Origin of the sequence: Vibrio sp. 2CM40D (assembly GCF_023161825.1) — a bacterium.
Taxonomy (GTDB): domain Bacteria; phylum Pseudomonadota; class Gammaproteobacteria; order Enterobacterales; family Vibrionaceae; genus Vibrio; species Vibrio alginolyticus.
In genome coordinates this window covers 1-57,671 of the sequence record NZ_JALNTL010000005.1, presented here as the reverse complement: position 1 = coordinate 57,671, position 57,671 = coordinate 1, and the positions used below count along the sequence as shown (strand labels likewise).

48 protein-coding genes, 5 tRNA genes, 1 rRNA gene and 1 pseudogene (1 of these 55 running past the window's edge) are annotated in these 57,671 nt (G+C 46.1%); 22 read left to right on the top strand and 33 right to left on the bottom strand.

The features are described from left to right. From MTF70_RS12615 to MTF70_RS12595, 5 genes are all read right to left on the bottom strand, one after another. Positions 1 to 1,130, bottom strand: partial view of a diacylglycerol kinase family protein gene (locus MTF70_RS12615; RefSeq protein ID WP_042522591.1) — the 5' portion only. 535 nt of this gene lie to the left of the window's left edge; the window shows 1,130 of its 1,665 coding nt (coding positions 1–1,130); the start codon lies at positions 1,128 to 1,130; the stop codon falls past the left edge of the window. Positions 1,131 to 1,274: 144 nt separating this feature from the next. Then, positions 1,275 to 1,706, bottom strand: coding sequence for a hemerythrin domain-containing protein (locus MTF70_RS12610; RefSeq protein ID WP_042522590.1), 432 nt, complete (start codon positions 1,704 to 1,706; stop codon positions 1,275 to 1,277). Between the two features lie 104 nt (positions 1,707 to 1,810). Further along, positions 1,811 to 2,008: a hypothetical protein gene (locus MTF70_RS12605; protein WP_005379178.1), complete on the bottom strand. Its 198-nt coding sequence runs from the start codon at positions 2,006 to 2,008 to the stop codon at positions 1,811 to 1,813. 8 nt (positions 2,009 to 2,016) lie between these two features. Next, on the bottom strand, positions 2,017 to 2,193 hold the full coding sequence (locus tag MTF70_RS12600) for a DUF1328 family protein (protein WP_005379177.1): 177 nt from the start codon (positions 2,191 to 2,193) through the stop codon (positions 2,017 to 2,019). 45 nt (positions 2,194 to 2,238) lie between these two features. Further along, positions 2,239 to 2,790: a BON domain-containing protein gene (locus MTF70_RS12595; RefSeq protein ID WP_042522589.1), complete on the bottom strand. Its 552-nt coding sequence runs from the start codon at positions 2,788 to 2,790 to the stop codon at positions 2,239 to 2,241. Positions 2,791 to 3,226: 436 nt separating this feature from the next. Here MTF70_RS12595 and MTF70_RS12590 point away from each other — a divergent pair, with 436 nt between their 5' ends. Further along, positions 3,227 to 4,570 (top strand): sigma-54 dependent transcriptional regulator, encoded by a 1,344-nt coding sequence (locus MTF70_RS12590; RefSeq protein WP_005382945.1) that lies wholly within the window; start codon positions 3,227 to 3,229, stop codon positions 4,568 to 4,570. 93 nt (positions 4,571 to 4,663) lie between these two features. On the opposite strand, the gene MTF70_RS12585 is transcribed toward MTF70_RS12590, so the two are convergent. The 3 genes from MTF70_RS12585 to ftnA form a co-directional block, all read right to left on the bottom strand. Beyond that, a complete protein-coding gene (locus MTF70_RS12585; RefSeq protein WP_005382944.1) occupies positions 4,664 to 5,857 on the bottom strand; it encodes an NAD(P)/FAD-dependent oxidoreductase in 1,194 nt (397 codons plus the stop codon). Positions 5,858 to 6,036: 179 nt separating this feature from the next. Further along, positions 6,037 to 6,360: a universal stress protein UspB gene (gene uspB, locus MTF70_RS12580; protein ID WP_005379169.1), complete on the bottom strand. Its 324-nt coding sequence runs from the start codon at positions 6,358 to 6,360 to the stop codon at positions 6,037 to 6,039. A 91-nt stretch (positions 6,361 to 6,451) separates the two neighbouring features. Continuing rightward, positions 6,452 to 6,979, bottom strand: coding sequence for a non-heme ferritin (gene ftnA, locus MTF70_RS12575; protein ID WP_005379167.1), 528 nt, complete (start codon positions 6,977 to 6,979; stop codon positions 6,452 to 6,454). Between the two features lie 282 nt (positions 6,980 to 7,261). Here ftnA and uspA point away from each other — a divergent pair, with 282 nt between their 5' ends. Both uspA and MTF70_RS12565 read left to right on the top strand, forming a co-directional pair. Then, positions 7,262 to 7,687: a universal stress protein UspA gene (gene uspA / locus MTF70_RS12570; RefSeq protein ID WP_005379165.1), complete on the top strand. Its 426-nt coding sequence runs from the start codon at positions 7,262 to 7,264 to the stop codon at positions 7,685 to 7,687. A gap of 64 nt (positions 7,688 to 7,751) precedes the next feature. Then, complete coding sequence (locus MTF70_RS12565) at positions 7,752 to 8,630, top strand: carboxylate/amino acid/amine transporter (protein WP_017635030.1); 879 nt, start codon at positions 7,752 to 7,754, stop codon at positions 8,628 to 8,630. A 69-nt stretch (positions 8,631 to 8,699) separates the two neighbouring features. Here MTF70_RS12565 and MTF70_RS12560 read toward each other — a convergent pair whose 3' ends face one another. The 3 genes from MTF70_RS12560 to MTF70_RS12550 form a co-directional block, all read right to left on the bottom strand. Beyond that, positions 8,700 to 9,272, bottom strand: a complete 573-nt coding sequence (locus MTF70_RS12560; protein ID WP_017635031.1) for a hypothetical protein — start codon at positions 9,270 to 9,272, stop codon at positions 8,700 to 8,702. A gap of 186 nt (positions 9,273 to 9,458) precedes the next feature. Then, positions 9,459 to 10,238, bottom strand: a complete 780-nt coding sequence (locus tag MTF70_RS12555; RefSeq protein WP_017635032.1) for a class I SAM-dependent methyltransferase — start codon at positions 10,236 to 10,238, stop codon at positions 9,459 to 9,461. Between the two features lie 89 nt (positions 10,239 to 10,327). Next, positions 10,328 to 13,453, bottom strand: a complete 3,126-nt coding sequence (locus tag MTF70_RS12550; RefSeq protein WP_205461486.1) for an EAL domain-containing protein — start codon at positions 13,451 to 13,453, stop codon at positions 10,328 to 10,330. Between the two features lie 113 nt (positions 13,454 to 13,566). On the opposite strand from MTF70_RS12550, the gene asnC reads away from it, so the two are divergent. Then, positions 13,567 to 14,031 (top strand): transcriptional regulator AsnC, encoded by a 465-nt coding sequence (asnC, locus tag MTF70_RS12545; RefSeq protein WP_005389595.1) that lies wholly within the window; start codon positions 13,567 to 13,569, stop codon positions 14,029 to 14,031. 66 nt (positions 14,032 to 14,097) lie between these two features. Here the strand turns inward: asnC and prlC are convergent, their stop codons facing one another. Beyond that, positions 14,098 to 16,140, bottom strand: coding sequence for an oligopeptidase A (gene prlC, locus MTF70_RS12540; protein ID WP_025768283.1), 2,043 nt, complete (start codon positions 16,138 to 16,140; stop codon positions 14,098 to 14,100). A gap of 399 nt (positions 16,141 to 16,539) precedes the next feature. On the opposite strand from prlC, the gene MTF70_RS12535 reads away from it, so the two are divergent. After that, a complete protein-coding gene (locus tag MTF70_RS12535; RefSeq protein ID WP_005379158.1) occupies positions 16,540 to 17,379 on the top strand; it encodes a 23S rRNA (adenine(2030)-N(6))-methyltransferase RlmJ in 840 nt (279 codons plus the stop codon). 259 nt (positions 17,380 to 17,638) lie between these two features. After that, positions 17,639 to 18,994, top strand: a complete 1,356-nt coding sequence (gene gorA / locus MTF70_RS12530; RefSeq protein ID WP_005379157.1) for a glutathione-disulfide reductase — start codon at positions 17,639 to 17,641, stop codon at positions 18,992 to 18,994. An 81-nt stretch (positions 18,995 to 19,075) separates the two neighbouring features. Here gorA and MTF70_RS12525 read toward each other — a convergent pair whose 3' ends face one another. Next, a complete protein-coding gene (locus MTF70_RS12525; protein WP_042522568.1) occupies positions 19,076 to 19,981 on the bottom strand; it encodes a LysR family transcriptional regulator in 906 nt (301 codons plus the stop codon). A 121-nt stretch (positions 19,982 to 20,102) separates the two neighbouring features. Between MTF70_RS12525 and xapA the strand changes: the two genes are divergently transcribed. Further along, a complete protein-coding gene (xapA, locus tag MTF70_RS12520; RefSeq protein ID WP_005379149.1) occupies positions 20,103 to 20,927 on the top strand; it encodes a xanthosine phosphorylase in 825 nt (274 codons plus the stop codon). Positions 20,928 to 21,032: 105 nt separating this feature from the next. Here xapA and MTF70_RS12515 read toward each other — a convergent pair whose 3' ends face one another. Then, positions 21,033 to 21,644 (bottom strand): bifunctional 4-hydroxy-2-oxoglutarate aldolase/2-dehydro-3-deoxy-phosphogluconate aldolase, encoded by a 612-nt coding sequence (locus MTF70_RS12515; RefSeq protein WP_025624148.1) that lies wholly within the window; start codon positions 21,642 to 21,644, stop codon positions 21,033 to 21,035. 9 nt (positions 21,645 to 21,653) lie between these two features. Further along, positions 21,654 to 23,030 (bottom strand): GntP family permease, encoded by a 1,377-nt coding sequence (locus tag MTF70_RS12510; RefSeq protein ID WP_012841240.1) that lies wholly within the window; start codon positions 23,028 to 23,030, stop codon positions 21,654 to 21,656. Positions 23,031 to 23,183: 153 nt separating this feature from the next. On the opposite strand from MTF70_RS12510, the gene MTF70_RS12505 reads away from it, so the two are divergent. Beyond that, positions 23,184 to 23,708 carry a gluconokinase gene (locus MTF70_RS12505; protein ID WP_005379140.1) on the top strand — a complete coding sequence of 175 codons (525 nt, stop codon included), beginning with the start codon at positions 23,184 to 23,186 and terminating at the stop codon, positions 23,706 to 23,708. Next, positions 23,708 to 25,504 carry a phosphogluconate dehydratase gene (edd, locus tag MTF70_RS12500; RefSeq protein ID WP_025768272.1) on the top strand — a complete coding sequence of 599 codons (1,797 nt, stop codon included), beginning with the start codon at positions 23,708 to 23,710 and terminating at the stop codon, positions 25,502 to 25,504. The genes MTF70_RS12505 and edd overlap by 1 nt, the downstream gene beginning before the upstream one ends. 142 nt (positions 25,505 to 25,646) lie before the next feature. Here the strand turns inward: edd and MTF70_RS12495 are convergent, their stop codons facing one another. The 5 genes from MTF70_RS12495 to MTF70_RS12475 form a co-directional block, all read right to left on the bottom strand. Next, the gene (locus MTF70_RS12495) at positions 25,647 to 25,808 is read right to left on the bottom strand and encodes a hypothetical protein (RefSeq protein ID WP_155396189.1); all 162 of its coding nucleotides are present in this window, start codon (positions 25,806 to 25,808) and stop codon (positions 25,647 to 25,649) included. A 763-nt stretch (positions 25,809 to 26,571) separates the two neighbouring features. Further along, on the bottom strand, positions 26,572 to 26,901 hold the full coding sequence (locus MTF70_RS12490) for an SMR family transporter (protein ID WP_005478614.1): 330 nt from the start codon (positions 26,899 to 26,901) through the stop codon (positions 26,572 to 26,574). Then, complete coding sequence (locus MTF70_RS12485) at positions 26,898 to 27,302, bottom strand: SMR family transporter (protein WP_005384225.1); 405 nt, start codon at positions 27,300 to 27,302, stop codon at positions 26,898 to 26,900. Before MTF70_RS12485 ends, MTF70_RS12490 begins: the two co-directional genes overlap by 4 nt. Positions 27,303 to 27,571: 269 nt before the next feature. Further along, entirely contained in the window at positions 27,572 to 28,507 is a 936-nt protein-coding gene (locus MTF70_RS12480) for a LysR family transcriptional regulator (protein WP_005379132.1), read from the bottom strand. A gap of 55 nt (positions 28,508 to 28,562) precedes the next feature. Continuing rightward, a complete protein-coding gene (locus MTF70_RS12475) occupies positions 28,563 to 29,570 on the bottom strand; it encodes a substrate-binding domain-containing protein (RefSeq protein WP_005379123.1) in 1,008 nt (335 codons plus the stop codon). A 219-nt stretch (positions 29,571 to 29,789) separates the two neighbouring features. Here MTF70_RS12475 and MTF70_RS12470 point away from each other — a divergent pair. The 6 genes and pseudogenes from MTF70_RS12470 (at position 29,790) to MTF70_RS12445 (ending at position 37,411) form a co-directional block, all read left to right on the top strand. After that, a pseudogene (locus tag MTF70_RS12470) lies at positions 29,790 to 31,071 on the top strand (serine/threonine-protein kinase). A 13-nt stretch (positions 31,072 to 31,084) separates the two neighbouring features. Continuing rightward, on the top strand, positions 31,085 to 32,557 hold the full coding sequence (locus tag MTF70_RS12465; RefSeq protein ID WP_025768271.1) for a hypothetical protein: 1,473 nt from the start codon (positions 31,085 to 31,087) through the stop codon (positions 32,555 to 32,557). A gap of 2 nt (positions 32,558 to 32,559) precedes the next feature. Further along, positions 32,560 to 33,132, top strand: coding sequence for a sigma-70 family RNA polymerase sigma factor (locus tag MTF70_RS12460; protein ID WP_025768270.1), 573 nt, complete (start codon positions 32,560 to 32,562; stop codon positions 33,130 to 33,132). 2 nt (positions 33,133 to 33,134) lie between these two features. Beyond that, positions 33,135 to 34,694, top strand: a complete 1,560-nt coding sequence (locus tag MTF70_RS12455) for a hypothetical protein (RefSeq protein ID WP_025768269.1) — start codon at positions 33,135 to 33,137, stop codon at positions 34,692 to 34,694. Positions 34,695 to 34,956: 262 nt separating this feature from the next. Beyond that, a complete protein-coding gene (locus MTF70_RS12450) occupies positions 34,957 to 37,278 on the top strand; it encodes a hypothetical protein (RefSeq protein WP_025768268.1) in 2,322 nt (773 codons plus the stop codon). Further along, the gene (locus MTF70_RS12445; protein WP_012841245.1) at positions 37,268 to 37,411 is read left to right on the top strand and encodes a hypothetical protein; all 144 of its coding nucleotides are present in this window, start codon (positions 37,268 to 37,270) and stop codon (positions 37,409 to 37,411) included. The genes MTF70_RS12450 and MTF70_RS12445 overlap by 11 nt, the downstream gene beginning before the upstream one ends. Positions 37,412 to 37,485: 74 nt before the next feature. On the opposite strand, the gene MTF70_RS12440 is transcribed toward MTF70_RS12445, so the two are convergent. The 5 genes from MTF70_RS12440 to MTF70_RS12420 all read right to left on the bottom strand — a co-directional run bounded on the left by MTF70_RS12440 (position 37,486) and on the right by MTF70_RS12420 (position 44,102). Then, positions 37,486 to 38,505, bottom strand: a complete 1,020-nt coding sequence (locus MTF70_RS12440) for an SPOR domain-containing protein (RefSeq protein WP_205461489.1) — start codon at positions 38,503 to 38,505, stop codon at positions 37,486 to 37,488. A gap of 157 nt (positions 38,506 to 38,662) precedes the next feature. Then, positions 38,663 to 39,613 carry an ABC transporter permease gene (locus MTF70_RS12435; protein WP_054730225.1) on the bottom strand — a complete coding sequence of 317 codons (951 nt, stop codon included), beginning with the start codon at positions 39,611 to 39,613 and terminating at the stop codon, positions 38,663 to 38,665. A 2-nt stretch (positions 39,614 to 39,615) separates the two neighbouring features. Next, entirely contained in the window at positions 39,616 to 40,593 is a 978-nt protein-coding gene (locus MTF70_RS12430; RefSeq protein ID WP_005379110.1) for an ABC transporter permease, read from the bottom strand. 147 nt (positions 40,594 to 40,740) lie between these two features. Continuing rightward, positions 40,741 to 42,294: an ABC transporter substrate-binding protein gene (locus MTF70_RS12425; protein WP_005379109.1), complete on the bottom strand. Its 1,554-nt coding sequence runs from the start codon at positions 42,292 to 42,294 to the stop codon at positions 40,741 to 40,743. A 92-nt stretch (positions 42,295 to 42,386) separates the two neighbouring features. Beyond that, entirely contained in the window at positions 42,387 to 44,102 is a 1,716-nt protein-coding gene (locus MTF70_RS12420; RefSeq protein WP_005379108.1) for an ABC transporter ATP-binding protein, read from the bottom strand. Positions 44,103 to 44,763: 661 nt separating this feature from the next. On the opposite strand from MTF70_RS12420, the gene MTF70_RS12415 reads away from it, so the two are divergent. Further along, a complete protein-coding gene (locus MTF70_RS12415; protein WP_005379107.1) occupies positions 44,764 to 45,489 on the top strand; it encodes an HAD family hydrolase in 726 nt (241 codons plus the stop codon). Between the two features lie 338 nt (positions 45,490 to 45,827). Here MTF70_RS12415 and MTF70_RS12410 read toward each other — a convergent pair. The 5 genes from MTF70_RS12410 to MTF70_RS12390 form a co-directional block, all read right to left on the bottom strand. Next, a tRNA-Pro gene (locus MTF70_RS12410) sits at positions 45,828 to 45,904 on the bottom strand. A 64-nt stretch (positions 45,905 to 45,968) separates the two neighbouring features. Further along, positions 45,969 to 46,044, bottom strand: a tRNA-His gene (locus tag MTF70_RS12405). A 48-nt stretch (positions 46,045 to 46,092) separates the two neighbouring features. Next, positions 46,093 to 46,169, bottom strand: a tRNA-Pro gene (locus MTF70_RS12400). Between the two features lie 69 nt (positions 46,170 to 46,238). Further along, positions 46,239 to 46,314, bottom strand: a tRNA-His gene (locus MTF70_RS12395). Between the two features lie 33 nt (positions 46,315 to 46,347). Then, a tRNA-Arg gene (locus tag MTF70_RS12390) sits at positions 46,348 to 46,424 on the bottom strand. A 335-nt stretch (positions 46,425 to 46,759) separates the two neighbouring features. Here MTF70_RS12390 and MTF70_RS12385 point away from each other — a divergent pair. After that, a complete protein-coding gene (locus MTF70_RS12385; protein ID WP_005384252.1) occupies positions 46,760 to 47,173 on the top strand; it encodes a cytochrome c5 family protein in 414 nt (137 codons plus the stop codon). A gap of 73 nt (positions 47,174 to 47,246) precedes the next feature. Here MTF70_RS12385 and rep read toward each other — a convergent pair whose 3' ends face one another. Further along, positions 47,247 to 49,262 carry a DNA helicase Rep gene (gene rep, locus MTF70_RS12380; protein WP_005379104.1) on the bottom strand — a complete coding sequence of 672 codons (2,016 nt, stop codon included), beginning with the start codon at positions 49,260 to 49,262 and terminating at the stop codon, positions 47,247 to 47,249. Positions 49,263 to 49,432: 170 nt separating this feature from the next. Between rep and MTF70_RS12375 the strand changes: the two genes are divergently transcribed. From MTF70_RS12375 to MTF70_RS12360, 4 genes are all read left to right on the top strand, one after another. Continuing rightward, positions 49,433 to 50,014, top strand: coding sequence for a TetR/AcrR family transcriptional regulator (locus MTF70_RS12375; RefSeq protein WP_005384254.1), 582 nt, complete (start codon positions 49,433 to 49,435; stop codon positions 50,012 to 50,014). Positions 50,015 to 50,032: 18 nt separating this feature from the next. Beyond that, positions 50,033 to 51,139: a multidrug efflux RND transporter periplasmic adaptor subunit VmeC gene (gene vmeC / locus MTF70_RS12370; protein WP_005379101.1), complete on the top strand. Its 1,107-nt coding sequence runs from the start codon at positions 50,033 to 50,035 to the stop codon at positions 51,137 to 51,139. Between the two features lie 12 nt (positions 51,140 to 51,151). Further along, positions 51,152 to 54,274: a multidrug efflux RND transporter permease subunit VmeD gene (gene vmeD, locus MTF70_RS12365; RefSeq protein WP_005379100.1), complete on the top strand. Its 3,123-nt coding sequence runs from the start codon at positions 51,152 to 51,154 to the stop codon at positions 54,272 to 54,274. Positions 54,275 to 54,405: 131 nt separating this feature from the next. Beyond that, positions 54,406 to 54,657 (top strand): accessory factor UbiK family protein, encoded by a 252-nt coding sequence (locus tag MTF70_RS12360; RefSeq protein ID WP_005379099.1) that lies wholly within the window; start codon positions 54,406 to 54,408, stop codon positions 54,655 to 54,657. A gap of 278 nt (positions 54,658 to 54,935) precedes the next feature. Here MTF70_RS12360 and ilvC read toward each other — a convergent pair whose 3' ends face one another. Next, entirely contained in the window at positions 54,936 to 56,420 is a 1,485-nt protein-coding gene (ilvC, locus tag MTF70_RS12355; RefSeq protein ID WP_005379098.1) for a ketol-acid reductoisomerase, read from the bottom strand. Between the two features lie 143 nt (positions 56,421 to 56,563). On the opposite strand from ilvC, the gene ilvY reads away from it, so the two are divergent. After that, positions 56,564 to 57,454 carry an HTH-type transcriptional activator IlvY gene (gene ilvY, locus MTF70_RS12350; RefSeq protein WP_025768266.1) on the top strand — a complete coding sequence of 297 codons (891 nt, stop codon included), beginning with the start codon at positions 56,564 to 56,566 and terminating at the stop codon, positions 57,452 to 57,454. A 91-nt stretch (positions 57,455 to 57,545) separates the two neighbouring features. On the opposite strand, the gene rrf is transcribed toward ilvY, so the two are convergent. Beyond that, a 5S ribosomal RNA gene (gene rrf / locus MTF70_RS12345) occupies positions 57,546 to 57,662 on the bottom strand. Between the last annotated feature and the right edge of the window lie 9 nt (positions 57,663 to 57,671).

Genomic DNA, 57,671 nt, shown 5'->3' with positions numbered 1-57,671 from the left:
CCAATGCCTAAGACCAATAAAATAAGCCGCTGATTACATTCCGCAGTATCAATACGTTGGCAGTGTCCGCCAAGCAACGCTTCACACGCTTTTTCGACCGGTGAGAATTTTGCGCCAACGCCATAGAGCACATGACATAACGCATTGGCAGTTCCGAGCGGAACAATACCGAGTTTTAGGTCGGTATCCACCAATTGGCTCGCCACCTCTGTTACTGTGCCATCGCCACCAGCTACGATGATTTGCTTAGCTCCATTTTCTTTTGCCTGTTGTGTTAGCTGCTCGGCGCTGAGGTTTGTGGTGGTTTGATGAATACTCAAGCGATATTTTTTGGTTAGTTCACGAATCAAGTGCTGTTCGTTTTCCTCCCATTTTCCGCCACCTGCAACAGGGTTAACCACCATCCAAGTGGATTGATCCAGCCCTAGCACGCCTTTTTCACTGATCGCTCGTAACGTTCTAATCTGTAATTTATTCAATCTCGCGGTACTGCGTACGTCATTGATTTTTTTCATCACGGATTCAACCGTCAGTGACGGGTCTTTGCTTAATAAATACGCCGCCACAACAAACACTGAACGACCACGCCCTAACGCACAATGCACAACCACTGCCCGCGAGCACGAGATTTGAGTATCAATCCAGTTAATCGCATGGCGCAGGCGCTCTAGCGTTGGGGCTTTGTGGTCGAGTACCGGAATCGAAAGGTAATGAAACTGCTTGTCGGTCATCGCGCTTTCAAGGCCTGCAAATTCTGCGGTGACATCGACAATACAAGAGATCTCATTGGATTCGAGAAAATCTAAGTCACTCTGAAACAAACGGCGAGATAGGTATAAATTGTCGCTGACTTTTTGGATTGGAGGTACAGTATCACGCCGTCTTTCCCAGGCGTTATACGCTCTAGCCCCCAATAAAAATGGGATGAATGCCCAGCGAATCCACCTGACAATCTTGCCATCTTGGTTTTTTCTAAAAATAGAGGGAATGTCGAATACGTAGGCTACGCTGACCAACGCTAAAGAAAGAGATATCCACAAGAACAGCAGACTAACGATAATTTGAGGCGTATAGATAGCGGCCAATAAACTGATCAGAGCGCCAAGAATATAATATTTGATGATAAACATTCGCTCTCCTTGCCTTCAGCGAGTGCACTTTTTAGTGGAAGTTAGAATACGCGGGGGATTGAGCTTGGATACATGAACTTGAGTAAACGCCTTGATTGAGTGCCTTCCCGTGCCGAAATGGCACGAAAAGGTCCAACACTCTACCTAGCTTGCCACCTCTTCAACATAACCATCCGCTAGTTTCATTTTCTGCTTATCGGTCATTACCTTGCCGGCTAACTGGAAGAAACGCTGCTCTTCTTCCTCAAGATGGTGCAACACTTTGTGACGTAAGGTTTTCATTAGGTTGAGCCACGCTGGCGAGCTCATATCGGTTGCATCAAGCTGTGCAATCACTTTATCAATTTCATGATGCTCTGCGATGCCATGGCGAGTGAGATCAATGGTCTTATCGCTATCTATTAAAGGCGCGTAGAAAAACCGCTCTTCTGCCGCTGCGTGCTGTTCGAGTTCCTCTTTAAGGTTGTGATAAAACTCTTCACGAGCGGGGGAATCTCCAGACGTTTCCATCAGAGCATCGAGTAAAAGGCGTTGCTTTTCATGACTCTCTTTCAGTACATCAAATATGTTTTTCATCTTTGACTCCTTATCTGATTGTAAACAATTGGGACAAAAGGAAGGGCGGTTATTGACCGCCCCTCTCTTACATAGCTATGCGTAAAAAACCTAACCTGATTCGGCTAACAGTCTTGGTCTTCAGCGTTTAGGTTTTCTTTAATGTTTTCACATTCATCTTCAATCGCATTTTGGGTTTCTTCGGCGGCTTCATCTATCTTTTTGCCGGCCTGTTCCATTGGCCCTTCTTCACTACAAGCTGCCAACGCAAACACCAAACCGAATACTGCGGCGATACGGTAAATAAATGACGTAAGTCGCATGGAATCTCCTATCTATTTACGTTTTTTCTTCCCAGCAGAACAATCACTATTGATACAATTAATGACAATAGGAATAGGTAAAATATCACTTGCGCGATAGAGGCAGCAGCTCCTGCAATACCAGTAAAGCCTAATAGTGCAGAAATTAGTGCCAGTGCCAGAAAAATAAACATCCAACGAACCATAGTGTTACCTCCTAATAAAAGTGGGTTAAATCACTCGGCTCGCTATTATTGAACCACTTCTAGCTTATCAATCACCTTATTTACGTCATTGGTGTTATTTGCAATTGAAATTGCAAGATCATGCTCCGCATCTGAATTAACTTGACCTGCCAACGTTACCGTTTTGCGTTCTGTCGTTACATCAATATCCGTACCACTCACATTGGTATCCATTAGTAGGCGCGTTTTAACTATAGTCGTGATTTTAGAATCGGTCAGTGTAGCTAAAGCTTCTGAATCAGTTTCTTTCTTGCCTTCATTCACTACTGACAATTCGTTGTTTACTTTTTTCACACCATCAAGACCAGTAACAAGCTCTTCGGCAAGTGATTTTTCAAGATCATTGTTTACCGAACCAGAAAGGGTAACGACCTGATTCTCAACATCGGTATTGATATCAAAAGAGTTGAGATTGCTGTTTAGCAGTAGTGTGGTTTCAGCTTTACCATCTAGCCAAGCGTCCATGGATTCTTTTTCCCATTTATCACTCGCTAAGACTGCTGTAGATGAAGTAGCAAGAACTGACGTAAGTACAATTTTAGCTGCGATGTTATTCATGGTAATTCTCCTTTATTGACGTTGCACTTCCCTAGGAGCAAACCACGTGCCAACTTTATAACTCATTGTTTTTAAGTGACTAATAAAGGAAAGAGGTAAAAATGAGATGAGCAATAAAGTATAAGCATGAATTATTTACACGTAAAAAATGTAATTTTTAATCGGTGATAAAGCCTCCGTCACTTGTGCCTAAATAACCTGATAAAACAGAAAGGCTATTTCTCCAGAATCAATTAATAGCAAAATTATTATTTTAAAAATAAAAATCTGAACAAAAGGAAATATCTACTGATGGCTCTCACCGATATATATCAAAAAGGGGCTAATAACATAAAAATACCGAACAAATCCTTAAATCTATGCTGACAATATTTTGTCTTGTGAAGTGAGAATAATCCACGTACATTGTTTCTGTCATAGTAAAGAGGACATTTCTATGTCGATGCCAAGCCTGTTTCTAAGAATACAAGATCCATCACTTAAAAATGCCATCGCTTCTTGCCAGGAACTGAACAAATTTCGTCTGCATGACATCGATGCCGCAGACCAATGGATTGAAGATTTCCTACAACTCAAACCGGAAGTTGCGATTGTTGAAGTCGCCCACTTTACTAGTGCAGATTATCAACGTCTTTCTAATATCGAAGACATCTACGATATGGACTTGATCATCATTAGCTCAGGCGCTCCAAACGAGAACTTGGATAAGCTGATGAACTTGGGTGCTATTTTTCACTACAGAAAGCCCGTTGATATTGCCATTCTGACGGACACCCTGAGCGAAGTCAGCCAGTACTATCAACACAAACAAGATCAAGGGCGTAAAGTGTCCACCAGCGATCTTGACCAATTTGGTCTTTTGGTCGGCTCTTCCTCTCCGATGCATCAGCTCTATCGTATGATCAGGCGCGTTGCTAAAACAGAAGCCAACGTCCTTATTGTCGGTGAAAGTGGATCAGGCAAAGAACTGGTGGCGCAGACCATCCACTTAGCGAGTGAGCGTAAACAACAGCCCTTTATAGCGATTAACTGTGGTGCCATTAGCCCTGAATTGGTTGATAGTGAACTGTTTGGCCATGAGAAAGGCGCTTTTACCGGAGCAAATAAAACTCACCAAGGTGTATTTAAGCAGGCAGAGGGCGGCACCCTATTTTTAGATGAAATCACCGAGATGCCTATCGAGCATCAAGTGAAGCTATTGCGGGTGCTAGAAACCGGAGAGTATCGCCCAGTTGGCAGTAATACGGTTCATATCGCTAATACTCGCATCATTGCTGCTACAAACCGTGATCCTAAAATCGCCATTGAGGAGCAGTTCCTGCGTGAAGATCTGTTTTTCCGCTTATCGCATTTCCCATTAACGATACCGCCACTGCGAGAACGAGGCGGTGATATCGTAGGTCTGGCCAAGCACTTTATTGCGCACCGCAACGCCAATGAGGCAAAAACCAAAACGATTCTTGACTCTGCGATCCAAAAAATCGCTGCACACGACTGGCCAGGTAATGTCCGTGAGCTCAAACACACGATCGAGCGTGCATTCATTTTGGCTGATGACACCATCCGAGATGAACATCTTATCTTCGACACACCACCATTGGAAACAGGCACCAGCATCGAAGACCTTGTTCCGGCGGGCGTTTCGCTAGAAGAGCTAGAAAAAGCCGCCATTCTCAATACCCTTGAAGAGAATCAAGGCAATAAAACGGAATCAGCGCAGGAGTTAGGCATTAGCGTGAAAACGCTCTATAACAAACTCGAAAAGTATCAAGACGAGTAACTCGCTATGGGAGTACAAAAAGAGCACTGAATTTTATTCAGTGCTCTTTTTGTATCTTATCTTTTATGCAGTTAGGCTGCGTTTGGTGTTTGATTAAACCCACTGCCCCGCAACAAAGCCGCTCGACCAGCACCACTGAAAATTGTAGCCCCCTAGCCAACCAGTCACATCCATCACTTCACCAATAAAATAAAGCCCTTTAATGTCTTTGCATTCCATGGTTTTCGAGGATAAGTGATCAGTATCGACACCGCCGAGTGTCACTTCCGCAGTTCGGTAGCCTTCAGTGCCATTCGGGGCGATATCCCAATGCTCTAGACGCTCCACAATCGCCGCAAGCTCCTTTTGATTGAACTGTTTTAGCGGTTTATCGACTAGCTCTTTACGTTCAATTAAGACTTCAACCAGACGCTTAGGCAGCACTTTGGCAAGCGTATTCTTGAGTGACTGATTTGGATGCTTCTCACGACTGCGTTCTAATAACTCAGCAACATCATCGTTTGGCACAAGATTGATCAACACCTTTTGTCCGGCCCGCCAGAATGAAGAAATCTGTAACACTGCTGGACCAGATAACCCACGATGTGTGAACAACAGGGCTTCTTTGAACATGGTGCCATCTTCAGCCGTAATTTCCGCAGGTACCGCGATACCAGATAACTCAGCAAAGTCTTCTTTGTCTTCTTTATGCAGAGTAAATGGTACAAGCCCTGCCGTGGTTGGGATAACTCGAAGACCAAATTGTTCCGCGACTTTATAACCAAATGGTGTCGCTCCCAGTTTTGGCATCGACAAGCCACCTGTTGCGATAACTAAAGACTCACATTCGACAATCTCAGTACCAGCATGCAAACGAAAGCCTTCATCAATTTTTTCAATCGAATGAACATCGCATTGGTAACGCTGCTCGATGTTCGGCATGTCACACTCAGCTAACAACATCTTCACGATATCTTTGGCCGTAAATGCATCGACACAAAACAACTGGCCGTGATCACGCTCTTCGAACTCAATGCCATGTTTACACACCATCGAGATGAAATCCCAGTTAGTGTATTGGGAGAGCGCCGACTTAACAAAGTGCGGGTTTTGACACAAATAGTGATTAGCTGAAACGTCGTAGTTAGTGAAGTTACAACGACCACCGCCCGAGATAAGGATTTTACGTCCTGGCTTTTTAGCATGATCGAGCACCAAAACACGGCGGCCTCGCTTGCCTGCTTCTGCAGCACACATTAAACCTGCTGCGCCTGCGCCAATTACAACAACATCAAATTTCTTACTCATCGGTAGCTCTTAGACTGATTGGTATCGAATCAAAATAAAAAAGGATGTGCACATTGCACATCCTTGCTTTCTAGGCGCGACATTCTACCGACAAATACCGAAAGGGAAAAGCGCTTAAACTCTAAGCGCTCTGTATGTCCGCAAAATCTCAGACAGAACAACTTCTGGATTATTGACTCTTAGAGAATGAAGGCCGCAAGTAGCGTCACGCCGAGCAACGCGGTCGATAGAACAAACAATTCACGCACTCTTTCACACTTACCAGTAAAAATTTCATCGTGGTGATGATGATATTCTTTACTTTTAATGTAGTGATACAACCTCACCTGCTTGGTGACATTTCCATGAGTGGTAAAAAAACCATTACCATCAACTTGCTGATATAACAGCGGATGCGCTTCACGCATGATATAAATTAGAGAACGAAGAGCGGTGAGATACCGGACCATATTAACTCCAGTTACCACCATTAGCGCAAATAAGATTGTGTCTCCACTGATCATCTTTTCCTCCCTACATCTTCAACAATGCTCAAGAGAAAAAGACGATCAACACTTCGTCTTTACCCGCTACTTACAACGTCCCAAAACGCGTTTACGCAGCTGGAGCATCCATGATTGAAGATGAACCTTCTTTCGCCATTTGTGCTAGATCTTTGTCAATGAAGAACAACGCTTTACCGTCTTCACCTACCAGTTCGATCTTATCTAAAATCCCTTTAAACAACTTCTCTTCTTCGTGCTGTTCTGACACGTACCACTGTAGGAAGTTAAACGTTGAGTAGTCTTGGCTAGTAAATGCAACGTGCGCCAGTTTGTTGATTTTTTCCGTGATCATTTGCTCATGTTCAAATGTCTCGCGGAAAACGTCACCTAGGCTCGCAAAGTCATGCTTTGGCGCATCAATAGCGCCTAAGATTGGCATTGAGCCAGTTTCACTCACGTAAGTGAATAGGCGTTGCATGTGCTCCATTTCTTCTACGGCGTGAGCGCGTAAAAATTCAGCCGCACCTTCAAAACCTTTGTCTTCACACCAAGCACTCATTTGTAAGTATAGATTGGATGAGAAAAATTCTAGGTTAATTTGCTCATTCAATTGTTCGACCATAGTTTGAGACAGCATGTTAACTCCTATTATTGTGCATGCAATATACCCAAGTAACCTCGAAATAAATGACGCTGCGAGAATAGCTTGGTCTGGCAGACACGGCGAAGTTTCACTTCAACTCTAGTCAGTAACACTACGCTTATTTCAGCATATCAAAGTCACTTGGGTATAACGCCACTATAACATGATTACTGAGACAAGACTTTGTACCTACGGCACCGATATGAGATCACTTCAGCAAATTTTTTTTGGGGTTGGTGCTAATCTAAAACTATGACCTTACAAGGAGATAGCAATATGAGTTACAAACACATACTTGTGGCAGTCGACCTTTCAGACGACAGTAAAGTGTTGATTAAGAAAGCCGTATCACTGGCTAAACCTCTGGATGCGAAAGTCTCTTTTATTCACATCGACGTGAACTACGCAGAACTCTACACCGGGCTTATCGATATCAATATGGCAGAAGCGCAACATCAAGCAATGGAAGCATCGCGCACACAATTGGCAAACTTCGCTGAATATGCGCAATACCCAATTGCCCATACTTTAGTCGGTAGTGGCGATTTGAGTAATGAGCTGTGCGATACCATTCAAGATTACAGTATTGATTTGGTGGTTTGTGGTCATCACCAAGATTTCTGGAGCAAGATTCTATCTTCGACTCGACAGCTGATTAACTGCTCACCAGTCGATATGCTGGTCGTACCGCTAAAAGACTGATTGGCGCAGCGATAAAACTTGGTTAGACTGCGGGCACATTTGTTGTTGATAAAGATTCTCATCCATGGCTTATCTATCCGCAGTTACCCTACTTTGGGCATTCTCATTTAGCCTGATCGGCGTTTACCTCGCCGGTCAGGTTGATTCTTGGTTCTCGGTGTTCATGCGCGTGGCACTGGCGAGCCTGGTTTTCATTCCCTTTTTGAAATTCCGTGGCGTTAGCAAACCCCTGATCGCGAAACTGATGACCGTCGGTGGCTTCCAGCTCGGCTTGATGTATTGCTTCTACTACCAATCTTTTTTGCTCCTTTCCGTGCCAGAAGTATTGCTGTTCACCGTATTCACACCCATTTACGTCACGCTAATCTATGACTTCTTGAAAGGTCGCTTTTCACCTTGGTACTTAGTTACCGCTGCAATAGCCGTATTTGGTGCCGCCTGGATTAAATTTGCAGGCATTAATGAAGATTTCCTACTGGGCTTTTTGGTCGTACAAGGAGCAAACCTCTGCTTTGCCATCGGTCAGGTGGGCTACAAATATATCATGGAGAGTGAACCCGTCGATTTGCCACAACACACCGTGTTTGGCTACTTCTACTTAGGTGCACTTTGTGTAGCAACCGTGGCTTTCGCGCTCATGGGTAACCTCGACAAACTACCTACCACTGCAACACAATGGGGCATTCTGACATACCTTGGGTTGATTGCTTCTGGTTTTGGTTACTTTGCTTGGAACAAAGGCGCGACTATGGTGAACGCAGGTGCACTGGCAGTAATGAACAATGCATTGGTTCCGGCGGGCTTGATTGTAAACATTGTGATTTGGAACCGCGATGTTGATGTCATGCGACTCGCCATTGGCGGTGCGATCATCATGCTATCCCTATGGATTAACGAAACCTGGGTGAAAAAGCGCGTAGAGATGAGCTACGCCAATAAGTAACGCAGCTAATCCTATAAACATTTCGACAATAAAAAACGCTCTCCGACTGGAGAGCGTTTTTTTATTTGATTAATGCACTTTGGCTTGTGAGATTGCGTTCATCAAAGCATTAGGTGGCGTTGGCAGCAACACTTCTAGTTTCGCATTACGCGCTTCCAGTTTACGCTGACGCTTAAGTAACTTTTGTTGTTTTTTCGCCACTTTTAGCAACTTCTTTTGCTGCTTATAGTGCTTTTTCAGTGCTTTTTTCGCTTTCTTGAGCGATTTTTTATCGGCCAAATCAAACAGTGCAGGAGCCGCCATCGACACTGGTGTCACCACTTTCGCGGCTTGTTTCTTCTCTTTCACTCGCTCGACCACACGTTTCACGATCGCCGCCTTTTCTGCGCTGTGTTTTGACGTGACGGAAATGGATTGCGCAGGCAGCGCTTCAGCTAACAAACCGCATGCTTGTTGCTCGTTTAACGGCTTGTCTTGGCATTTTTGTGGAGGAATTGCGGCAGGCTTACACAATGAGTCTTTAGAAGCGGAAGAGCGTGCACAAGAGCGACAAACGAACTTAGGTGCGACGACCAAACGGTGAATGTCACCCAAGTTGGCCGCAATTTGTTTGCGGTTCATCTTACATAAGCGTTTAGACATTCGACTACTCCAGCTTCCCAATTATCGACAGCATCACAACAAGTGAAATAATAATAATTCTTAGTTAGATATACAGTCAGAGTGTCGAATTAGCAAGTGAAAACTATCAATAGTGTTCAGGAAAGAATGGCAGCGTCACAGCACTTGGTTCAATGCTGTGACGAGAAGTTTTTGCGAGTCAGGAGGTTATGCCATCGAGGCTTTGACGTAGACGTCGAAACGATTCTTTTTGGTTTCAATCGCCATGCTTGGCTTTTGCTCGTTCAGCCAATTCGCGTAGTCCGGGCGCTTAACTACTACACGCTTTGTGGCTAACGCCATGGCTGGTCCTAGTAGGCCATCGGCGTCCAAATCAGCGCCAACCAACGATTGGAAAACGCGCATTTCTTTTTTCACGAGCGCCGACTTCTTTTTATTTTCTGGGTGCGGATACATCGGGTCAAGATACACCACATCTGGCTGGACAAAGTCTTTATCTTGCGCCAATTGTTCCAGCGCATCATGGCTAGAAGCATGGATTAGCGACATGCGCTCAGATACCCAGGTGCCGATTTCTGGGTCTTGTTTCGCTCGATCCAAGCCATCATCTAACAAAGCCGCTACGACTGGATGACGCTCGACCATCTGCACTTTACAACCTAGCGAGGCGAGCACAAACGCATCACGACCAAGACCTGCCGTGCCGTCTAACACGGTTGGCGTTGCCCCTTTGTTCAACCCCGCAGCTTTCGCAATTGCCTGGCCTTTACCACCACCGAACTTGCGACGATGACCGACCGCACCACCAATCAAATCCACAAAGATTGCACCCAGCTTTGGCTCATCCACTTTACGTAGCTCCAAACGCTCGGTGGTTAGCACCAAAGCAAAATCGCTATCGTCAGTGTGTGAAAGCTGCCAACGCGCAGCGAGTTCATCAAGATGAGATTGTTGAGACGGGTTTTCACAGATCAATTGCAGTTGCAAAAGGAGGCTCCAATAAAAATCGAGGTAACTGGCGCTGAGTGTATACCTAAGTTACCTATTAATGCTAGGTTGAGCTTGCTACGCAGAGGTTATACAGCCGTCAGTTGCTCCACTAGCTCAGAAAGCGGCTTAGGATGGCCAATACCGTAGCCTTGGCCGTAGTCCACACCGAGGTCTATCAAATGCTGCATGACCTGGTCATTTTCGACAAACTCCGCCACCGTCACTTTGCCTAGTTGCTTCGCCAAGTCATTGATTGAACGAACCATCACGCGGTCCATTTCATTTACGTTGATATCTTGCACGAAAAGACCATCAATTTTCACGATATCGACAGGAAGTTTCTTTAAGTAACCAAATGAAGACAATCCAGATCCGAAATCATCCAATGCAATCATGCAACCCAAAGACTTTAGCTTGGTAAACAACTCAATGGCTTGATCCAGATTGCTCATCGCCGCTGTCTCGGTGATTTCTAAGCAGATTTTTTCACACGGCAGAGTCGAACTTTCCAATCGCTCCAATAAGAAGTCAATAAACTCTTGATTCCCCATAGATTGACCTGAAAGGTTTATCGAACAGCGACCAAGCTGTTCAACCACCTCAGGACGCTGTTCAAACCACTCTAGTGTTTGAGTAATAACCTGCTTATCAATCCAATGGGCAATGTTGTAGCGCTCGGAAGCAGGGATAAACAGCGCAGGAGAAACATAATCACCGTACCCATTGCGAATACGCACCAAAATCTCAAAATACATTTGAGTCTCGTGCTTTTGTAAGCTTTTTATCGGTTGAGCAAACAGTTCTAAACGTTGATTCGACAATGCCTCATGCACCAAATTGACGCTCTGCATTTCCATCTGACGACGCTGCAACTCTTCGTTATCTAAGCTGAATAGATTATAGCGGTTACGGCCTTGCTCTTTAGCGGCGTGACAAGCAGAGTCTGCTTGAGCGTGCACCATTTGTGGCGTATCAGCGGTATGATCGATGATACGGATACCAATTGAGCAACTGATGAACAGGCGTGTGTCTTCCCAAATAAAGAGGTGTTCGCTTAGTGTCGAGATGATCAGTTTGGCAATATTGATGGCGCCATATTCGTCACAGTCTTTGAGTAACACCGCAAACTCATCGCCTCCCATTCGAGCCAAGATGGAATTGTACGGCAGAACGCCTTCCAGCATACTGGCGCAGAATTGAATCGCCGCATCACCTGCATCATGCCCAACCGTATCATTGAGGACTTTTAGTTGATCTAAGTCGAGGTACAACATGGCGTGGACTCGACGATGGCTGTCCACTTCGCACAGTGCGGTCTTAAGCTCTAGTTCAAAATGGTTTCTGTTGTAAGTCCCCGTCAGTAAGTCATAGCGAGCTTGGTATTCCAATTTCTCGGAGAGCAGTTTGGTTTCGGTAATATCTTCGCCCACAATCAGCAGTTGCTCAGATTCACTCAGCGGACGAATATTCTCGCGCACCCAAACACGATGACCATTTGCATGACGATACTCGACTTCACGTCGCCAAACACCATGCACTTGCTGGTTGGGTTGCAATAACACTTGGCGAGGGAACAGCACTTTGTCATCAAAATAGAACTCCCTCAGGCGATGTCCGAGCATGTCCATCGGTTTGTAGCCAAGAAGTAGTTGAGCAAATCGATTCACTTCTTGAATTCGGTTATTACTATCAAGCGTCACCATCATCACGGGCTGCTGCTCATAATAGTTGCGTAGGGTTGACTCACGTTGGTAGAGCTTGTCCTCCATCAATTTACGACTGGTAATATCGCGCGCTTCAAACAAGTATTGCTTACGATTCCCTACTTGCTGAGAAAAAGGCTTGAGCGAAACTTCTAATACCAAGGCGCCGTGTTCTTTACTCCAAATTTCAGCTTCAAACGTCGACACTTGATGGTGAGGCGCATGGAAATACTCCTCTAGCAGCGCTTGGGCTTTCTCACTCCAGTTGGGATGAAACCAAAGTGGTCGGTCTAAACGCAGTCCTTGGTGATAAAGTAAGGATTGAAGGTGATCGTTGCCCGATTTAAGCACACCGTTGGCATCCAAAATGCCCATATACTGCATGCTCTGATCGAAAATCGATTCTAGAATAGCCTGGCTTTCTCGCACAGCGCTCTCACTTCGACGCATCCGCTGTAAATAATAACCCATCAGCAAAATGACCACCGACATCACCACCAACAGGCTACCAAACAGGCGAATTTCCTTGGCAAAACGTTCAGAAAGCTTCATTGGCTTATTAAAAAATACCGCAGAAACCTCTTGTTCAGCCCCCAATCCCCAACGCGCTACCGCTTGGTAATCGAGCTTTATTTCAGAATCACTTTTTTTCACCTCAGGCAGAGGCTGATCAGGGTTATCCAAAACGAATTCAAGCATCTCTGCACTCTCAATACCATGCCGATAACCACTTTGAATAACCCCTCCAACTGCGCCATGACCCAAACCAATGTCATGCACCATAAACAGCGGCGCGTTTGAGACTTTGTTGACACCAACCCAGTCACGCTCGCTGCCAACCATACCTTGTTTATCTCGGTAATAGGTCCAGAACAAGACGACTTTATCGGAACTCAGTTTTGCGACTTGTTGTTTTAGATCGATGATACTGTCTGGGACAACTTGTACGATTTTGTCTCGATATTGCGGGAACTTGAGGACAAAATTGTCGATTTGATAACGCAACACCTCACCGGTCACCGAGTGGTCACTGACGATGAGAACTTGTGTGTAGTTCGGATGTAAGCGCTCAATAAGAGCGAGATTCGCTTCCAAATCGACATCTTCCATGACTCCGGTTGCATTCAGAGAACGATGTAAAGAAGGATGGTAGTTATTAATGCCGTTAAATATAACTGGGGTGTCTTTGATGATTGGGGCTAAACGCTGCATGAGTTCAAGTGCATTGTTATCGCTCACTAAAATGGCATCGAATCGCTCTTTGCGTAATTTCGTAAGATACAAGGATTTTAGTTGCGCAAAAAACTGCTCACTCTGGTTACGTTTCGAGTCTAGATAGAGCACACGCATGTCCAGCGCTCGATCGCCCAGCTGTTGCTCGATGCCTCGCTGTATGGAGTCCGTCCAGAAAAAACCCTGATGATAGGAGTGCACGACCAACACCTTCGGATCTGAGGCCGTAGCAAACGCGCTCCAACATAGCGCGGCAATAACCAGAAAACGCTGCACATTATCTCCATAGCTCGGAGTTAACCCGCAGTTACTCCTGCCAAACCTTGTGAATCCTATCCGCTATGAGTATAAAAGGGAGGTAAAACTCTATCCCTAACGGAAATCATAGTATGAATGCGAGCCTGCCGAAACTCGACGACCTTGACCGCGCAATATTAAAAACACTGATGGCTGACGCCAGAACGCCCTACGCAGAAATGGCAAAGCAGTTCGATGTCAGCCCTGCCACTATCCATGTGCGTATCGAGAAGATGAAGTCGGCGGACATCATCGAAGGAACGGAGGTGATCATCAATACTAAAAAGCTTGGCTACGATGTGTGCTGCTTTATTGGTATTAACCTCAATGCAGCTCGTGATTACCACTCCGCGTTAGAAAAACTCAACGCGCTCGACGAAGTCGTTGAAGCTTACTACACCACGGGCGCGTATAACATATTCGTCAAATTGATGTGCAAATCGATTGAAGAGCTGCAATTTGTACTGATCGACAAGCTGCAAGCCATTGATGAGGTTCAGTCCACGGAGACATTGATATCGTTGCAGAACCCGATCAACCGCAACGTAAATCCGTAAAATTTTTTATAAAAAATGTACAAAAAAGGCCAACCGTTCGGTTGGCCTTGATGTTTTTTGCTCAATTTACGCCGCAATACCCGAATGGCGCAACAGTGCATCGATTTGTGGCTCGCGGCCACGGAAGCGCTTAAACAGCTCCATTGGCTCTTCACTGCCTCCCATTTCTAGGATGTTGTTCAGGAAGCTTAGACCCGTCTCTTTGTTGAAGATGCCTTCTTCTTCAAAGCGAGAATACGCGTCTGACGACAGCACTTCAGCCCATAGGTAGCTGTAGTAACCCGCACTGTAGCCACCAGCAAAAATATGGCCGAAGCTGTGTGAGAAACGCGCCCACTCAACCGCAGGAACTACCGCGACTTTCTCTTTCACTTTCGCCAGAGTTTCCAGTACACGCGCACCCACTTCTGGGTCATATTCAGTGTGAAGCGTGAAATCGAACAAGCCGAATTCTAGCTGACGCAAAATACCCATCGCAGATTGGAAGTTTTTCGCTGCGAGCATTTTGTCTAGCATCGCTTTCGGTAGCGGCTCACCTGTCTCATAGTGACCAGAAATGAACGCCAGAGCGTCCTCTTCCCAACACCAGTTTTCTAGGAACTGACTTGGTAGCTCAACCGCATCCCAAGGCACGCCATTAATACCTGAAACAGCACCTGTATCAACTTGCGTCAACATGTGGTGGATTCCATGACCAAATTCATGGAATAGCGTCACGACTTCATCGTGCGTGAACAGTGCTGGTTTGTCGCCCACTGGACGGTTGAAGTTACACGTTAGATACGCAACCGGCGTTTGCAGCTCGCCAGATAGCGTAACGCGACGACCACGACAATCATCCATCCACGCGCCGCCACGTTTGTGTTCACGAGCGTAGAGATCTAGGTAGAAACTGCCACGGAGTGTGCCTTCAGCATCAAAGATATCGAAAAAGCGCACGGACTCATGCCAAGTGTCTACGCCTTCGCGCTCTTTTACTATCATACCAAACACGCGGTTTAGCACTTCAAACAGACCGCTCACGACTTTTGACTCTGGGAAGTATGGGCGCAGTTCTTCATCCGAAATTTGGAACAGGTGCTGCTTTTGTTTCTCGCTGTAGTAAGCGATATCCCAAACGTTCAGCTCTTCAACACCAAACTCACTTTTCGCAAACTGACGTAACTCTTCGACTTCACGTTCACCTTGCGGTTTCGCACGTGTCGCTAGGTCATTCAGGAAGCCCAGCACTTGATCCGGCGTTTCAGCCATCTTTGTTGCTAACGACTTTTCACTGTAAGTATTGAAACCTAGCATACGTGAAATTTCATGGCGCAGTTTTAGCTGCTCAGTAATGATTTCTGAGTTATCCCATTTGCCTGCGTTTGGACCTCGATCAGAAGCGCGCGTCACGTACGCTTCGTACACTTCTTTACGCAACTCTTGGTTATCGCAGTACGTCATGACAGGTAGGTAAGATGGGATATCTAGCGTAATGAGGTAACCATCTAACTCTTTTGCTTCTGCGGCAGCTTTCGCTGCTGCCAGCGCCGATTCTGGCATACCTGCTAGGTCTTTCTCGTCTGTGATGTGCTTGGTCCAACCCATGGTGGCATCCAGCACATTGTTAGAGAATTTAGAGCTCAGCTCAGACATACGTTTGCTGATCTCGCCGTAACGGTGCTGCTCATCGGATGGCAAACCAATGCCTGATAACTCGAAATCACGCAGTGCATCAGTGATGGTTTTCTGCTGGGCACGAGTTAACGTTGCAAATTCTTCGCTCGCTTTGATGGTTTTGTACGCTTCGTACAACCCTTTATGCTGACCAACCCAAGTGCCGTACTCTGACAAAATTGGTAGGCAACTTTCGTAAGCTTCACGTAGCTCTTCGCTGTTCACTACCGAGTTCATGTGACCCACTGGCGACCAGATGCGGCTTAAGCGATCATCCGCTTCTTCAATTGGCGCAATCACACTGTCCCAAGTTGGGTGAGCGTTGTCTTGTAGAACTTCATCGATTTTTGCTCGGCAGTCAGCAATCGCTTGCTCAACGGCAGGCTTGATGTGTTCTGGTTTAATTTGAGAAAACGGAGGTAGGTCCGTAAACGTCAGAAGAGGATTAGACATGAATAATTCCTTTTGTGTTTTGACTCTGTGATTGCCTGTCTATTTTGTGTAGATAGGCCAACTCAATGTACAGACGAGCCAGCAACATGGATTGGGGGAGCTCCGTTCCCTTTCTCTATGCCGCGATGACCATCATATAGTCAACCAGCGCTACTCTGTCCTTGAGTCTTGTTATACCTAAATGAAATTTCACACCCTTTTGAGTGCGAGAAACTCACCTAGTTCAATTCGATTACCAATAGTAAGTGTGGGTGACTTAAAGAAATTTCAATAGCGTCCCCTTATCAGAGGAACAGATTTGATTGGAAGTTCTACATCTTTAAGTTACTTGAGTATAATACCGCCATAGAGTGAAAATCACAGACCACACTCAACCAAAGAGTGTTTCGAGAGTTTAATTTGTTAAGTTACCGCCACAGCTTCCACGCTGGCAACCATGCCGACGTGGTCAAACACATCGTTCAAAGCCTCATTCTTGATGCGCTGAAACAAAAAGATAAGCCATTCGTTTATCACGATACCCACTCGGGTGTGGGCCGTTACGATCTGACTCACGAATGGTCTGAAAAAACGGGCGAATACAAACAAGGCATCGCACGTATTTGGGATAACCCAAGCATTCCCGAAGACATCAAAAGCTACATCGATGCCATTAAAGTGCTCAACAATGGCGAGAAGCTGCGTTACTACCCAGGCTCACCACGTGTGGCGCGCGCGCAAATCCGCCCACAAGATCGCATGGTGCTGACCGAGTTGCACCCAGCCGATCACCCATTGTTAGAGCAAGAATTCCATCGTGATCGCCAAGTGAGCATCTTCAAAGAGGACGGATTCCAACGCCTCAAAGCAAGCTTACCGCCACAAGAACGTCGTGGTTTGGTGCTGATTGACCCACCATACGAACTCGCGAAAGAGTACCGCGATGTGGTGCGAGCGATTCATCAGAGCCATAAACGTTGGGCCACCGGTATCTACGCGATTTGGTACCCAGTGGTAAACCGTCACGACATCGAAGATATGATCGAAGGTTTGGAAGCACTCGGTATTCGTAAAATTCTGCAAATCGAGTTAGGTGTTGCACCAGATACCAACGAGCGCGGCATGACGGCATCCGGCATGATTGTGATTAACCCGCCATGGAAACTGGAAAGCCAGATGAAAGAGATTCTGCCATTCCTGCAAGACGCGATCGCACCAGCAACTGGCCACTGGAAAGTGGACTGGATTGTGCCAGAGTAAGCACTTCAGTACTGATATCTTCAAGCGCAACGACATTCTCGTTGCGCTTTTTTATGCTCTCACCTTCTTCCTCCAATCGTGCTTATTCTTCTTTTTGTGCCTCTCATCGCTATTTGTCATAAGTATTGTCGCTTTTTCCCATTTAGGAATTAGTCGAATTCGATTTATGATAGTGGGATAACGGTGGCATTGAGTTCGGACAAGGTCATCCCAATCTATCTATGTACCAGATAAAATTTATAAGCTCTTGGAGAAAGTAATGGCGACTCATTTTGACTATATCTGTATCGGTGGCGGCAGTGGCGGCATCGCATCTGCAAACCGTGCGGCGATGTACGGCGCGAAAGTTGCGCTAATCGAAGCTCAAGACCTTGGCGGTACCTGTGTAAACGTAGGTTGTGTACCGAAAAAAGTGATGTGGCACGGCGCACAAATCGCAGAAGCAATGAACCTGTACGCAGAAGATTACGGTTTTGATGTCGACGTGAAAGGTTTCGACTGGAGCAAACTGGTTGAGAGCCGTCAGGCGTACATTGGTCGTATTCACCAATCTTACGATCGCGTTCTTGGCAACAACAAAGTAAACGTGATTAAAGGCTTTGCTAAGTTTGTTGACGAGAAAACCGTAGAAGTAAACGGTGAACATTATACTGCGGATCACATCCTGATCGCGGTTGGTGGTCGTCCTACTATTCCAAACATTCCAGGCGCTGAATACGGCATCGATTCAAACGGCTTCTTCGACCTAGCAGAGCAACCAAAACGCGTTGCGGTTGTTGGCGCAGGCTACATCGCAGTTGAAATTGCTGGCGTACTGCACGCGCTAGGTACAGAAACGCACCTGTTCGTACGTAAAGAGTCACCACTACGTAGCTTCGATCCAATGATCATCGATACGTTGGTTGAAGTAATGGACGCAGAAGGTCCAAAACTGCACACCCACTCTGTACCAAAAGAAGTGGTAAAAGAAGCCGATGGCAGCCTAACTCTGCACCTAGAAAACGGTGAAAGCCAAAACGTTGACCAACTGATTTGGGCAATCGGTCGTCACCCAGCGACAGACGCAATCAACCTAGCGTCAACCGGTGTGGCAACGAACGAAAAAGGCTACATCAAGGTAGACGAATACCAAGAAACTAACGTGAAAGGCATCTACTGTGTGGGTGACATCATGGAAGGCGGTATCGAACTAACACCAGTAGCAGTGAAAGCGGGTCGTCAACTTTCTGAGCGTCTTTTCAACAACAAACCAAACGCGAAGATGGACTACGATTTGGTACCAACTGTGGTATTTAGCCACCCACCAATCGGCACTATCGGTCTAACGACGCAAGAAGCGGAAGAGAAGTACGGCAAAGACAATATCAAAGTCTACACGTCTGGCTTTACGGCGATGTACACCGCCGTTACTAAGCACCGTCAACCATGTAAGATGAAGCTTGTATGTGCGGGCGAAGAAGAAACGGTTGTTGGTCTGCACGGCATCGGTTTCACGGTAGATGAAATGATCCAAGGCTTCGGCGTAGCAATGAAGATGGGCGCAACCAAAGCAGACTTCGACTCTGTTGTGGCTATCCACCCAACGGGCTCTGAAGAGTTTGTAACGATGCGTTAATTACGCGCTAATCGCATTGCTGATTTCAGCGAATCATTTGAAAAGGTCATCTTAGGATGACCTTTTTTTGTTATCCCATGCTTAACTCGCATTCTCTAATAATGTGCGAATAAACTCGGCTTTAATAGCACTCTCCTGCTTACCATCATGAATCAGACACAAGTCTGCACACAGTGACTCTTTCAGCTTGATAAAACGAATCCCATGCCAATGATGCTGAGAAAACGTCGACGGAACCAACGTCACGGTATTGCTGTTTGCTACATATGCCATCAAGGTGCTTGGCTCCACCACTTGTTTGCCAATATGGGGTGAAAAGCCTTCTTGCAGACAGGCATTGATGATGAAGTTTGCCGAGGCAGAATTCGCCAAACTCATAAACGCAAACTCACACGCCTTTAAATCTTGGAGCCGCAGCAAAGATTTGCTGGCTAACTCATGTTGCTCCGACACCGCCACCACAAACACATCTTTGCCCAAAGATACCGACTGATACGGATAAATGTTGAGTGCATCGGCAAAACGCACAATGCCTACATCGATTTTCTTCTCGCTCAGATGTTTCTTTTGCGTCTCTGGGTTGAGGTCAAAAATGTCGGCGTGATAAGAGTCATGCTCAGCATGGAAGTGCTGTAACAGACGATCAAATCCGCCCCAAAATACGCTACTTACCACACCAACTCGCAAAATGTTTCTCTGGTTCAAGCCCACTTGCTGCACTTGATTGAGCGAGACATCCAAGGTCTGAAAAATCAGTTGGCATTTGGACTCCAACAATCGCCCGGCCTCCGTCAGCATGACGTTTCTTGAATCACGCTCAAACAGTTTGACGTTAAGCACTTCTTCCAACTCTTTGATGCGATTGCTCAACGGCGAATTGGTGATATTAAGGTTCTCGGCGGCCTTAGTGAAATGCTTGGTTTGTGCGACCTCGTAAAAGTAACGCAGCATCTTCAGCGTCACGCGCTCAAATGGTTCTGACTTCATGCATTGAGTCCTAGCGAATTTCATCATCCTCTTTTTAAGGATGATAGTAGCGAATAAAGCAAAGATAACCAGCGCAGAAAGTCACACAATGGAATCAACACACAACCAGAAGGTGACTAACATGAATCACGATCCAGTAATCGGCGCGCTACAAACCATTCGCGAACGCAAACCAAACTTCCAACCTAAAGCGGCGTTTATTTTAGGCTCTGGCTTAGGCGTATTGGCAGACGAACTACAAGACAAAGTGGTCATTCCATACGAAGAGCTCGAAGGCTTTCCGGTTAGCACCGTGCAAGGCCACTCTGGTGAGTTGGTACTTGGTACCATGGGCGGCGTAGACGTAGTGTGCATGAAAGGTCGCGGTCACTACTACGAACACGGCTCAATGAAGGTCATGACCACGCCCGTGCGCACCTTTAAAAAGCTGGGCTGTGAGTTTTTACTCGTCACCAACGCAGCAGGCTCACTTCGCCCTGAACGCATTGATGTCGGTTCTCTGGTGGTATTTCATGATCACATTAATACCATGCCTGAATCGCCAATGATCGGTCCGAATGATGAAGAGTACGGCCCGAGGTTCTTCAGCCTCGCCAATGCGTACGACAAAGACCTGCGCGCAGAAGCGTTTGAAGTCGGAAAAGCCAATGGCATTCACCTGAATGAAGGTGTGTTTGTCTCTTACACAGGCCCCAACTTTGAGACCGCAGCCGAAATCCGCATGATGCAAATCATCGGTGGTGATGTGGTGGGTATGTCGGTCGTGCCAGAAGTGATTTCTGCGGCGCATTGCGGCTTACCCGTATTGGCAGTATGTGCGATCACCAACATGGCAGAAGGCTTGGGAGATGTAGAATTGTCTCACGCCCAAACATTGAAGTGCGCGAAGCTAGCCGAAGCAGATTTCATTCGCTTTATTAAGCGCTTTATGAAGCATCACTTCTAAAGCCGTTTCATTCCAAAAAGCAAAAGGGTCATCAAGTAACTTGATGACCCTTTTTCGTATCACGTTTTCTAACGTTCGGGGGTATTTCGGAGCCGTTTGTGCGTTTTACTTAACTGCGCGCACCAATTCAGCAATGCCTTCCCAATCGCCGTTGTCCATCATTGCGGTTGGCACCATCCAAGTACCGCCACAAGCCACAACCGATTTCAGCGCTAGGTAATCTTCCACGTTGGATGGGCTTACGCCACCTGTCGGCATGAATTCCACAGGGTAAACCGCCGTCAGTGCTTTCAGCATGTTTACGCCGCCTGATGGCTCAGCAGGGAAGAACTTCAACGTACGCAGACCCATTTCCATCGCTTGCTCAACCAAGCTTGGGTTGTTTACACCCGGTACGATAGTCACACCACGTTGCTGACAGTATTTCACTGTGGTTGGGTTGAAGCCTGGGCTAACGATAAAGTCCACGCCCGCTTCGATCGCGATATCCACTTGTTCTGTGGTCAGAACGGTGCCCGCGCCAATCAACAATTCTGGGTACGCTTCACGCATGATGCGAATCGACTCCGCCGCCGCTTCGGTGCGGAATGTCACTTCCGCACATGGTAAACCGTTTTCTACCAACACTTTTGCCAGTGGCAGAGCGTGTGCTACGTCGTTGATTGCGATAACTGGGACGATTTTGATATCTCTTAATCGTTGTTCAAGTGTTGTCATGGGGAACCTCTAAAGAATAAAGCTTAATGTTGCGACGATAATAAACGCGATACCGCCAAGTAACGTTTCCATTACCGTCCAAGTTTTTAATGTGGTTTTCTCATCCATCTCAAGCAAACGAGATACCAACCAGAAACCAGAGTCATTGAAGTGAGACAGTACCGTTGCACCACCCGCAATCGCGATTACGATAAAGCAAAGGTCTAGTTCACTCAAACCTGTTGATGCTGCCACAACTGGCGCGATAAGAGCTGCCGTAGTGGTTAGCGCTACGGTTGCCGAGCCTTGAGCAACACGCAGACAGGTTGAAATCACAAACGCCGCCACAATCACAGGCATACCTGTGTCTGTAAGAACGTCAGCCAGTGCATCACCGATACCACTTGAACGCAGTACGCCGCCAAACATGCCACCTGCACCCGTTACTAGGATAACGCCACAAATTGGAGCCAATGACTCACCACACAATTTTTCTAGTTTTGCCATGCCGTAGTCTTTGGCAAACACAGCCAGACAGACAATCAAAGTAATCAGCAACGCGACTGGAGTTTTACCTAGCATACGTAGGAACTCAACCAGTGCCGTTTTGCCATCAATCACACCCGCAACCGCCAGTGTGTTCAGTACCGTATCCAAACAGATTAGCAGGACTGGCAGCACAAGGATGGTCATAACCGTGCCAAATTTTGGTGCGTTGCGCTCATCCACCATCGCTTCGCCATTAAAGAAGGCTTTAGATAGTGGGATATCGAATTTTTTGCCCGCGTACAAACCAAATAGGTAAGCGCCAAGGTACCAAGTTGGAATGGCAACCAAAATACCCACCACCAATAGCAGACCGATGTTTGCGCCAAGGAATTCTGCCGCTGCAACCGGACCTGGATGTGGTGGAACAAACGCGTGCATAACCGCAAAAGCACCGGCTGCTGGCAACGCGTATTTAATTGGTGAGCCACCAAAACGAGCCGCCACACTTAGGATGATTGGCATCATCACTACAAGGCCAGCATCGAAGAAGATTGGGAAGCCAAACAGTAATGAAGCGACGCCCAAAGCAAATGGTGCGCGCTCTTTACCAAAGCGACCAATCAAAGTGTCTGCCAGCACTTTCGCACCGCCAGTCACTTCAAGAATTTTACCGATCATCGCACCAAGACCAACCAGCAATGCTACGGAAGCCAGTGTGCCGCCGAAGCCGCCCATCATGGTCGATACGACTTTCTCTGAAGGAACGCCAGTGGCGATTGCCGTACCTAAACTCACCATAGTAAGGGAAGCAAAAGCATGGACTTTCAGTTTAATGATCAGAACGAGTAACGCTGCAATGGCAAGGCCTGCAATCGTCAGTAGGAACGTAGGATCTGGGGCTTGGGTTAATTGCTCCATAGGTTCACCTTTAAGAATTATTGTTTGTGTTATGGTTCACATTTATTTCAGTTACCGGTAACATGTTACCGATAACATGAATAAGATAAACCCATATTTTAAAGTGAATTCAAAAATTGAGATCACGCGCAAATTTGGTTATGAGGATAAGTTATGGCTGGTAGTAGTGTCATCGTTATGGGCGTTTGTGCTAGTGGTAAAAGCACAATTGGTGAGCATCTAGCGAAAAAGCTAGGGCGTAAATTCATTGATGGTGATGATCTTCATCCACGAGCGAACATTCAGAAAATGGCTTCGGGCCAGCCTCTGAACGATGATGATCGCAAGCCATGGCTAGAACGCATTCGTGATGCGGCGTACAGCCTAGAAAGCAAAAACGAACACGGCATTATTGTCTGTTCAGCACTGAAAAAGATTTACCGCGATCAGATCCGCGAAGGCAACAACAACGTGACCTTCCTGTTCCTTGATGGCGATAGGGAGTTGATCCTTAATCGCATGCGTATGCGCAAAGGCCACTTCATGAAAGAAAACATGGTGAAGAGCCAATTCGAGACACTAGAGCGCCCAGACAACGAGCCTCAAACTCTGATCGTCAGTATCGACGGAGACATCAGCGACGTGGTGGAACGCTCTGCCGCTGAGCTAATCAAAATGCAAGCGATCGAGGTGGCGTAATGACTCACTCTGTTGTTCTTGAGGTCACACAACGCTTGACCGAGCGCAGCCGTGAAGCGCGCGCTGCCTTTCTTGCTCGCACCGAAGTGCAAGCCGAAGCTGGCAAAGGCCGTGTTGGTTTATCTTGTGGTAACTTAGCCCATGCAGTCGCCGCTTCTTGCTCTTCTGAAAAGAAAAATATTCTCGATTTTACTCATGCCAATGTCGCGCTGATCAGCGCCTACAACGACATGTTGAGCGCCCACCAGCCGTACCAAGACTACCCAGCACAAATCAAAAAAGTGCTGGCGGACTACGGCCATACGGCGCAAGTCGCAGGTTGTGTGCCAGCGATGTGCGATGGGGTGACTCAAGGTCAAGCAGGCATGGATATGTCGCTGTTTTCGCGTGACTTAATTGCGCAATCAACGGCGTTGTCTTTGAGTCACAATGTCTTTGATGCCACATTACTGCTTGGCATCTGTGACAAAATCGCACCGGGGCAACTGATGGGCGCGCTGTCTTACGCACACCTACCAACGGCGTTTGTGCCAGCGGGTCTGATGGCAACAGGCATCAGCAACGAAGAGAAAGTCGACGTGCGCCAAAAATACGCAGCGGGAGAAGTCGGCAAAGACGCTCTGCTGGATATGGAGTGTCGCGCTTACCACTCTGCGGGTACGTGTACATTTTACGGCACCGCCAATACCAACCAGTTGGTGTTCGAAGCCATGGGCTTGATGCTGCCAGGTTCGGCATTCATTCATCCCCATACCCAACTGCGTAAAGCGTTAACCAATCACGCGGCTCTGAAAATCGCCTCAATGACGGCGGGTTCTGCACACTTCCGTCCGCTGGCCGAGGTGGTCACAGAAAAGAGCTTGGTCAACGGCATCATCGCTCTACTTGCATCTGGCGGCAGCACCAATCACACCATTCATATGATCGCCGTGGCGCGTGCTGCTGGCATCTTGCTCACCTGGCAAGACATCAGCGATCTGTCGGATGTGGTTCCTTTATTAGCGCGCGTTTACCCGAACGGCCCAGCCGATATGAACGCGTTCCAAGACGCGGGGGGCGTGCCAGCGTTATTGCACCGCTTGAACCAATCCGAGCTTTTGCATCGCGATGTGAAACCCGTGTTTGGTGAATTTGAAGACCAAATGACGCTACCGAGCCTTGTCGATGGCCAACTGACCTGGACATCGTGCCAAGGCAGCCAAGACGGTGACGTGATCGCCAAACCAGACGCCACATTCCAAAATACTGGCGGCACTCGCGTATTGACTGGCAACTTAGGCAAAGCCGTGGTGAAAGTGTCTGCGGTGAAAGAAGAGCAACGCGTGATTGTTGCACCAGCGATCGTATTCCAATGCCAACACGAAGTGGAGGCCGCGTACAAACGTGGCGAGCTGAACAAAGACTGCATCGTTGTGGTCACACACAACGGCCCAGCGGCAAACGGCATGCCTGAACTACACAAGCTGATGCCAATTTTAGGGAACGTGCAAAAAGCGAGCTTTAAAGTCGCGCTAGTGACGGACGGTCGTTTATCTGGTGCATCCGGTAAAATTCCGTCTGCGATTCACGTTTCTCCAGAAGCCATTCGTGGTGGCGCGATTGGTTTAGTGCGCAACGGTGATTTGATTCGCCTTGATTGTCAAACGGGCGAACTGAACAACTTAAGCGACACCACTGGTCGCGAGTTGATTCATTTCGATACCGAATCGACCCAACAAACTTGGGGACGAGGCTTGTTTAGCGTGATCCGCCAAAACGTATCGAGTGCAGAAGAAGGCGCAAGCTTTATTGTTTAAGGCGAGAAGAAAAACCTCGTCATTCCGACGAGACTAAGCAAGATCAGGAATCTAATATCAACGAGCTGTGAAGCCAGAGAAAATCCCCTCTGCCACTGCACTTTTTGTTGGTAGATTCTGAATCACACTCGTTCCTCGCTATTCAGAATGGCAAGCTTTGGAGTTGACCTCGGTTCTTTCTAGAAACGAATGAATCCGTCATTCCGACGAGCCTAAGCAAAATCAGGAATTTAATATCAGCGTGCAGTGAAGTCAGAGAAAACTCCTCTGCCACTGCACTTTTTGTTGGTAGATTCTGAATCACACTCGTTCCTCGCAGTTCAGAATGACGAGCTTTAGGATTGGCCTCGGTTCTTTCTAAAAAACGAATGAATCCGTCATTCCGACGAGCCTCAGCAGGATCAGGAATCTAATATCGACATGCTATGACGTCAGAGAAAACTCCTCTGCCACAGCACTTTTTGTTGGTAGATTCTGAATCACGACCGTCCCTCGCAGTTCAGAATGGCAAGCTTTAGGATTGGCCTCGGTTCTTTTTAAACGAATGAATCCGTCATTCCGACGAGCCTAGGCGAGATCAGGAATCTACTATCAACGTGTTGTGAAGCTAGAGAAAACTCCTCTACCACTGCACTTTTTGTTGGTAGATTCTGAATCACGCTCGTCCCTCGCTGTTCAGAATGACGAGCTTTGGGATTAGCCTCAGTTCTTTCTAAAAAACGAATGAATCCGTCATTCCGACGAGCCTAGGCGAGATCAGGAATCTAATAGCAAAATGCTGTGAAGCCAGAGAAAACCCCTCTTCCACAGCACTTTTTGTTGGTAGATTCTGAATCACGCTCGTCTCTTGCTGTTCAAAATGACGAACTTTAGGATTGGCCTCTGTTCTTTTTAAAAATGAATGAGTCCGTCATTCCGACGAGCCTAGGCGAGATCAGGAATCTAATATCAAGGTGCTGTGAAGCCAGAGAAAACCCCTCTTCCACAGCACTTTTTGTTGGTAGATTCTGAATCACGCTCGTCTCTTGCTGCTCAGAATGACGATATCTAGCATTCAGTAAATTACATCAAGCGGTCTTCATCACTACGACGGCAGCAATCACCACAAAGATACCAAACCAGCCGATTGGTTTGAGTTTCTGCTTAAACAGCAAGGCTCCACCCACTGCGGTACCCAAGATACCGATCGCACCCCAAGAGGCATAAGCAATGGCTAAGTCGATCTCTTTCACCGCTTGTGCCAACAGCGTGAATGCTGTCAGTACCAACACAATCGCCGCAATGCCCCAGCCTTTATATTTAAAACCTTTTGAGCGTGTCAGCGCCATATTGGCCATGATATCGACCAAGGCAGCCATCACGACAAATCCAAATGACATCGTAAAAAATTGACTCATGATTCGCACCTCGTACTAGTAGAAAATGAACGTTCTTTTGCCGGTTTATCGGCATTTTTCTTGGCGTTAGGTTGACCATGTGATTCCCCTAAGGTCACACACACAATGCCAACAACGGCTAACATCAAACCAAACAACTCTTGATGGTTTAAGTGTGCATCAAAGGCGATGATCGACACCACGGTGATCAACGAGATACCTAACCCTTCCCAAACAGCGTATGCCACACCTATCGATATTTTCTTCGCGGCAAACGCGAGAAAGTAGTAAGAGATTGCGATCAGCACATACATTACGATGTAGCCCCACCACCCGTGCCCTTGTCCGATAAGAGACATAGTGCTGGTGCCAGCCACTTCGGCAACGATGGCGAGCAATAAAAATAGACGTGCAACTAGCATGATTAATCCTCCATCAGAAATTAAAAAAATGCATAACGGAGAATGGTGAATGCCGCGTACCTGTATCGACATTCAAAAAGTTAAAAAGATAAAAATGAGCCACTTCTCCTGACTATTTGAGATAAGGTTAGCGCTGGGTAGGAAAAAGAGACAGGTAATTGAGATATTCATTTTTGAATATCTTAAGAAGTAAGTTGTCTATGTAATCACACAATATTGATAAGGTTAAAGCATCTACTCTCTCATTCAGCCGATGCCATAAGGTGACGTCATTGCGTAAAAATCAGCGGCGTATTGAGGGTTTGTCGCACCACTTTATGCAGGTGTCTGTGCAAAGGATGGTTGCGGTTGGTTTGAAGGAAACCGCCAGAGACAACAAACTGGCTAAACTCACGATTAACGGGTGGCATTGCGTAAGAGGCGAGTTCTGGCATCAACAATGCCGAGCTTTGACTGGCATACATAATCGCGTCGGTTTCTTGCAACATTTGGCAAGCCAAACGCAAATTATAGGACTTCAGTAACACTACTGGCTCATAACCCATGCGTCGATACTCGGACTCCACGGTACAAAGCGGTTTATATGACGCAGGCGCAGGCAAAGAGACGAGTGGTAGTTTGGACACCGTGTCCCAATCATTGCTGACTTTCGACAACGTTGGGTGGTTTTTGCGCGCCAAAATCACTCGTTTTTCAACGAATAACGGGCGCATGTAAATGTCTTTCGACAGCTCGGTCTCTTGGTCAAGAATGCAGTAATCGTGCTCACCTTCTAACATTTCATCGTGCGAGTAAGTATTCCAGCTGGAAAAGGCAAAGTGCGCTTTGGGAAAGGCTCGATGACAACCAGTGAGCAGTCGCTGCCCTTGCTCATCCATCAAATAAGGGTCAGTTACAATCGCAATCTGCCCTTGGTATTGCAGTGGGTCGAACACTTCAAATTCTTGCACCACTTTTTCCAGTGGTGCAACCATATTGTCGAACTCGGCGGCGAGACGAATCGCCATGGGTGATGGCTCTACCCCATGTGCTTTACGCACAAAAAGCGGGTCATCAAACACTTGCTTCAACTTCATCACGCCGCGGCTGGCGCTCGGTTGAGAAATGCCAAGCTGCATTGCGGCCAGCTTGATGCTGCGGTTTTCCACCACAGCTTTTAATAAACGCATTAAGTTGAGATCCAATGCATCCAGCTGATGTGCCATACCCTAACCTACCAATACCATTGATGAGCGAATACAGAGAGCAGTTAACAATTAGTTAAACACTCTCTCCCGACGTGATCTGATAACCCATATCGAAGACTTTTTCTTCTTGTGTTTCGCCTTTCAGGCGCGCAATTAATAGCTCTGCGCTCTTTACACCAATTTGGAAACGCGGCGTATCAACGCTGGTCAGTTTCGGGCTGATGGTTTGACCGATATCCAGCGCGTTATAGCCCGCCACTGCCAATTGCTGTGGAACTTGAATGCCACGTTGCTGCGCACTCAGCATGGTGCCAATTGCGATGTCATCGTTGGTACAGAACACCCCATCGAGCGTTGGGTGCATTTCCAGTGCGCGTTCGAGCAAATCATGCGCTAAAGAAAAACTAGAATGATCACCAGTTAATACATGTTTGGGTTCTAGCCCTGCTTCTGTCATCGCGCGATCGTAACCTTGCATCCGCAATTTGGTTCGCGTATCCAGACGCGCGCCAAAATAGACGATTGTACGCTTCCCCGTATCTAGCATCTGCTTAACCACGGTGTACGACGCATCTTCATGATCGAGTCCAACCGCCATATCAATCGGCTCCGATGGCAGTTCCATGGTTTCGACCACCGGAATGCCCGCATTTTTGATCATCTGTAATGTACGCGGCGTGTGATGGCTTTCAGTTAGAATAAGTCCATCGACTTGATAAGAGAGTAATGACGCGATCTTGCGCTCTTCTTCAAGCTCATCGTAGCTAAAATGCGCTAAAAGCGTCTCATAGCCATTGGCTTTGGTCACCATCTCTATGCCCTGAACAAAGGAAGCAAAAATTTGGTTGGACAAAGACGGCAGTAAAATACCAATGGCTTTACTGGAGGACTTTGACAACATCGCCGGTGCACGGTTTTCGATGTAACCCATCTCTTCAATCGCAGTCGCAATCTTAGCCCGAGTCTTTTCTGCCACCGACTCAGGGTTGCGCATATAGCGTGAAACGGTCATCTTCGTGACGCCAACCTGGTCTGCGACATCCTGCAATGTCGTACGCGTTTTCTTATTCTGTTGAGCCATAAATATGTGATTTATCAGTAATGTTACAAGTAACATTATGACGAATAGACTCTCTGCCGACAAGCTCAGTGAAAATAATTCGCAAAATCATGACGTTATTACTCCATTAGCCATCAAATTGCGTTTCATGGATTGTGAATCAAAACCAAATAAATAAATGACATTTATATCAAAGTTCTTATAAAATGCCGTACCTAAAAGAATAAGACATTAGTCACAGTGCAGTTAGGCTCTAGCGAAACCCAGATTTACTACCACCTGCTTGATCTGGACGACTCCCAAAAGCAGCAATACCTCCAAGCATTGCAACGAAGTCAACCTGAGCTGTATCGACAACTCGTTCCTCTTTTAGCCAACGAGACACCGGAAGAACAACTAAAGCAGTTACTTTATTTTGGTGCTCATCAGGCAACGAACCAAGACGTCGATCTAAGCGGAGAAATCATCAGTAAGTACCGCCTAACTCATGAGTTGGGGCGTGGTGGCATGGGTGTCGTATACGCAGCTCTACGTGCAGATGAAACGTTCGAGCAAGATCTGGCTATCAAGTTTATTCAAAGCAATTTGAGTAATGTGTTAGGGCAACGCGCACTCTTCGATGAAGCTCAACTTCTCGCGCGTCTAAACCATCCTTACATCGCGAAAGTGTTTGACGGCGGTCTCCATCAAGATTCGGTTTACATCGTGATGGAGCGGGTGTTTGGTCAAACTTTAGATGAGTACCTATCTGAAAATAAGCTAGAAAAAACGGAGAAGCTGCTGCTGTTTAAGCAGATCTGTCAGGCGATGGAGCACGCCCACCAACACCAGGTTTTGCATGCCGATCTAAAACCAGAAAATATACTGATTGATCGTAGCAAGCGTCCCAAGCTGCTTGACTTCAACTTGACTCAAAAAGCGCACTCCAACCGAGAAGACTCACCCTCAGCGCTGATTGCTTTTAGGCAAAATTCTCGCTTTGATGTTTCCATCACCAACAATTTGGTCTGATGTTTACTGGGTGATAAGACGCGCAACGCGTCCTGCCACTCAAATGCGATATACCGATGCTAGAGCATTGCGCATTGATATCGAACGAATTATCGAACGCCGCCCAATCGAGCAGAAAAAAAACTGGCCATTGTATAGCGCCTTTCGCTTGGTACAGCGACGTCCCCTTGCTTCGGTATTGTCAGGCATCATTGTGCTCTCTGGTGTGTTATTTGGCAGCGCCATGATGCAAAAGAATATCCAGCTGCAACAAGAGAAGAAGATTGCAGAAGATATGATGTACGAAATGACTCGCCTCATCTTCCACGCGAAGGGGCAAAATGTCGAACATCTCTCAGTGAACTCCATGATGGAGTTAACACGAAGGCGGATACTCTCTAACCCAGATATCCCCAAACATATAAAACAAAAAATGTTGTTGGCGATGATGACACCGGTGCCAGAGAAGCACCTAACTACACCAATGAGTTGTCAGCCAAATTGTGCGTCTAAGGACAGCACCAACCAATAAGGCTTAAAACAAGATGTATACACGTTCAGTGGTATTTTGGCTGTCTGCATTGACGGCTACGTCCACGTTGGCAGCAGACGTTTCAGTTGCCACTTCACACCCACCAGCTTCAACCTTGAAGCAAGGCTACTTTATCGACGCCCCAGTGACTGGCCTGTATTACAAAACCAGTTCCAATATCACTGGCGTCACTCAGCAAGGTGCATTTCATTACCAACCCGGTGATGTAATTAGCTTCTTCCTTGGTAACGATGATAAAGGTTATCTGCTGACGACCTTATCAAGCCAAGAAGTGCTGACGCCGACGATGGCGACAACCAAACCTAGCCGCAGCATCAATATGACGCGTCTGCTGCTTTCTCTCGACAGCACGCCTGAGAATCGTGAGGAAATTGTCCTAGCAAACCGTGTGCTTTCTGATCCTCACTTTCAAAGCCAGCTCAAAGGCCTTGATCTCAATTACCTGGATGACGCTAAACGCTACCTCAATCTCGATTGGGTATCTGTCAATGAGGCGATTGAGCACCTAAACGAAAGCCAGCAGTACATTGAAAAAAACTTTTCCTCTGATGAGATCATTTTTGAACCTCGCGACATGACGTTCAAAAACATCGTCATCAAAAAGAAGGATTGGCAAGGCCGCGCTTGTGCTTACGATCTACGCTATCAGCATCATCCCAAATATCGTCCTCCTATTGGTGAAACTCGATTCACCATCACCAAAGACTCATTGATTGAACACCCAAGCATTGGCGATCATTTTCAAGGCTGCTTCCTCTCGATGAAACGCCCCATCACGGAAGATGTCGTCGAACCGATAAGCAAGTTTGCGGATTGGTTTAATATCGTTGGTTGTTCAATCACAGGGTGCACCCGCAACGACTTGAATGGCTTCTCTCTCGAAGACTTCGATGATGAAGGCGACTGGAAGTACCGCTCCGTTGCCCTCAATTTTGATCCGAGCACCGAGTTATTGATGGAAAAAGTACAAGGTCTCGGGCGTAAAAAAAACATCCAACACAATAACCGTACAGAAATGCTCTGGTTTACGTATCCCAATACTAGCGAACACGACATTGACTACCTCGGTGTGTGGCAGCAAACCGAATACCACCAACAGTCCATGACACAATCATGCCTATTGATGCGCCATCAACAAGTCATGCGACTGCCGAAAAATACGGACACCTGCCCAACCGATACAAGCCTGTACACCCAAGATGTTACCCGCGAATTTGCCGACATGTGGTGGGTCAACAATAGCGCCCCCAAAGCCGAACTCGCACAAATGAACGTCATGGTACGTTGGTCAACAACCCCATCCGAAATCAATTACACCACCTGGGAATACTTGCCAGCTGGCGCAACTTGGGAGCAAGGCATTTTATATCGCTATCAACAAAATGTTCTGCGCAACCAAGACGGTTCCGATCGCATTGAAACCTACACCATTTCTGAATTTGTCAAAGTGAGCGAGGATGTATAACCATGGCAACAGCAGTAGCACTGACACAAATCATTCAACAATGGCAATCTGGTGATAAACAAGCTGAGAGCGAGCTCTATCAGTTTGCTTATTTACAGTTGCGTAAGATCGCCCAACATGAGCGTGAACGAAATGCAGAAAAGTACGGCACCAACAACAAAGTACTGGCAGACAGCGTCAACAGCACCACGGCATTAATTCATGATGCTTACCTGAAAATGTCCAACTGCGACATGAGTGAAATTGAAACAAAGCGCGATTTCTTTTTGATGGCCGCCAAAGTGATGCGTCAAATCTTGATCGATAACGCACGCTCGCACCAAGCACAAAAGCGTCAACACATTACATTGATGAGAGATGAAGAAGATCGTTTCGAGCAATTGATTATCATGGATAAAGCTCTGGATAGTTTCAGTAGCCGCTATCCACGCCAATCGAGCGCACTCAAACTCAAGTATTTAATGGGCATGAAAAACCAAGAAATCAGTGAGCTACTCGAGTGCAGCGCAAGCCTGATAGAGAAAGACCTCAAATTCTCTCGCAGTTGGCTACAATCACGAATGGCGCACACGTAATCATGAACAAAAAGCTTTGGATAATCGGCGCAGTATGCGTCGGTTTGTTCGGTATTTACTTCATTTCAAACAAACACAATTTGGCATCTGTGAAAGACTCGTCAGACAACGCCGACAAGTCAACCCAGCAAGCACATCGTCAATATGAGCGCACATCTTTAGTTGAAGTAAAGCAAGCGTTGACAGGTTCTGCGTTGGATCGCACTCCTAAAAAAACGGGAGATGACGCATTTAACTCCGCCCTTTTAGGACAACCAGGCCCTGTTACGAATCCATTTCATACCACAGAAGACAACACGTTTTACGAGTCAGCATTGGGTGATAAGAACAGCCGACCACAAGAGGACCCATCAGAGAATAATAAACCCATCATCAACCTCACTGTGGAACAGCAGCTACAAACCATTATTTATGCTTGGGAGCTGAAACAAAACTCTCCGGTGAGTTATTCGCTCAACCTTAACCAGCTTTTTGAAGACCCAGATGGCGATCTCCTCACCACTCAGATTTGGCTTGAAAACGCCAATGGGTTAAGAGTCCTCAACCAAGGACAAATGATGGTGCAAGGAGCGCCTGAGGAAATAAAAACCACCACATATTTGGCGGTAGCAGCGCGCGATGATTATCACGGTAATAGCGATCATGCATGGGTCACAACGCGCTTTGAGTTACCCGTTATCACACCCGATCAAAATGACACAGAACACCCGTTAGTTGGCGATGTAGTTTATCGCCTAGAGACAACACAAAATCTTGCCGGTATCGCGTACGCGTATGAAGTGGTGTATTGCGAGGCCTTTCAGTTTGAGGGGGGCGAAGTAAGTTATGCCGCCTCACACAACAAACGCCAGTGTCCTGAAAAGGGAGACTTGAAAAAAGTGGGCAAGTACAAAATCAGTGATGACTCGTTGATCGTTTATGTCCAAGGTGTACGCCAAATTTGGACCATCAAAAAAGAATACCCATCTCAGGTTCATGAAGATACTCGGAACTACTTCACCACCGTGTTTGATGGTAAACAATTCGAAAGCTATACCATGCAAAAGAACAAGCAGTCCATGGAAAAGCGCATCAATGTCCACACTGGCGAGTACGAATATCAAGGAACGTCGTTTGACTACCTCTTTCCAATTTCAGGAGGAGGTTACATAAACGGGACTGCTAGCAACTACATATTTGATAGAAGTGTTCAGGGTAACGAACCAGTGCACAAACTGGACTCTGATCTCAATATGAAATCAAACCAACATGACCTCTTTTGTCATGATTATTTATTTTACTGGTACAGCTCTATCGTAGCTGGGCGAGGAGAGTTTGCCGATATTATCTCTAGCTCAATGGATTTTGACAACGTGACACCAATACATTGTGCTGAATGGCCAGATAATTATTGGCAACGAACATTTATGTTTTACAACCTTGAATACACAGATTACGACATATTCATTCCAGGCGAAGTCTACAGTTATGTGCTTAAACCTCACCCTCAATTTGCTGATCGCGTTGAGGAATTTAAGATCAACATGATTTATCACGCCCCTGTCCTTAGCGACACCCAATAAACCTTTTTTACAGGTGGTTATTTTAACAAAACAATCATTCCCAAAATAAAACTGGAACCGTGATCAAATTATAAATTTTCCATCATAGACAAAAAATAGAAATAAATTTTACGGGTTTTGTGCGGATTTTCGTGTCTTGAACCTAAGCTCAATAGTCATTAAAAAGACACCACTCTCTTATATCTCACTAGTGAGATATAAAGAAAAAAATAATAAAAAAAGCGACTTTCTCATTCGGAAACGAAACAAGGACAAATAAATAATGAATAAGGTGAGTTTACTAGCAGCGTCAGTGGCTATCGCTCTTACAGGCTGTGGCGGTTCAGATGGTGGTTCAAACAGTGCTAACGACGGCGTTGTGATCACAGGTTTTGACGGCTACTTCAAGCATGCCGTTGTTTTTGAAGATACGAACAACAACGGCCAATGGGACACTCAAGAAACATTCCTTGGTCTGACCGATGAGAAAGGTCAGCTTAAATTGGATGCAAAACCAGAAAGCACTCTAGCGCTGCAGACCATTACACCAAACGGTGCAAAGCAGAAACAGCTTATCGCCTTGGATGCGAAAGAGTACGCAGGCAAATACACGGTTGATATGGATCATCCAGGCCAAGCTATGGCGCACGAAATCGTATTCCGTGCACCAACATCGTCAAACGTGATTTCACCTATCACGGATCTTGTGGCGATTGAAATGGCAAAAGATCCAGCCATTAGTGAAGAAGATGCGAAAGCGAAAGTAAACCAAGCGCTAGGAGGCTCAGAAGAAGCACCAATTGATCTGTACAGTGATTTTGTTGAAGGTGCGACAAAAAACGCCGAACTACATAAAACCGCTCAGATTCTGACCGACTCGAAAGCACAAAACCCAACGAACTACGAGAAAAAAGCCACGGAGTTTGCTCAAGCGGCAAACCAAGAAGTGGAACGTCTTGTTGCATCTGGCGAAAACATCAATGACCCAAATCTACGTCCAATCATCACTGACGCGACCCCAGACAGCGACACCTTAGCACCTGAAACGGCAGTTAATAACAAGCTAACCGTAAACAAAATCGTCGAAAAGGCAGCTAAAGATAAGCTAGAAAAACTACCAAAAATCGTACAAGGCGTGGACTTTGATGGCTTAGAGCTAGACATTGAAGGTCTATTTGCAGACAAAGACCAAAACCTTGTGACAACCAAACTGACGCACAACTTTGCAGGCACAGGCATTGAAGTTGTGCAAACTGGCAACCTGGTTGTTCTACATCCAACTGCAATCGTAGAGAAAGCTGGTGATTTTGAGATTGTTCTAACGGCGCAAGACATTGATTCGTCAGGTAAGGTTTTGGGTACGGTAAGCACCGTATTTCAGTTCGAAATCGAATCGGCAAACTTACCACCAATGGTTGTAGAAACAGAACAAGCGCGTCTGCAGTCCATCGTTGATGGTTGGTACCTACAACAAGGTGAAGTGTTTGAACAAACACTCGATATTTCTGGTTTGTTCCAAGATAAAGACGGTCAAATTACCGACTACTCAGCGGACTATGTAGACATTGAAGGTCTAACAGTATCTGAGGATGGTAATGCAATTATCACCATTAAAGGCACACCAACAAAAGCAGGTGAAGCTGGAGCAGTACTTGCGATTAGCGCAACAGATGGCCATACCGCGGTACAAATTGCGCTCAGCATGCCAACGGTTATCGAAGGCGTCACGCCACCACCAGTAGTACCGACTTTGGGCTTCACTCACGAGCACTTCAACGGTCAAGAATGGAAAATGGGTAGCTTTGCACAGAAAGATGGTGAAATCGGCTACGCCATGCTGATGCAAGATTCTGAAGGCCTACTATTCTGCTGGGGTTCAAACCACGATGAGATGAATCAAGAGTACAAAGCGAACATCAGTGACTTCCTAAAAGACACATGGGAACACAATGCTTACGCCATTCTTGCCGATCTGGACCAACAAACTGGTTACACAGAATACAACAATAAAGACTGTAACGACGTTGAGTTGAAAGACGGCAAGCTATACAACAGCTACGGCGACGAGTATGAAATGTTGTACCAGCACAAAACCGAGCATAACGGCACTCAAATGATCGTTAAAATCTCAGATGATGAGCTGTTCTGGATGGATTCAAGCAATACCCCATTCGCAGAATCACTTTCGGTTGCAGAACACATCAAACAAGGCACGGTAGAGCATGACTTGATGGTAGAAAGTAATGGCACAGGCGACGACACAGTCCTGAAATACTCGTCAGGTGCGTACGAATACGACACTGATACTTACAACTACACTTCGTTCATGCCAACAGGATTCCAAACTCCAGGTAATTGGGAAATCCAGAATGCTGAAGACCGTGAACTGCTGATTCTAGAAGAAACAGGCTCAGAGTCAGATTACAAAACTCGTCATCGTTACATTAACCGCGATTTTGGTGATTTTTATATCGGTATTCGTTGGAGTAAAGAACAAAACGGTCATGAATCCGCGCCGGAATATGGTCTGTACTCTAACAGCAAAGAAGCCATGACAAGCATCGCGAGTTCACTACCGATTTTGGAGCCTGGTGATGATGACTAAAGCAACCATCGTTAACCCTTGCTGTGATAGCGTGCATTTGCGTAGAAGACGCAGAACACTTTGGGAACGATTGGTCGGCATCAAAGAAGTGTATATCTGCTCTAACTGTCACAAAGAAACGCCACTCAAATAGCGATAATATTTGAGACCGCAAAAAGCCCCGAACTCGGGGCTTTCTTCTATATTTTGACCGCAATATCTGAGTCGTTATTTCACGCACACCACGTTCAATAATGAGGTTCCGGTGAGCTGATTGGGCTCACGATCGGCGAACAAACCTTTCTTATCTTTGCCCCAATACGGCAGTTGCAGTGGCCATTGATTTTTTTCCATCACCCCAGACGCCCTCAGCGCTTTAAACTCTGCAGGGTTGGCTAAGCTCATACCCAGTTGCTGACATACTTTGTGCGAGTTTTCGTAGTTGAGGCGGTTCCACGGCTTACCATGTTCCATGTAAAACTGATTATGGTGATCGAGTAAATATGGGATCACGTACGTTTTGCCCTGTACTGAAGTTCTCAACCGAACTTCAATGTCATCATTTCCAGTGACAATTGGCTTCGCTTTGGTCTTAGCAACAGGCGTAGACGAAGAGCTATCACGTGAACTTTTTGCCTTGGTATCTGGCTTCTCTGCCCGCGCTTTAAAGGCGTCGGTATCAGCTCGCACAGCAGGAACTGGCGCGGGTTTCGGGGTCACCGTCGGTGTTGGCTTAACCGAAGATGCGGCTGATTTCGACGATACAGTAGATTTAGGTGTAGGTGGTGTTACTGGTTGTTTCGTCCCTTTCCCAACCACTCGGATGAACGCCTCTTTGTAATTCGACAAGGTTTTGACTCCTCGTAAGTCATCCCTCGCATCAGACAATGCCTTGTAAGGTCCAATCAAACAGCGATAGCCTTTGGATTCAGGCTTCATCCATACGTCAGTCGTGATTTTACTATAGAGAGGCTTAGCTTTCGCGAGAGACATAGGCTTGGGTAGCAATCCGCATTGAATCCAGTAAAGGTAGTTGCCCCCCTGCGGCACTTTCTTTCCCCATACTCCGTTACCAATTGGGCACGTTTTCTCAAGCATCGGTAATTCTTTCTCGCTGGCTTGAGTGGCTTGGCAAAGGAACTCCTCCGCCGATACTGGGCTAGAAAACTGGGCGCATACTAGCAACAAACCCAAAGCCAGGCTTGCTTGGAAGATACGAGATGGGTGTTGTGCCTTCTTCATTTCCATACACTTCACTCTAAATTAGTGGGTAAGGTCATTATGGCGGCAAAGCGCCAAAAAAATGTGAACAAAGAATAACTAGCAAAAAAAGAGCCGGAATTTGCATCCGGCTCTCAGTTTAGGAAGGAATTAAGTGAATTTACAACGCTTGGTGGGAAAATTCTTATCCTTTGTACAGTTTCGGGTTGAATACATCACGTAGCCAGTCGCCCAACAGGTTGATAACCAAAACCAATGTTACTAGCACGATGCCAGGGAAAGCAGTAATCCACCATGCACCAGAGAAGATGTAGTTAAAGCCGATGCTGATTAGCGCACCCAGTGACGGCTGATCGACTGGCAGACCCAAACCTAGGAATGACAGCGCCGCTTCCGACATGATCGCGTTCGCTACCTGTACCGTCGAGATAACCAAGATTGGCGATAGACAGTTTGGCAGAATGTGACGGAACATGATTCGCGGAGCTTTAAAGCCCATCACACGCGCCGCTTCGACGTATTCTTTCTTCTTCTCTGCCAATACCGAGGCACGAATAGTCCGTGCGTATTGCGGCCATTCAGCCACACCGATGATCACCACCAGCATCACCACCGCGTATTGGCTGTAAAAATCGCTGCCAAAGCTGGCTTTGAAAATGGCCGATACGATGATCGCCACCATCATGGTTGAGAACGATAGTTGAACATCCGCAAAGCGCATCAAGAAGCTATCGATACGACCACCGAAGTAACCCGCCGACAAACCAATGATGATACCCAGAATCAACTGAAGACCGACGGCTAAAAAGCCGATCGTCAAAGACAAACGAGAGCCGTAAAGAATGGTCGATAAAATATCGCGGCCTTGCTCATCAGTACCAAGAACAAAACGCTCATCGCCCTCTTCCATCCAAGACGGTGGTAGCTCTGAATCCATGATGTCGATAGACGTCAGATCGTACGGGTCTGTTGGCGCAAGAATCGGTGCAGCCAATGCCAATACTAAGAACATCATAAAGACGGTAAAACTCGCCATCGCCACTTTGTCGCGTTTGAAGTAATACAGAAAATCTGACTCTTTGAAACGCTGCCACGCTGATGGAGCAGGAGCTGGTGTTAAATTTGATTGGCTCATGATTAAGCTCCTTTTCCAGTTAGGTTCACAGTTGGGTTGATGATGCCGTACAGCAAGTCAACGATGGTATTGGTTACCACGAAGATCAGACCAACAAAGATAACGTAGGCAGTGATCAGCGGTGTATCTACACGGTTGATTGCCTCTAGGAAAAGGAAGCCAGTGCCCGGCCATTGGAACACGGTTTCAGTAAGAATGGTGTAGGCCACCATGGTACCAATCTGCACGCCACCTACCGTCAATACTGGTAGCATGGTGTTCTTAAGTGCATGTTGGTAATAAATCTTTTGTAAGTTCAAACCTTTTGCTTTGGCGAACTTAATGTATTCCGAACTCAGTACTTCCAGCATTTCTGAACGTACCAAACGGATGAACAACGGCAGCATGATAGACGCTAGCGCAATACAAGGTAGGATGAGGTGCTTGATACCATCAATGGTAAAGAAGCCAGATTCCCAACCGAGTACGTTAGCGGTTTCACCTCGCCCATAGGAAGGCAGCCAGCCGAGTTCGATGGAGAAGACGTACATCAGCATGATTGCGGTTAGGAACACCGGAATCGAGATGCCGACACTACTCATCGCCATAACAAATTTGGTAAAGACACTCTTCGGGTGAATCGCGGAATACACCCCGAGTGGTATAGAGAAAACGATAATGATGAGCGTCGCGCCAAACACGAGCTCTAATGTTGCCACCAGCTTATCGAGGATCACCTCAACCGCAGGTCGCTTGAAAAAATATGAGGTACCCAAATCACCTTGCAGTGCATTACCCACAAAGCGCGTGTACTTTGTGATAAAGGGATCGTTCAGGCCCAAGTCGTCGCGTAGCGCTTGACGCTCCGATTCCGAAACCGACTGACCTACAAGCTCACGCAGCGGATCACCCAGGTTGTCCTGAATGGCAAACGCCACCAAACTGATCACAAACATCACTATCAGTGCCTGAAACAGGCGCTTGACCAGAAACGAAAACATTCCTTGCCCCTTAACTATCCATAGATCTCTAAATTAGAGAGAAAATTCAGTCTAAATAACCCACTCAATCCGACTGAAACAAAACTGAGTCGAGTGCTTTAAGTTGAGGAGGGAAATCCATCCCTCCTCAAAGTCGACTAACCGTGATTATTCAACCACTAGGTCACCGAAGTAAGGCATTACCATTGGGTTAACGATGTCTGCCGCTTTCACGTTAGACTTCGCACCCCACGCTTCACTTTGCCAGTGTAGCGGTACGAATGCTGCGTCGTTGTATAGTGTTGCTTCTACACCTTTCAGCATTTCTGCACGTTTCGCAGGATCCGTTTCTACGTTCGCAGCTTCAACCACTTTGTCCATTTCTGGGTTTGAGTAGTAACCACAGTTGTACTGACCACGACCGGTTTCTTCGTTACGAGTCATCGTTAGGAACTCGTTGAAGTTCGCTGAGTCTTCTGTATCTGAGTGCCAACCGATCATCAGCATGTCTGCCGCACACTTGTCGAACTCTGGCCAGTATTGCGCTTTTGGCATGGTCTTCAGATCAACCTTGATACCGATCTTAGACAACATTGCCGCTGCCGCTTGTGCTACTTTCGCATCATTCACGTAACGGTTGTTTGGTGCGATCATCGTTAGCGTCAGGCCATTTTCGTAACCCGCTTCTTTCATCAGTTCTTTCGCTTTCTTCAAGTCGTAGCGAGGAACCAGTTTGTCATCGTGACCCACGTAACCTGCCGGGCTTTGCTGACCAGCAGCCGTTGCGAAGCCTTTCATGATTTTCTTCACGATACCTTCGTTATTGATTGCGTGAACAATCGCTTGGCGAACGCGAACGTCTTTCAATGCTTCGTTGCTGTTTTGGTTTAGTTGGAACGTGATGATACGAGTACCAGGTAGCGTAACTAGGTCGATGCCGTCAGCATCTTCAACGCGTTTGTGGTCGTTTGGCGCTACAGGGTGAATCATGTCAACACCGCCAGAAAGCAGCGCTGCTACACGAGTTGCGTCTTCTTTAATTGGCACAAGCGTTAGCTTATCAACGTTACCTTTCGACTCTTTGTCCCAGTAATCTTTAAAGCGTTCAAATTCCACTTTTACGCCCTGTTCACGTGAAGTCACAATGAATGGACCCGTGCCAGATACGTTAGTCGATGCAAATGAGTTACCGTGCTTCACTAGCTCAGACTTGTCTTTGCCGTCCGCAGTTTTGCCCGTGTAGAACTTGCTGTCCATTGGGAAAATGTACGTTGCGGTTTGCAGCACTAGTGGGTAAGGACCTTTAGTTACAAGATCGAACGTGTTGTCGTCAACTTTGACGATTTTTTCGTACGGGTCGAAGATGTTTTTAAAGTCAGGAGAGCTTTGTAAACGCTGGAACGTCCACACGACGTCGTCAGCCGTTAGAGTATTGCCAGAATGGAATTTCACACCTTCACGCAGTTTGAAACGAACAGTCGTATCGTTAATACGTTCCCAGCTTTCTGCTAGGCGAGGCTCGAAATCCATTTTTTGAGTAAAGCGAACCAACGGATCAAATACCATGTGTGACATTTGCAGTGTGCCACCTGATAGCTGCTCATGTGGGTCAAGCGATACTGGGTCAGCTGCATAGCCAACTTTGATATCTGCTGCCATTGCGTTAAAGCTTAGGCCCGCAGCCATTAGCGCCACTGCTAATTTGCTTTTCATGGTTTTCATTTGCATAACTCCTTCATGCGGGGATACGGATCCCTTGTTGTTGTGTTTGCGTCTTTGTTATGACTAAAGGTTAGCCAAGCGAATTGCTTGGTTTATGCCGTTTCGATCTCTTCTCGCAAGCCAGTAAACTCCGGCATCAGAGAAATCAATTTTTTGCTGTATTCGTGTTGAGGTGCCGTGAATAACTGTTCTGTTGGGGCCACTTCTAAAAGTGTACCCATTTGCATCACACCTACTCGGTCACACATCTGACGAATAACAGGTAAATCGTGGCTGATAAACAACATAGTCAAGTTCAGCTCACTTTGCAGATCTTTCAGCAAGTTTAGAATTTGTGCCTGTACCGATACGTCCAGTGCTGAGGTCGGTTCATCACAAATCAAAAGTCGAGGACGAGTCGCCAACGCACGCGCAATAGAAATACGCTGACGCTGACCACCGGAGAATTCATGAGGGTACTTAAGCCCAGCCATTCGACCCAAACCAACATGATCCAATAGGTCATTCACGATTTGGCGAGTTTCCGACTCGTTTTTCGTCAATTTATGGAAACGGATTGGCTCAGCAATAATATCGAATACCTTCATACGAGGGTTCATTGAAGTATATGGGTTTTGGAACACCATCTGCATTTGACGACGCATCGGGCGGCGCTCTTTCTCAGAGGTTAAAGCGGTCAGGTCAATGCCCTCGAATTTCACCTGACCAGAGTTAGGTTGGTATAAACCAGCAATCACACGTGCAATGGTCGATTTACCTGAACCAGACTCGCCCACCAAACCAAAGGTTTCGCCTTCGTGCACTTCAAAGCTCACATTATTAGATGCTTGCACGTATTCTCGGCGGCTCTCGAACAAAGAGTCTTTGGTCACAAAGCGAAGATTGACGTTCTTCACGTCCAAAAGCGGGCCAGTGTACTCACGCTCATCTTGGCTTTGTCCTAACCAGTGGTTCTTGATATCGAGTGGCTCCATTTCCGCCGCTTCTTCGATATAGCTTACTAACGGGAAACGATCTAGCTTTCTGTCTGAACGTGGTACCGCTGAAATTAGACTGCGAGTATAAGAGTGATCAGGATCGCCCAATACTTTGGCTGTTGGTCCAAACTCCACCAAGTCACCACGATACATTACCGCCACGCGATCGGTGACGTTGGAGACGACACCCATATCGTGAGTAACCAACATACAGCCGACATTGTTCTTGATACACAGCTCGCGGATCAAGTTGAGGATTTGGTCTTGGATAGAAACGTCTAACGCCGTAGTTGGTTCGTCCGCAATGATGAGATCAGGCTCACCAGCCAAAGCAATGGCAATGACAACACGCTGACGCATACCACCAGAGAATTGGTGCGGGTACTGCTTTAAGCGGTTTTCTGGTTGAGGAATACCAACCTGCTGCATAAGAGAAAGCGCGCGCTGATACGCCTCTTCATCAGAGACCTTCATGTTGGCGTGGATCGTCTCTTTCAGCTGTTGCTCAACAGTAAAAAGTGGATTGAGCGAGGTCATCGGATCTTGGAAAATAAAACCTATTTTCGAGCCGCGAACCTTACGCATCGCTTCTGGTGATAGGCCAGAAATTTTTTCTCCATCCAAGAAAACATCGCCGCTAGCAACGCGACCTGGAGGGCTAAGCAAATCAATAACGGCGTTACCAACGGTGGATTTACCCGCACCTGATTCGCCAACAACACCCACGATTTCACCACGTTCAATATGAAAAGAAAGTGACTTCACGGCAGCGTGAACGCCGTGTCGGGATGGGTATTCAATACGAAGGTTTTTCACTTCTAATAGTGACATTTCAGACCTCTACTGCCTTGTCTGTGGTATCGAATCATGCCAAAGGCACCATTCATCACCTGAATGAATCCGTTCAAATTCAGAATAATACTCTGAAATCTTAATGCGGAAATAATTTGGCAAAAATCACACAAAAAAGCAACAATTAAAGTATATTCCGCCGAAAAAACATTAAATAAACGCACAATTAGCGAATAAAAATTCATTAACAAGTATTTAACCATTTTCATATCACACTATTTTTGTGCGTCATGCACCAATAAAACTAGAAAAATGCTCTAAAAGTAAACATGAGCTAAACAAGATCATTAACCATATTATTCATGTGTATTTATTAACATTTAACAAACAATATCATATGCAAAAAGTGTTTTTTCAACATAAAAAACTATTAATAAAATAGTCGGCAAATACAAAAAGCCAAACTTAGGAAGAGAAAGGATAGGTCAAAACGTGAACAAAACAGCAAAACCACACAAATCCTGCTCCAACGCAGATTATGCGCCACTTAAGCGGTTTATTGACTAAGCAAAGGAAAGTACCGCTATCCTCATTCGTACGTCATAAGAAAACTCGCCGATTTTAACCCTTTACGACACAATTGAGAGTGGGATAATAGATGAACAGTGTCAAAGCCAAGCCGTAAATAAAAGGAGCCCCTGTGCTTAAAGCGATTTTTTTTGATATGGACGAGACTTTATGTGCAACGTCACAAGCCGATAAAGTTGCAGGACAAGCGTTTACAACTTGGATTCATAAGACCTACCCACAAGTTACCGAACCAAAAGCGTTTTTGCAGCGCTACTTGCAGGGTGTATACAAAAAGCTGAATGCTGAGTTCCCTCACCTTGTGGCTCTGCTACCCGATGAAAATGCCTTCCGTTGTGGCCTGATCCAAAACATCTTGGCGGAGCAAGGCGTCAGCATCACTGCAAAAGAGGCTCAACAAGCTCAAGACTACTTTGACTCTGCACGTATGGGCGCGTTCACCTTCTTCCCTGGTGTAAAAGAAATGCTCAGCGACCTTCGTCAACATTACAAACTCGTCGTGATCACTAACGGTCCGATTTTTTCTCAACACCCTAAATTAAACGCGACACAAATGAGCAACTGGGTGGACCATATTATTGTGGGAGGAGAAGAGCCAGAAGAGAAACCTGCTACAAGTATTTTCCAAAAAGCGCTCGACTTGGTCGAAGTAAAACCAGAAGAGGCTCTACACGTGGGCGACTCTTTACCTGCTGACATTGCTGGCGCTAACAATATGGGCATTTTGAGTGTGTGGGTGAATGCGACAGGCGCAAGCAACTCAACGGATATAACGCCAAGTTTTGAAATCCAAGAAACGGTAGAACTGAAAGAAATCCTTAAAACACTCGCCCAATAAAAGCAGCGGATTAGAAAACTACAAAACCCCAGACACTGCTCTGGGGTTTATTTTGTCAGCTCGAAAAGCATTTGGATCATAGGTGGTCAAAAGCCCCTAGAGCTGTACACTTTTGGGAAAAATTGAAATGGAATGCCGATTCTTTTCAGGAGAGATGCAAAAAAGCCCCAGTCTTTCGACTGAGGCTCTAAATAGCGGTCGGTGAAGAGCCGAATTCTAACTTCAGGCGAACCCCACTTGGGTTCAAATCCATTGATACATTACCGACTAATACAGTCCAAGCGAGATCATAAACTCTAAAACGACGAAAGCCTGCTTTTTAGCAGGCTTTCTAATAGTGGTCGGTGAAGAGGGATTCGAACCCCCGACCCTCTGGTCCCAAACCAGATGCGCTACCAAGCTGCGCTATTCACCGAACTGTATTTGCTGATTTTCTCAAATCAGACAGGACACTTCAACTAAGAAGTCACCTTAATTAATGGGGTGGCTAACGAGATTCGAACTCGCGACCACCGGAATCACAATCCAGGGCTCTACCAACTGAGCTATAGCCACCATCAATTTTTGCTGTTTACCGCTCTATTAGAGCCATAAACTAAATAGTGGTCGGTGAAGAGGGATTCGAACCCCCGACCCTCTGGTCCCAAACCAGATGCGCTACCAAGCTGCGCTATTCACCGACGATGTTTTATCTTGATTGAATCAAGATTGGGAGCAATGCTACCGCATTCAATCTAAAAAAGAAAGAATGGGGTGGCTAACGAGACTTGAACTCGCGACAACCGGAATCACAATCCGGGGCTCTACCAACTGAGCTATAGCCACCACTGATTTTTACCGATGTATCCTCCGAGGCAATGGTACGCCCGAAAGGATTCGAACCTTCGACCTTTGGCTCCGGAGGCCAACGCTCTATCCAACTGAGCTACGGGCGCATGCCCTATCGGCGGAGTGGAATAATACGGATATCACACTATGCCGTCTAGTACTTTTTTTACTTTTTTTATCGTTTGGTCTCTTTTTCGACAGTTATCTTCCGTTAAAGTGGATTTTTGATGTGATTCACGCCCTGTCATGGATAACTTGTTGTTTATTGCAACAAGTTATCGGGATATAATCACCCATTATTTACATTGATTTAACAGCTGCAACCAAGTTGTCTAATCATTCTATGCCATTCAGTGGAATTTAATGATTTCTCTGCTCGGCATTAATACTCTAACTATATAAATAGGTAAGTCACTTACCTCGGGAATGTGAAGTGGGTTTAATGGATATGTCTCGACAAATGATTAGCGTTTTGTTCGCTGCCTTAACGTTTTCTACGGCAGCTTTAGCTTCTGACATCAGCCAAACTGAATACGATGCGATCGCAGAACGCATCCAACCTGTCGGTGATGTTTATCTAGCGGGCTCTGAGCCAGTGAAAGAAGAACCAACCGGTCCACGTGATGGCGCCACAGTTTATGGTACTTTTTGTATTGCTTGTCACGCATCTGGTGTAAACGGCGCACCTAAAACAGGTAATGCCGATGATTGGGCACCGCGTATTGCACAAGGCAAAGATACGTTAGTGAAGCACGCATTAGAAGGCTTCAATGCGATGCCAGCCAAAGGAACCTGTATGGACTGTTCTGACGATGAAATCATCGCAGCAATTGACCACATGATTGAAGGTCTATAAGTAAAGACATCAACGAAAAAGGCTTGCCAGTTGGCAAGCCTTTTTGTTTTTAGTCAGTGAGAACAAGGTTACTTTACTTCTTAAACATTGCTCGAATATTGGCAATGTGTGCTTGACCTTTCGCCATACGCTCTTCTGCTGATACTGGCTTTTTGTTTACTTCCCATTCAACGTCATCAAATGGCAACTCATCCAAAAAGCGGCTTTGAGTCGGTTTGATCAACTCGCCGAACTGCCGACGCTCTTTGCACATAGTGAAAGTAAGTTCACGTTGCGCTCGAGTAATACCAACGTACATCAGGCGACGCTCTTCTTCCACGTTATCTTCATCAATACTGGTTTGGTGCGGTAAAATACCTTCTTCGGACCCAATTAAGTATACATATGGGAACTCAAGGCCTTTTGATGCGTGCAAGGTCATCAGTTGTACTGCATCACTGTCTTCATCTTCTTCACCGCGCTCCATCATGTCACGCAAGGTCAAACGTTGAACGACTTCTTTTAACGTTTTCTCTTCTTGATCGTAGTTGTCACCCTCTAGGTCCGCCACTATCCAGGAATAAAGGTCAGAAACGTTCTTCATTCTCATTTCAGCGGCTTTCGGACTTGCTGAAGTTTCGTATAGCCAATCTTCATAATGGATATCACGAACTAGCGAACGAACCGCTTCGACGGTATCACCACGCTCAGCTTGATCAGCAATCGCCACTAGCCATTGGGTGAAACGACGCAGGTTTTCTAGGCCACGTCCCGTTAGGTGCTGTTCGAGCCCCATTTCAAAGCTCGACTCAAACAGGCTCTTGCCTCGCATATTGGCATAACTGCCTAACTTCTCTAACGTCACTGGGCCAATTTCACGTCGTGGAGTATTCACAATGCGCAAAAATGCATTGTCGTCATCCGGATTAACCAAAACGCGCAAATACGCCATGATGTCTTTAATCTCTGCGCGCGCAAAAAACGAGGTGCCGCCAGAAATTTTATACGGTACGCGGTTTTGCATCAGAGACTTTTCAATCAAACGTGATTGGTGGTTACCACGATATAGAATCGCATAATCTTTATATTCGGTACGGTTTAGGAACTTATGCGCAATTAGTTCACCCGTTACGCGCTCTGCTTCATGCTCTTCATTTTTAGCCAACAACACTTTGAGTTTTTCACCGTCAGGAATTTCAGAGAACAAGGACTTCTCATAGACGTGAGGGTTGTTAGCTATCAAAATGTTGGCCGCACGCAGGATTCGACTCGTTGAACGGTAGTTTTGCTCTAGCTTAATCAAACGCAAATTCGGATAATCTTCACCCAGCAACACGAGGTTCTGAGGTTTCGCACCACGCCATGAATAAATAGACTGATCGTCATCCCCTACAACAGTCAATCGCCCACGTTCTCCGACAATTAATTTGACCAGCTCATACTGACTCGTGTTGGTATCTTGATACTCGTCAACCAGTAGGTAACGGATACGATTCTGCCAACGCTGACGAACATCTTCATGATTACGTAAGAGTAAAACGGGCATCAAAATTAGGTCATCAAAATCAAGCGCGTTATAGGCTTTCATTTGCTTTTGGTACATATCAAAACAGAACGCAAACAATTGTTGCTGTTCACCTTGCGCACGCGCTTTGGCTTGCTCTGGCGTCAACATGTCGTTTTTCCAGTTGGAAATACAACTCAGAAGCTGACGTAGCAGATCTTTATCACCATCAAGCTGCTTTTCGGTAAGTTCTTTGAGTAGCGCTAGCTGGTCTTGGTCATCAAACAGTGAGAAGCCCGCTTTCAACCCTAAATGCTTGTACTCACGCTTGATGATGTTCAATCCTAAAGTGTGGAATGTTGATACCATCAAACCTTTAGACTCACCTTTCCCTAACGTTTGACCTACACGCTCCTTCATTTCACGTGCTGCTTTGTTGGTAAACGTCACCGCCGCAATGTTACGCGCTTTGTAACCACATTGCTGAACCAGATAAGCGATTTTATTGGTAATAACACGAGTTTTGCCCGAGCCAGCACCAGCTAGCACTAGGCATGGACCAGACACGTATTTCACGGCTTCATCTTGACTAGGGTTCAGCTTCATAGAAATTCTCTGCGGGTGATGAATGTGGCGCCTATGATAAAGGGGTGGCCTCGTGAAAGCTATGCTGATTTCTTGTAATTTTCACACCAATTAAGTGCAATATTCTGTTGCATAAATGGCGGGTATTTAAGCTATAATGAATGAACGTTCATTCACTAAAGGGTGACATTATGAAGGATAACCCTGCTGTAGATAAACGAGAACAAATCTTAGTCGCTGCTGAACAACTCATTGCTGAATCTGGTTTTCAAGGGCTTTCCATGCAAAAGCTCGCCAATGAGGCAGGTGTCGCAGCAGGGACGATTTACCGTTATTTCTCAGATAAAGAACATCTTTTAGAGGAACTACGCCTTAACGTTGCTAAGCGTGTTGCTACTGCGGTGCAACTAGGTGTTAGTGAAGAGATGCCTTTAAAACAGCGTTATCGAACCATGTGGCTCAATATTTGGAATTTAGCGAGCTCGAACTTAAGTGCGATCAGCAACCGAGTCCAATATGAGTCTTTACCCTGTTCAAATAGTAGCAAAGCTCGGGAACTTGAGAGACAAATGTTTGCCCAAGTAGATCTTCTTTTTAATCAGGGTAAAGATGAGGGAGTATTCAAGCTTCTCGATAACGAAGTACTTTCTGGATTAAGTTTTGAGGCAAGTGTTGCACTTGCTCGGAAACACGCTTTGGGATTTTATCAACTGGATAAGACGGCATTAGAGGCCGCTATTGAAGCCAGTTGGGATGCAATTATTAAACACTAACTTGGAGTTCTTAATAGAATGAAAAAGTGGACTTTCTTTATGTTACTTATCGCCGTTCTCTTGTTCGGCAGCGTGATAGGTTTCAATTTATTTAAGCAACAAAAGATCGCTGAATACATGGCAAACCGTCCTGAACCTGAGTTCCCAGTAACCGTGACAGAAGTGCAAGCGGTGGATTGGGTACCAGTCATCGAGGCAATTGGTTTTATCGAGCCAAACCAAGGCGTGACGGTAGCGAACGAAACGAGCGGTGTTATCGATAAAATCGCGTTTGATTCCGGTACTCAAGTTAAATCGGGTCAGCCATTAGTGTTGCTTGATTCTGAAGTCGAAAAAGCAAATTTGAAGAGCTCGCAAGCTAAGTTGCCAGCGGCAGAAGCGAAATACAAACGCTACCAAGGCCTATTCAAAAAAGGCTCTATTTCTAAAGAAGCGTATGACGAAGCAGAAGCAAACTACTTCTCCTTAAAAGCGGATATTGAAAGCCTGAAAGCAACCATCGACCGACGCGAAATCAAAGCGCCATTTGATGGTGTGGTAGGTATTCGTAACGTGTACCTCGGTCAGTACCTACAGGCGGGCACCGATATTGTTCGCCTTGAAGATACCAGCGTGATGCGCTTGCGCTTCACCGTGCCACAAACCGATATTTCACGTATCAATATCGATCAAGAAGTGGATATCTTTGTTGACGCTTATCCAGACCAACCTTTCAAAGGGTCTATTTCTGCGATTGAACCAGCTGTAAACGTACAAAGTGGCTTGATTCAGGTTCAAGCGGATATCCCTAACAGTGACGGCAAACTACGTAGTGGTATGTTCGCGCGTGCAAACATCATTCTGCCTAAATTAGAAAATCAGGTCACGCTACCTCAAACCGCGATCACATTTACGCTGTATGGCGACAATGTTTACATCGTAACAGAAGAAGATGGCGAAAAACGCGTTAAGCAGCATGTGGTAAAAGTTGGCGAACGCTCTAAAGATATCGCACACATTCTAGAAGGCGTGAAGCCAGGTGATGTAGTGGTGACATCGGGTCAAGTCCGTTTGAGTAACCATGCGAAAGTAAGCATTGTCGAAAGCGATGCAACTACCCCACCTGCTGAAACACCAATGCTTTAAGTTGGAGGCATCATGCGCTTTACAGATGTTTTTATAAAACGTCCAGTTTTAGCGGTATCGATCAGCTTTTTGATTGCATTGCTTGGTTTGCAAGCGGTGTTCAAAATGCAGGTTCGTGAATACCCTGAAATGACGAATACGGTGGTCACCGTGACCACCAGTTACTACGGTGCAAGTGCCAACTTGATCCAAGGCTTTATTACTCAGCCATTGGAGCAAGCGGTAGCGCAAGCCGATAATATTGATTACATGACTTCGCAATCGGTACTGGGTAAATCGACCATTACTGTCAACATGAAGTTGAATACTGATCCAAATGCGGCGTTGTCTGACATTCTGGCGAAAACCAACTCGGTACGTTCACAGCTACCAAAAGAAGCCGAAGACCCAACCGTAACCATGTCGACAGGTTCGACAACGGCGGTACTGTACATCGGCTTTACGAGTGACGAGTTATCTTCAAGCCAGATCACTGACTACCTTGAGCGTGTAATCAACCCGCAGTTGTTCACCGTAAACGGTGTGTCCAAAGTTGACCTGTATGGTGGTATGAAGTACGCACTGCGCGTATGGCTAGATCCTGCCAAAATGGGCGCTTTGAAGTTGACCGCAACCGATGTGATGAGCGTTCTTAACGCCAACAACTACCAATCTGCAACCGGTCAAGCGACGGGTGAGTTCGTGCTTTATAACGGTAGCGCAGATACTCAGGTATCAAACGTTGCTGAACTTGAAGCATTGGTCGTGAAAACTGGTGAAGGGGATGTCATCCGCCTAGGTGATATCGCTAAAGTAACGCTAGAGAAGAGTCACGACGTTTATCGCGCAAGTGCAAACGGTCAAGAAGCTGTGGTTGCAGCGATCAACGCAGCGCCAAGTGCTAACCCAATCAACATTGCAGCAGACGTACTTGAACTGTTGCCTCAGCTCGAGCGCAACCTACCAAGTAACATCAAAATGAACGTAATGTACGACTCAACTATCGCCATCAACGAATCGATTCATGAAGTAGTGAAAACGATTCTTGAAGCAGCAGTAATCGTACTTGTGGTTATCACACTGTTCCTAGGTTCATTCCGCGCGGTAATCATTCCTATCGTGACCATCCCACTTTCATTGATTGGTGTGGCAATGGTGATGCAGGCAATGGGTTTCTCTTGGAACTTGATGACGCTACTGGCGATGGTGCTTGCCATCGGTCTAGTGGTGGATGACGCGATCGTTGTACTAGAAAACGTTGACCGTCACATCAAAGAAGGGGAATCGCCATTCCGAGCTGCAATTATTGGTACGCGTGAAATTGCGGTTCCAGTTATCGCGATGACATTGACGCTAGGTGCAGTGTACGCACCGATCGCATTGATGGGTGGTATCACCGGTTCATTGTTCAAAGAGTTCGCTTTGACACTGGCAGGTTCAGTATTCGTATCCGGCATCATCGCTTTGACACTATCACCAATGATGTGTTCGAAGATGCTGAAGGCGAACGAGAAGCCAAGCAAGTTTGAGCAAAAAGTTCACCATATCCTTGATGGCATGACCACTCGTTACGAAGGCATGTTGAAAGCGGTAATGGCTCATCGTCCGGTTGTTATTGCGTTTGCAATCATTGTATTTGCAAGCTTACCGGTCTTGTTCAAGTTTATTCCTAGCGAACTAGCACCATCTGAAGATAAAGGTGTGGTCATGCTGATGGGTACCGCCCCATCAAATGCGAACTTGGACTATATCCAAAATACCATGGATGACGTAAACCAAATACTCTCAGATCAACCGGAGGTGGAATACGCACAGGTCTTTAATGGTGTACCAAACTCAAACCAAGCGTTTGGCCTAGCAACATTGAAGCCTTGGAGTGAACGAGAGGCAAGCCAATCTGAAATCACGAAACGTGTGGGTGGCCTAGTATCAAGTGTGCCTGGTATGTCTGTCACTGCATTCCAAATGCCAGAGCTTCCAGGTGCAGGCTCAGGTCTACCTGTTCAGTTTGTAATTACAACACCAAATAGCTTCGAGAGCTTGTTTACTATCGCTAGCGATATTCTAACCGATGTTGCAAGTAGCCCAATGTTTGTCTATTCCGACCTGGATTTGAACTACGATTCAGCAACGATGAAGATCAAGATCGATAAAGACAAAGCCGGTGCCTACGGTGTGACTATGCAAGACATTGGCATCACCCTCAGCACCATGATGGCAGATGGTTATGTAAACCGAATCGACCTGAATGGCCGCTCGTACGAGGTGATCCCTCAAGTTGAGCGTAAATGGCGTCTAAACCCAGAATCGATGAAGAACTACTATGTACGCTCTGTGGATGGTAAAGCGGTTCCATTAGGCAGTCTGATTACTATCGATGTGGTGGCTGAGCCTCGCTCTTTGCCACACTTCAACCAGCTAAACTCAGCGACTGTGGGTGCAGTACCATCACCTAGTGTTGCTATGGGTGACGCAATCGACTGGTTTGAAAATATTGCACAAACCAAACTGCCTGCAGGATATAACCACGATTACATGGGCGAATCTCGTCAGTTTGTAACGGAAGGTAGTGCCTTGTATGCAACCTTCGGTCTTGCACTTGCGATCATCTTCCTCGTTCTGGCGATTCAATTTGAATCACTCCGCGATCCTATTGTCATCATGGTATCTGTACCTCTGGCAATATGTGGTGCCTTGATCGCATTGGCCTGGGGTACGGCCTCGATGAACATCTACTCGCAGGTTGGTTTGATAACGCTGGTCGGCCTAATAACCAAGCACGGTATCTTGATCTGTGAAGTCGCCAAAGAAGAGCAGTTACATAATAAACTGTCTCGTATTGATGCGGTGATGGAAGCTGCGAAAGTGCGTCTTCGCCCTATCCTAATGACCACTGCAGCGATGATCGCAGGTCTGATCCCGCTGATGTACGCAACAGGTGCAGGTGCCGCGCAACGTTTCAGTATCGGTATCGTCATCGTTGCTGGCCTTGCAATCGGTACACTGTTCACACTATTCGTACTACCTGTGATTTACAGCTACCTAGCTGAAAAACACAAACCTCTGCCAGTATTTGTTGAAGACAAAGACTTGGAGAAGTTAGCGCGAGTTGACGAAGCGAAAGCAGCTCATCGTGAATTAGCGGATAACAGATAAGCTATTAAGGCATTCAAAAAGGTCACTTCGGTGGCCTTTTTTATTGCCGCTCTCTTTTTTGCCATCTAAATGGCGACTTTCACGTATCATTTACTTAAAATGAGGACAAATCAAAAGGAGTTTTAGCCACTATGTTTGACCCAAAGAAATTAGAGCAAATTGCTAAACAGATTCACGACTCAATGCCTCAACCTGTAAAAGAGTTGGGCTCTGATGTCGATCAGAAAGTTCGTCAAGTAATCCAAGGCCAGCTAAACAAGCTAGATGTTGTAAGTCGCGAAGAGTTTGATGTTCAAACTCAAGTTTTACTACGTACACGTCAAAAGCTAACAGAAATGGAACAGAAGTTGGCGCAACTTGAAGAAAAGCTTGCTGAAAAATAAGTATCAAAGCGCTCCTCACAAAGGAGCGTTTTTCTTATCGGCGCGCAGATAAATCGGCTAAAAACAAAAAGGCTTGGTCAACGGCGACCAAGCCTTTTGATTAGATGTTGTGTTTTATTTTGTATTTATCACTCCAGTCTGCCTGGAGTTTATCTACTGCGTTACTTGAGACTAAGTAAATTACGCAGTATTAAGGCTTCATTTCTAGGAGAAGGCGCGGACTTTACGATAGTAAACGAGCACCTTCGACACCAAAATGGAACCTTAAGGCCAGTCATTTAGCCGCCCACCGCGATACGCTTCATATCAGTCATGTAACCACGTAGCTCTTCACCGATGTACTCTACAGGGTGGTTACGGATTGTTTCATTCACAGCGATAAGAGTCGCGTTATCCACTTGGTTAGACGTTTCACCTAAACCTTTACCAATTACGTCAGTATTTACGGCTGGCATAAACTTCTCACGTAGAAGCGGCGTTGCTACGTTAGCGAACAGGTAGTTACCGTATTCCGCAGTGTCTGAGATAACCACGTTCATCTCGTATAAACGCTTACGTGCGATAGTGTTTGCGATAAGTGGCAGCTCGTGTAGAGACTCATAGTAAGCAGACTCATCGATGATGCCAGATGCCGTCATCGCTTCGAATGCTAGCTCAACACCCGCACGAACCATAGCAACCATCAAGATACCGTTATCGAAGTACTCTTGCTCAGAGATTTCTACGTCAGTTTCTGGGTAGTTTTCGAAAGCAGTTTCACCCGTTTCTGCACGCCAGCCTAGTAAATTTGCATCGTCGTTTGCCCAGTCAGCCATCATAGTGCTAGAGAAGTGACCGGTGATGATGTCATCCATGTGCTTGTTGTATAGCGGACGCATCAGTTCTTTTAGCTCTTCAGAAAGCTCAAATGCTTTCACTTTTGCAGGGTTAGTTAGGCGATCCATCATGTGAGTGATACCACCAAACTTCAGTGCTTCAGTGATGGTTTCCCAACCGTATTGAAGAAGCTTACCAGCGTAGCCAGGATCGATACCATCAGCAATCATCTTCTCGTAACATACGATAGAGCCAGCCTGTAGCATGCCACAAAGGATAGTTTGCTCACCCATTAAGTCAGATTTCACCTCAGCAACAAAAGAAGACTCTAGACAGCCTGCACGGTGACCACCGGTTGCTGCAGCCCAAGCTTTCGCGATATCCCAACCTTCACCTTTTGGGTCGTTCTCTGGGTGAACAGCGATAAGAGTCGGTACACCGAAACCGCGCTTGTATTCTTCACGAACTTCCGTACCTGGACATTTAGGTGCAACCATTACTACCGTTAGGTCTTTACGGATTTGCATGCCTTCTTCAACAACGTTGAAACCGTGAGAGTAACCTAGTGCTGCGCCTTCTTTCATCAACGGCATTACCGTCTCAACAACGTTTGTGTGCTGCTTATCTGGAGTAAGGTTTACTACTAGATCAGCTTGTGGAATTAGCGTTTCGTAGCTACCTACCTCAAAACCGTTGTCTTTTGCGTTTTTGAATGACTGGCGTTGCTCATCAATCGCGGCTTGGCGAAGCGCATAAGCAACGTCTAGACCAGAGTCGCGCATGTTCAGACCTTGGTTAAGACCTTGAGCACCACAACCTACAATGACTACTTTCTTACCTTTCAGATAATCCGCTTCTGAAGCGAACTCACTGCGGTCCATAAAACGACAACGACCTAATTGGTCCAACTGCTCGCGCAAGTTTAGGGTATTGAAATAATTAGCCATCTGGGTGCTCCTTTGAGATTCTTCCATTGAGGTCAGTAATTGCCTTACCGAATAACTTCATACTAAAACAGACATGAGATTGCTTAAAGTGATATATTCACAATTAATTATTGCAATTTATGCAACATGGAAATGAAAATTTAATGAATATCAAAAGCCTGCAACTTTTCATTCATCTCTGTGAGAGTAAAAGTTTCGCCAAGACCGCAGCGGCAATGCATATTAGCCCTTCAGCCTTAAGCCGACAGATACAAAAATTAGAGGAGGAAACCAGCCAACAATTGTTTTTACGCGACAACCGTAGCGTTGATTTAACTATCCAAGGTAAAAAGCTAGTCCCAGTCGCCTTAAAGATTCTTGGCGAATGGCAGCAGTATCAGAGTCACCTGAAGGGAACCGAGGATGAATTGAAAGGAGAAATCCGTCTCTTTTGTTCTGTTACTGCAAGCTACAGCCATCTTCCGGAGCTAATATCTGACTTTCGTATTCAGAACCCTTTCATTGAATTCAAACTATCAACCGGCGATCCAGCTCAAGCGATCGACAAAATACTAGCAGATGAAGCCGATATTGCCATATCAGCCAAGTCAGAACAGATGCCAAATAAAATCGCATTTGAAACGATCAGTGAAATCCCACTTTCTGTCATCGTACCTGTTGGGGTTAGTGCGTTTGCTGAAGAGCTACAAAAAGAAAAACCAGACTGGTCGGTCATTCCATTCATACTCCCAGAAGCAGGAACGGCAAGAGACAGGGCCAATAGTTGGCTCAAACAAATGAAAATAAAGCCAAAGATTTACGCACAAACTTCCGGACATGAAGCCATCGTAAGTATGGTTGCATTGGGGTGTGGAGTAGGTATCGCACCTGATGTTGTAATCAATAACAGTCCGGTAAGAGAAAAGATAAATCGTTTAAAAGTCTTACCAATTAAACCTTTTAAACTTGGTGTTTGCTGCAACAAAACTCAGCTGGAAAATCCGCTTGTTAAAGCCTTTTGGAAGGTTGCAGAGAGCAAGTATATCGCACCTTAGATGAACACTTTTTAGGTATAAAGTGAGCTAATTTTAAAACTCTATAGATGCAAAAAAGCCCGCTCTTTCGAGCGGGCTTCTTAAATTTAAAGCCTGGCGATGTCCTACTCTCACATGGGGAAGCCCCACACTACCATCGGCGCTATTTCGTTTCACTTCTGAGTTCGGCATGGAAATCAGGTGGGTCCAAAACGCTATGGTCGCCAAGCAAATTCTT

What these genes read in the sequence shown, in the direction of transcription:
- MTF70_RS12610 (WP_042522590.1), bottom strand. Translation starts at nt 1,706, where the DNA reads ATGAAAAACATATTTGATGTACTGAAAGAGAGTCATGAAAAGCAACGC.
- MTF70_RS12605 (WP_005379178.1), bottom strand. Translation starts at nt 2,008, where the DNA reads ATGCGACTTACGTCATTTATTTACCGTATCGCCGCAGTATTCGGTTTG.
- MTF70_RS12600 (WP_005379177.1), bottom strand. Translation starts at nt 2,193, where the DNA reads ATGGTTCGTTGGATGTTTATTTTTCTGGCACTGGCACTAATTTCTGCA.
- MTF70_RS12595 (WP_042522589.1), bottom strand. Translation starts at nt 2,790, where the DNA reads ATGAATAACATCGCAGCTAAAATTGTACTTACGTCAGTTCTTGCTACT.
- MTF70_RS12590 (WP_005382945.1), top strand. Translation starts at nt 3,227, where the DNA reads ATGTCGATGCCAAGCCTGTTTCTAAGAATACAAGATCCATCACTTAAA.
- MTF70_RS12585 (WP_005382944.1), bottom strand. Translation starts at nt 5,857, where the DNA reads ATGAGTAAGAAATTTGATGTTGTTGTAATTGGCGCAGGCGCAGCAGGT.
- uspB (WP_005379169.1), bottom strand. Translation starts at nt 6,360, where the DNA reads ATGATCAGTGGAGACACAATCTTATTTGCGCTAATGGTGGTAACTGGA.
- ftnA (WP_005379167.1), bottom strand. Translation starts at nt 6,979, where the DNA reads ATGCTGTCTCAAACTATGGTCGAACAATTGAATGAGCAAATTAACCTA.
- uspA (WP_005379165.1), top strand. Translation starts at nt 7,262, where the DNA reads ATGAGTTACAAACACATACTTGTGGCAGTCGACCTTTCAGACGACAGT.
- MTF70_RS12565 (WP_017635030.1), top strand. Translation starts at nt 7,752, where the DNA reads ATGGCTTATCTATCCGCAGTTACCCTACTTTGGGCATTCTCATTTAGC.
- MTF70_RS12560 (WP_017635031.1), bottom strand. Translation starts at nt 9,272, where the DNA reads ATGTCTAAACGCTTATGTAAGATGAACCGCAAACAAATTGCGGCCAAC.
- asnC (WP_005389595.1), top strand. Translation starts at nt 13,567, where the DNA reads ATGAATGCGAGCCTGCCGAAACTCGACGACCTTGACCGCGCAATATTA.
- prlC (WP_025768283.1), bottom strand. Translation starts at nt 16,140, where the DNA reads ATGTCTAATCCTCTTCTGACGTTTACGGACCTACCTCCGTTTTCTCAA.
- gorA (WP_005379157.1), top strand. Translation starts at nt 17,639, where the DNA reads ATGGCGACTCATTTTGACTATATCTGTATCGGTGGCGGCAGTGGCGGC.
- MTF70_RS12525 (WP_042522568.1), bottom strand. Translation starts at nt 19,981, where the DNA reads ATGAAGTCAGAACCATTTGAGCGCGTGACGCTGAAGATGCTGCGTTAC.
- xapA (WP_005379149.1), top strand. Translation starts at nt 20,103, where the DNA reads ATGAATCACGATCCAGTAATCGGCGCGCTACAAACCATTCGCGAACGC.
- MTF70_RS12515 (WP_025624148.1), bottom strand. Translation starts at nt 21,644, where the DNA reads ATGACAACACTTGAACAACGATTAAGAGATATCAAAATCGTCCCAGTT.
- MTF70_RS12510 (WP_012841240.1), bottom strand. Translation starts at nt 23,030, where the DNA reads ATGGAGCAATTAACCCAAGCCCCAGATCCTACGTTCCTACTGACGATT.
- MTF70_RS12505 (WP_005379140.1), top strand. Translation starts at nt 23,184, where the DNA reads ATGGCTGGTAGTAGTGTCATCGTTATGGGCGTTTGTGCTAGTGGTAAA.
- edd (WP_025768272.1), top strand. Translation starts at nt 23,708, where the DNA reads ATGACTCACTCTGTTGTTCTTGAGGTCACACAACGCTTGACCGAGCGC.
- MTF70_RS12490 (WP_005478614.1), bottom strand. Translation starts at nt 26,901, where the DNA reads ATGAGTCAATTTTTTACGATGTCATTTGGATTTGTCGTGATGGCTGCC.
- MTF70_RS12485 (WP_005384225.1), bottom strand. Translation starts at nt 27,302, where the DNA reads ATGCTAGTTGCACGTCTATTTTTATTGCTCGCCATCGTTGCCGAAGTG.
- MTF70_RS12480 (WP_005379132.1), bottom strand. Translation starts at nt 28,507, where the DNA reads ATGGCACATCAGCTGGATGCATTGGATCTCAACTTAATGCGTTTATTA.
- MTF70_RS12475 (WP_005379123.1), bottom strand. Translation starts at nt 29,570, where the DNA reads ATGGCTCAACAGAATAAGAAAACGCGTACGACATTGCAGGATGTCGCA.
- MTF70_RS12465 (WP_025768271.1), top strand. Translation starts at nt 31,085, where the DNA reads ATGTATACACGTTCAGTGGTATTTTGGCTGTCTGCATTGACGGCTACG.
- MTF70_RS12460 (WP_025768270.1), top strand. Translation starts at nt 32,560, where the DNA reads ATGGCAACAGCAGTAGCACTGACACAAATCATTCAACAATGGCAATCT.
- MTF70_RS12455 (WP_025768269.1), top strand. Translation starts at nt 33,135, where the DNA reads ATGAACAAAAAGCTTTGGATAATCGGCGCAGTATGCGTCGGTTTGTTC.
- MTF70_RS12450 (WP_025768268.1), top strand. Translation starts at nt 34,957, where the DNA reads ATGAATAAGGTGAGTTTACTAGCAGCGTCAGTGGCTATCGCTCTTACA.
- MTF70_RS12445 (WP_012841245.1), top strand. Translation starts at nt 37,268, where the DNA reads ATGATGACTAAAGCAACCATCGTTAACCCTTGCTGTGATAGCGTGCAT.
- MTF70_RS12440 (WP_205461489.1), bottom strand. Translation starts at nt 38,505, where the DNA reads ATGGAAATGAAGAAGGCACAACACCCATCTCGTATCTTCCAAGCAAGC.
- MTF70_RS12435 (WP_054730225.1), bottom strand. Translation starts at nt 39,613, where the DNA reads ATGAGCCAATCAAATTTAACACCAGCTCCTGCTCCATCAGCGTGGCAG.
- MTF70_RS12430 (WP_005379110.1), bottom strand. Translation starts at nt 40,593, where the DNA reads ATGTTTTCGTTTCTGGTCAAGCGCCTGTTTCAGGCACTGATAGTGATG.
- MTF70_RS12425 (WP_005379109.1), bottom strand. Translation starts at nt 42,294, where the DNA reads ATGAAAACCATGAAAAGCAAATTAGCAGTGGCGCTAATGGCTGCGGGC.
- MTF70_RS12420 (WP_005379108.1), bottom strand. Translation starts at nt 44,102, where the DNA reads ATGTCACTATTAGAAGTGAAAAACCTTCGTATTGAATACCCATCCCGA.
- MTF70_RS12385 (WP_005384252.1), top strand. Translation starts at nt 46,760, where the DNA reads ATGGATATGTCTCGACAAATGATTAGCGTTTTGTTCGCTGCCTTAACG.
- rep (WP_005379104.1), bottom strand. Translation starts at nt 49,262, where the DNA reads ATGAAGCTGAACCCTAGTCAAGATGAAGCCGTGAAATACGTGTCTGGT.
- MTF70_RS12375 (WP_005384254.1), top strand. Translation starts at nt 49,433, where the DNA reads ATGAAGGATAACCCTGCTGTAGATAAACGAGAACAAATCTTAGTCGCT.
- vmeC (WP_005379101.1), top strand. Translation starts at nt 50,033, where the DNA reads ATGAAAAAGTGGACTTTCTTTATGTTACTTATCGCCGTTCTCTTGTTC.
- vmeD (WP_005379100.1), top strand. Translation starts at nt 51,152, where the DNA reads ATGCGCTTTACAGATGTTTTTATAAAACGTCCAGTTTTAGCGGTATCG.
- MTF70_RS12360 (WP_005379099.1), top strand. Translation starts at nt 54,406, where the DNA reads ATGTTTGACCCAAAGAAATTAGAGCAAATTGCTAAACAGATTCACGAC.
- ilvC (WP_005379098.1), bottom strand. Translation starts at nt 56,420, where the DNA reads ATGGCTAATTATTTCAATACCCTAAACTTGCGCGAGCAGTTGGACCAA.
- ilvY (WP_025768266.1), top strand. Translation starts at nt 56,564, where the DNA reads ATGAATATCAAAAGCCTGCAACTTTTCATTCATCTCTGTGAGAGTAAA.